At 38.5% G+C, this 57,671-nt stretch carries 52 protein-coding genes, 4 tRNA genes and 1 riboswitch (2 of these 57 only partly in view); of the genes, 11 read left to right on the plus strand and 45 right to left on the minus strand.

What is annotated here, in order from left to right:
• Positions 1-1,269: the 3' portion of a peptide ABC transporter substrate-binding protein gene (locus tag ACY3XC_RS16380; protein ID WP_464869490.1), read on the plus strand. It extends 396 nt beyond the left edge of the window; 1,269 of the gene's 1,665 nt are visible here — the last part of the coding sequence; its start codon lies off the left edge, out of view; the stop codon is at positions 1,267-1,269.
• 242 nt (positions 1,270-1,511) lie between these two features.
• On the opposite strand, the gene phaC is transcribed toward ACY3XC_RS16380, so the two are convergent.
• From phaC to ACY3XC_RS16420, 8 genes are all read right to left on the minus strand, one after another.
• Positions 1,512-2,588: a class III poly(R)-hydroxyalkanoic acid synthase subunit PhaC gene (gene phaC, locus ACY3XC_RS16385; protein WP_464869491.1), complete on the minus strand. Its 1,077-nt coding sequence runs from the start codon at positions 2,586-2,588 to the stop codon at positions 1,512-1,514.
• Between the two features lie 80 nt (positions 2,589-2,668).
• Positions 2,669-3,412, minus strand: coding sequence for a 3-oxoacyl-ACP reductase (locus ACY3XC_RS16390; protein WP_179157941.1), 744 nt, complete (start codon positions 3,410-3,412; stop codon positions 2,669-2,671).
• A gap of 57 nt (positions 3,413-3,469) precedes the next feature.
• A complete protein-coding gene (locus tag ACY3XC_RS16395; protein ID WP_464869492.1) occupies positions 3,470-3,874 on the minus strand; it encodes a polyhydroxyalkanoic acid synthase subunit PhaR in 405 nt (134 codons plus the stop codon).
• A gap of 537 nt (positions 3,875-4,411) precedes the next feature.
• Positions 4,412-6,985 (minus strand): lipocalin-like domain-containing protein, encoded by a 2,574-nt coding sequence (locus tag ACY3XC_RS16400; RefSeq protein WP_464869493.1) that lies wholly within the window; start codon positions 6,983-6,985, stop codon positions 4,412-4,414.
• A gap of 302 nt (positions 6,986-7,287) precedes the next feature.
• Positions 7,288-7,923: a YczE/YyaS/YitT family protein gene (locus tag ACY3XC_RS16405; RefSeq protein WP_464869494.1), complete on the minus strand. Its 636-nt coding sequence runs from the start codon at positions 7,921-7,923 to the stop codon at positions 7,288-7,290.
• Between the two features lie 228 nt (positions 7,924-8,151).
• Positions 8,152-8,874 carry an amino acid ABC transporter ATP-binding protein gene (locus ACY3XC_RS16410; RefSeq protein ID WP_464869495.1) on the minus strand — a complete coding sequence of 241 codons (723 nt, stop codon included), beginning with the start codon at positions 8,872-8,874 and terminating at the stop codon, positions 8,152-8,154.
• Positions 8,871-9,533, minus strand: a complete 663-nt coding sequence (locus tag ACY3XC_RS16415; RefSeq protein ID WP_464869536.1) for an amino acid ABC transporter permease — start codon at positions 9,531-9,533, stop codon at positions 8,871-8,873. Before ACY3XC_RS16415 ends, ACY3XC_RS16410 begins: the two co-directional genes overlap by 4 nt.
• Positions 9,534-9,625: 92 nt before the next feature.
• A complete protein-coding gene (locus ACY3XC_RS16420) occupies positions 9,626-10,420 on the minus strand; it encodes an ABC transporter substrate-binding protein (RefSeq protein WP_464869496.1) in 795 nt (264 codons plus the stop codon).
• Positions 10,421-10,499: 79 nt separating this feature from the next.
• A riboswitch (Lysine riboswitch) is annotated at positions 10,500-10,683 on the minus strand.
• 184 nt (positions 10,684-10,867) lie between these two features.
• Between ACY3XC_RS16420 and ACY3XC_RS16425 the strand changes: the two genes are divergently transcribed.
• Together ACY3XC_RS16425 and ACY3XC_RS16430 are read left to right on the plus strand one after the other, a co-directional pair.
• The gene (locus ACY3XC_RS16425; RefSeq protein WP_464869497.1) at positions 10,868-12,520 is read left to right on the plus strand and encodes a M20/M25/M40 family metallo-hydrolase; all 1,653 of its coding nucleotides are present in this window, start codon (positions 10,868-10,870) and stop codon (positions 12,518-12,520) included.
• Positions 12,521-12,855: 335 nt separating this feature from the next.
• Positions 12,856-16,542, plus strand: coding sequence for a polysaccharide deacetylase family protein (locus ACY3XC_RS16430; RefSeq protein WP_464869498.1), 3,687 nt, complete (start codon positions 12,856-12,858; stop codon positions 16,540-16,542).
• 100 nt (positions 16,543-16,642) lie between these two features.
• Here the strand turns inward: ACY3XC_RS16430 and ACY3XC_RS16435 are convergent, their stop codons facing one another.
• The 15 genes from ACY3XC_RS16435 to ACY3XC_RS16505 all read right to left on the minus strand — a co-directional run bounded on the left by ACY3XC_RS16435 (position 16,643) and on the right by ACY3XC_RS16505 (position 29,018).
• Positions 16,643-17,224: a hypothetical protein gene (locus ACY3XC_RS16435; protein WP_464869499.1), complete on the minus strand. Its 582-nt coding sequence runs from the start codon at positions 17,222-17,224 to the stop codon at positions 16,643-16,645.
• A gap of 249 nt (positions 17,225-17,473) precedes the next feature.
• A complete protein-coding gene (gene rlmH / locus ACY3XC_RS16440) occupies positions 17,474-17,953 on the minus strand; it encodes a 23S rRNA (pseudouridine(1915)-N(3))-methyltransferase RlmH (RefSeq protein WP_464869500.1) in 480 nt (159 codons plus the stop codon).
• Positions 17,954-18,053: 100 nt separating this feature from the next.
• Complete coding sequence (locus ACY3XC_RS16445) at positions 18,054-18,227, minus strand: CxxH/CxxC protein (protein WP_464869537.1); 174 nt, start codon at positions 18,225-18,227, stop codon at positions 18,054-18,056.
• Positions 18,228-18,320: 93 nt separating this feature from the next.
• On the minus strand, positions 18,321-19,553 hold the full coding sequence (locus ACY3XC_RS16450; RefSeq protein ID WP_464869501.1) for a S1C family serine protease: 1,233 nt from the start codon (positions 19,551-19,553) through the stop codon (positions 18,321-18,323).
• A gap of 126 nt (positions 19,554-19,679) precedes the next feature.
• A complete protein-coding gene (locus tag ACY3XC_RS16455) occupies positions 19,680-20,474 on the minus strand; it encodes an MBL fold metallo-hydrolase (RefSeq protein WP_464869502.1) in 795 nt (264 codons plus the stop codon).
• Positions 20,475-20,491: 17 nt separating this feature from the next.
• A complete protein-coding gene (locus ACY3XC_RS16460) occupies positions 20,492-21,277 on the minus strand; it encodes a two-component system regulatory protein YycI (RefSeq protein WP_464869503.1) in 786 nt (261 codons plus the stop codon).
• A complete protein-coding gene (locus ACY3XC_RS16465) occupies positions 21,264-22,586 on the minus strand; it encodes a YycH family regulatory protein (protein ID WP_464869504.1) in 1,323 nt (440 codons plus the stop codon). Before ACY3XC_RS16465 ends, ACY3XC_RS16460 begins: the two co-directional genes overlap by 14 nt.
• The gene (gene walK, locus ACY3XC_RS16470) at positions 22,583-24,406 is read right to left on the minus strand and encodes a cell wall metabolism sensor histidine kinase WalK (protein ID WP_464869505.1); all 1,824 of its coding nucleotides are present in this window, start codon (positions 24,404-24,406) and stop codon (positions 22,583-22,585) included. The genes ACY3XC_RS16465 and walK overlap by 4 nt, the downstream gene beginning before the upstream one ends.
• 8 nt (positions 24,407-24,414) lie before the next feature.
• Positions 24,415-25,125, minus strand: a complete 711-nt coding sequence (yycF, locus tag ACY3XC_RS16475; protein WP_464869506.1) for a response regulator YycF — start codon at positions 25,123-25,125, stop codon at positions 24,415-24,417.
• A gap of 165 nt (positions 25,126-25,290) precedes the next feature.
• On the minus strand, positions 25,291-26,751 hold the full coding sequence (locus ACY3XC_RS16480; RefSeq protein ID WP_464869507.1) for a peptidoglycan DD-metalloendopeptidase family protein: 1,461 nt from the start codon (positions 26,749-26,751) through the stop codon (positions 25,291-25,293).
• Between the two features lie 389 nt (positions 26,752-27,140).
• Positions 27,141-27,213, minus strand: a tRNA-Phe gene (locus ACY3XC_RS16485).
• A gap of 7 nt (positions 27,214-27,220) precedes the next feature.
• A tRNA-Asp gene (locus ACY3XC_RS16490) sits at positions 27,221-27,297 on the minus strand.
• Between the two features lie 64 nt (positions 27,298-27,361).
• Positions 27,362-27,433: transfer RNA gene (locus ACY3XC_RS16495), tRNA-Glu, on the minus strand.
• A 90-nt stretch (positions 27,434-27,523) separates the two neighbouring features.
• Positions 27,524-27,599: transfer RNA gene (locus tag ACY3XC_RS16500), tRNA-Lys, on the minus strand.
• Between the two features lie 126 nt (positions 27,600-27,725).
• Positions 27,726-29,018 (minus strand): adenylosuccinate synthase, encoded by a 1,293-nt coding sequence (locus ACY3XC_RS16505; protein WP_179157927.1) that lies wholly within the window; start codon positions 29,016-29,018, stop codon positions 27,726-27,728.
• 195 nt (positions 29,019-29,213) lie between these two features.
• Here ACY3XC_RS16505 and ACY3XC_RS16510 point away from each other — a divergent pair, with 195 nt between their 5' ends.
• Positions 29,214-30,119: a nuclease-related domain-containing protein gene (locus ACY3XC_RS16510; RefSeq protein WP_464869508.1), complete on the plus strand. Its 906-nt coding sequence runs from the start codon at positions 29,214-29,216 to the stop codon at positions 30,117-30,119.
• A gap of 244 nt (positions 30,120-30,363) precedes the next feature.
• Here ACY3XC_RS16510 and dnaB read toward each other — a convergent pair whose 3' ends face one another.
• The 11 genes from dnaB to ACY3XC_RS16565 all read right to left on the minus strand — a co-directional run bounded on the left by dnaB (position 30,364) and on the right by ACY3XC_RS16565 (position 41,208).
• Positions 30,364-31,713 carry a replicative DNA helicase gene (gene dnaB, locus ACY3XC_RS16515; protein WP_133369863.1) on the minus strand — a complete coding sequence of 450 codons (1,350 nt, stop codon included), beginning with the start codon at positions 31,711-31,713 and terminating at the stop codon, positions 30,364-30,366.
• Between the two features lie 186 nt (positions 31,714-31,899).
• Entirely contained in the window at positions 31,900-32,349 is a 450-nt protein-coding gene (gene rplI / locus ACY3XC_RS16520) for a 50S ribosomal protein L9 (RefSeq protein WP_179157924.1), read from the minus strand.
• A complete protein-coding gene (locus ACY3XC_RS16525; RefSeq protein ID WP_464869509.1) occupies positions 32,346-34,319 on the minus strand; it encodes a DHH family phosphoesterase in 1,974 nt (657 codons plus the stop codon). Before ACY3XC_RS16525 ends, rplI begins: the two co-directional genes overlap by 4 nt.
• 23 nt (positions 34,320-34,342) lie before the next feature.
• The gene (locus tag ACY3XC_RS16530) at positions 34,343-35,290 is read right to left on the minus strand and encodes a YybS family protein (RefSeq protein ID WP_464869510.1); all 948 of its coding nucleotides are present in this window, start codon (positions 35,288-35,290) and stop codon (positions 34,343-34,345) included.
• Positions 35,291-35,444: 154 nt separating this feature from the next.
• Positions 35,445-35,687: a 30S ribosomal protein S18 gene (rpsR, locus tag ACY3XC_RS16535; protein ID WP_063255175.1), complete on the minus strand. Its 243-nt coding sequence runs from the start codon at positions 35,685-35,687 to the stop codon at positions 35,445-35,447.
• A gap of 54 nt (positions 35,688-35,741) precedes the next feature.
• On the minus strand, positions 35,742-36,269 hold the full coding sequence (gene ssb, locus ACY3XC_RS16540; RefSeq protein ID WP_464869511.1) for a single-stranded DNA-binding protein: 528 nt from the start codon (positions 36,267-36,269) through the stop codon (positions 35,742-35,744).
• 68 nt (positions 36,270-36,337) lie between these two features.
• On the minus strand, positions 36,338-36,625 hold the full coding sequence (gene rpsF, locus ACY3XC_RS16545; protein WP_179157920.1) for a 30S ribosomal protein S6: 288 nt from the start codon (positions 36,623-36,625) through the stop codon (positions 36,338-36,340).
• A 177-nt stretch (positions 36,626-36,802) separates the two neighbouring features.
• On the minus strand, positions 36,803-37,903 hold the full coding sequence (gene ychF, locus ACY3XC_RS16550) for a redox-regulated ATPase YchF (protein ID WP_179157919.1): 1,101 nt from the start codon (positions 37,901-37,903) through the stop codon (positions 36,803-36,805).
• Between the two features lie 134 nt (positions 37,904-38,037).
• Complete coding sequence (locus ACY3XC_RS16555; protein WP_464869512.1) at positions 38,038-40,035, minus strand: molybdopterin-dependent oxidoreductase; 1,998 nt, start codon at positions 40,033-40,035, stop codon at positions 38,038-38,040.
• A 75-nt stretch (positions 40,036-40,110) separates the two neighbouring features.
• On the minus strand, positions 40,111-40,308 hold the full coding sequence (locus ACY3XC_RS16560; protein WP_095247385.1) for a DUF951 domain-containing protein: 198 nt from the start codon (positions 40,306-40,308) through the stop codon (positions 40,111-40,113).
• Between the two features lie 15 nt (positions 40,309-40,323).
• Positions 40,324-41,208, minus strand: coding sequence for a mechanosensitive ion channel family protein (locus ACY3XC_RS16565; RefSeq protein WP_464869513.1), 885 nt, complete (start codon positions 41,206-41,208; stop codon positions 40,324-40,326).
• 303 nt (positions 41,209-41,511) lie between these two features.
• On the opposite strand from ACY3XC_RS16565, the gene yyaC reads away from it, so the two are divergent.
• Positions 41,512-42,129: a spore protease YyaC gene (gene yyaC, locus ACY3XC_RS16570; protein ID WP_464869514.1), complete on the plus strand. Its 618-nt coding sequence runs from the start codon at positions 41,512-41,514 to the stop codon at positions 42,127-42,129.
• Between the two features lie 56 nt (positions 42,130-42,185).
• On the opposite strand, the gene ACY3XC_RS16575 is transcribed toward yyaC, so the two are convergent.
• The 11 genes from ACY3XC_RS16575 to rpmH all read right to left on the minus strand — a co-directional run bounded on the left by ACY3XC_RS16575 (position 42,186) and on the right by rpmH (position 52,385).
• On the minus strand, positions 42,186-42,911 hold the full coding sequence (locus tag ACY3XC_RS16575) for a DUF554 domain-containing protein (RefSeq protein WP_464869515.1): 726 nt from the start codon (positions 42,909-42,911) through the stop codon (positions 42,186-42,188).
• Positions 42,912-43,024: 113 nt separating this feature from the next.
• Entirely contained in the window at positions 43,025-43,882 is an 858-nt protein-coding gene (locus tag ACY3XC_RS16580; protein ID WP_179157914.1) for a ParB/RepB/Spo0J family partition protein, read from the minus strand.
• A complete protein-coding gene (locus ACY3XC_RS16585; RefSeq protein ID WP_179157913.1) occupies positions 43,875-44,636 on the minus strand; it encodes a ParA family protein in 762 nt (253 codons plus the stop codon). The genes ACY3XC_RS16580 and ACY3XC_RS16585 overlap by 8 nt, the downstream gene beginning before the upstream one ends.
• A gap of 218 nt (positions 44,637-44,854) precedes the next feature.
• The gene (noc, locus tag ACY3XC_RS16590; RefSeq protein WP_464869516.1) at positions 44,855-45,739 is read right to left on the minus strand and encodes a nucleoid occlusion protein; all 885 of its coding nucleotides are present in this window, start codon (positions 45,737-45,739) and stop codon (positions 44,855-44,857) included.
• Positions 45,740-45,849: 110 nt separating this feature from the next.
• Entirely contained in the window at positions 45,850-46,566 is a 717-nt protein-coding gene (gene rsmG / locus ACY3XC_RS16595; RefSeq protein WP_464869517.1) for a 16S rRNA (guanine(527)-N(7))-methyltransferase RsmG, read from the minus strand.
• A gap of 27 nt (positions 46,567-46,593) precedes the next feature.
• Positions 46,594-48,483 (minus strand): tRNA uridine-5-carboxymethylaminomethyl(34) synthesis enzyme MnmG, encoded by a 1,890-nt coding sequence (gene mnmG / locus ACY3XC_RS16600; protein ID WP_464869518.1) that lies wholly within the window; start codon positions 48,481-48,483, stop codon positions 46,594-46,596.
• 22 nt (positions 48,484-48,505) lie between these two features.
• Positions 48,506-49,891: a tRNA uridine-5-carboxymethylaminomethyl(34) synthesis GTPase MnmE gene (gene mnmE / locus ACY3XC_RS16605; RefSeq protein WP_179157909.1), complete on the minus strand. Its 1,386-nt coding sequence runs from the start codon at positions 49,889-49,891 to the stop codon at positions 48,506-48,508.
• Positions 49,892-50,173: 282 nt separating this feature from the next.
• Positions 50,174-50,794, minus strand: a complete 621-nt coding sequence (gene jag, locus ACY3XC_RS16610; RefSeq protein ID WP_464869519.1) for an RNA-binding cell elongation regulator Jag/EloR — start codon at positions 50,792-50,794, stop codon at positions 50,174-50,176.
• Positions 50,791-51,567, minus strand: a complete 777-nt coding sequence (gene spoIIIJ / locus ACY3XC_RS16615) for a YidC family membrane integrase SpoIIIJ (RefSeq protein ID WP_179157907.1) — start codon at positions 51,565-51,567, stop codon at positions 50,791-50,793. The genes jag and spoIIIJ overlap by 4 nt, the downstream gene beginning before the upstream one ends.
• A gap of 152 nt (positions 51,568-51,719) precedes the next feature.
• Positions 51,720-52,064 (minus strand): ribonuclease P protein component, encoded by a 345-nt coding sequence (gene rnpA / locus ACY3XC_RS16620; protein WP_464869520.1) that lies wholly within the window; start codon positions 52,062-52,064, stop codon positions 51,720-51,722.
• Between the two features lie 186 nt (positions 52,065-52,250).
• Entirely contained in the window at positions 52,251-52,385 is a 135-nt protein-coding gene (gene rpmH, locus ACY3XC_RS16625) for a 50S ribosomal protein L34 (RefSeq protein WP_007084526.1), read from the minus strand.
• Between the two features lie 695 nt (positions 52,386-53,080).
• Here rpmH and dnaA point away from each other — a divergent pair.
• The 6 genes from dnaA to gyrB form a co-directional block, all read left to right on the plus strand.
• On the plus strand, positions 53,081-54,427 hold the full coding sequence (gene dnaA / locus ACY3XC_RS16630) for a chromosomal replication initiator protein DnaA (protein WP_179157905.1): 1,347 nt from the start codon (positions 53,081-53,083) through the stop codon (positions 54,425-54,427).
• A gap of 209 nt (positions 54,428-54,636) precedes the next feature.
• The gene (gene dnaN, locus ACY3XC_RS16635) at positions 54,637-55,773 is read left to right on the plus strand and encodes a DNA polymerase III subunit beta (RefSeq protein WP_464869521.1); all 1,137 of its coding nucleotides are present in this window, start codon (positions 54,637-54,639) and stop codon (positions 55,771-55,773) included.
• Positions 55,774-55,876: 103 nt separating this feature from the next.
• Positions 55,877-56,092: a S4 domain-containing protein YaaA gene (gene yaaA / locus ACY3XC_RS16640; protein ID WP_179157903.1), complete on the plus strand. Its 216-nt coding sequence runs from the start codon at positions 55,877-55,879 to the stop codon at positions 56,090-56,092.
• A 20-nt stretch (positions 56,093-56,112) separates the two neighbouring features.
• A complete protein-coding gene (gene recF / locus ACY3XC_RS16645) occupies positions 56,113-57,231 on the plus strand; it encodes a DNA replication/repair protein RecF (protein WP_464869522.1) in 1,119 nt (372 codons plus the stop codon).
• Between the two features lie 9 nt (positions 57,232-57,240).
• Positions 57,241-57,489 (plus strand): extracellular matrix regulator RemB, encoded by a 249-nt coding sequence (gene remB / locus ACY3XC_RS16650; RefSeq protein ID WP_095247367.1) that lies wholly within the window; start codon positions 57,241-57,243, stop codon positions 57,487-57,489.
• A 69-nt stretch (positions 57,490-57,558) separates the two neighbouring features.
• Positions 57,559-57,671, plus strand: the beginning of a protein-coding gene (gene gyrB / locus ACY3XC_RS16655; RefSeq protein ID WP_464869538.1) for a DNA topoisomerase (ATP-hydrolyzing) subunit B. Its footprint extends 1,810 nt past the window's final position; only the first 113 of its 1,923 coding nucleotides appear in the window; it begins with the start codon at positions 57,559-57,561; its stop codon lies beyond the right edge, outside the window.

Consider the following 57,671-nt stretch of genomic DNA (forward strand, 5'->3'; position numbering starts at 1 on the left):
GACCCAGCAACTGGATCTGAATATGGTCCATACATGATGAATGGGGTCATCAAAAATGCAACAGCTGTAAGCAAAGGTGAAGCCGCTGTTGACCAGCTAGGTGTTAAAGCGGATGGCGATTATAAACTTGTAGTTGAATTAGAAAACCCAACACCATACTTTGAAACATTAACAACTTTCGGGACATTCTTCCCATTAAACAAAAAGTTTGTAGAGGAAAAAGGCGATAAATTCGCAACTAGTTCTGAAAACTTATTAGCGAATGGTCCCTACACTATTAACAATTGGACTAGTACAAGTGATACATGGGAACTTGTGAAGAATAAAGATTATTGGGATGCAAAAACAGTAAAAATGGATAAACTGACATACAAAGTTGTAAAGGATCCACAAACGGCTCTAGATTTATATGAAGAGGGTACAGTTGATCGAATGGATTTAACATCCGATTTAGTCGACCAATATTCTACTAATGATGATTATTTAGTTTCGGCTGATACATTTGTCTACTTCCTGAAGTTTAACCAAACAACATCAGATGCTTTAGCAAATAAGAATATCCGTGCTGCACTCAGCAGAGCATTTGATAAAGAAGGCTTAGTAAACGAAATCCTAAACAACGGATCTATCGTTGCAAATGGACTTGTTCCAACTGATTTTACTCCAATGCCTGGAACAGGCGAGGACTTCCGTAAGGTGAGCGGAGACCTTGTTACGTATGACCTTGAAGCAGCAAAAGAATTGTGGGCAAAAGGATTAGCTGAGTTAGGTACAGATTCAGTGGAACTTGAGTTCTTAGCTGATGATGACAAGACAACAAAATTATTAGTTGAATATGTTGCAAACCAGCTTTCAACCAATCTTGAAGGATTAAAAGTGAACATTAAACAAGTACCAAAAGAACAGCGTCTTGATTTAGATACTGCTATGGATTATGAGCTGCAGCTATCTAGATGGGGCCCTGACTTCCTTGATCCATTTACATTCATGAACCTGTGGGTTACGGATGGCGGAAACAATATGACTGGATATTCTAGTGCAGAATATGACAAATTAGTGAGTGAAACAGCTACAAAATTTGCTACAGATAATGAAGCACGTTATAAGAACTTCTTAGAGGCTGAAAAAGTGCTATTTGAAGATGCAGCAATTGCTCCTGTTTACCAAGCTTCTCGTGCACAATTGATTTCTCCAAAAGTTCAAGGTGTGTTCGTGAACCCATTCGGTGCAACATACGAATATAAATGGGCCGACGTAGGCGAAGAGTAAAATCTTTCTATTTATAAATGACAAAGAGGGAGAAATGCCAATTGGTATTTCTCCCTCTTTTAATTACGATATTTATTTGATGTAATATCGTTTGTTGCAATTCAAGGAACTATCCTAATTGGACATTTAGGATTTTGTGTTTTCTGATAATTTAATATAATCACCTTTACCACTACCTCAATATTGTTTTGCATAAAAAAAGTGCCCCAAATGATTAATCTGGGACACTTTCATTCGTATATTTAGTTGGATCGTTCCTCCAGCCAGTCAGCAATGGTTGGATAGGTTATTTTGGTAGCTTGACTGCCAAATGTAATCGATGTGTGACCCACTGGCAAACATTTATATTCTTTATCTTCACTAGATATAGCGTTCATCAATGCTTCCACTTGGTGCGGCTGGGCAATTAGGTCGTTTTTACCAGATAGATTGAGCACGTTCGCAGTAATATTTTCTAGGTTAACCTTCTTACCACGAATAACCATTTCTCCTTTTATCAGCTTGTTTTGCTGATAAAAGTCTCTAATCCACTGACGGTAAGCTTCACCTGGGAATTGAATACCGTCGTTTAACCATTTTTGCAATAGCTTATAGCTCTTTATGAACTTCTCATTATCCGCACGTTCATATAGACTAATGTATGGTCCATAGTTCGTTCCCATTGGATTGATCATTTTGTTTCCGAAGTCTATCATTTCAGGTGGAATAACACCCAGGGTATCTACAACTTTATCAATATTAAAATATCGTTCATCTAACATCGCACCATATGAGCCTGTCTTTTCAAAATCAAAAGGACTTGTCATAAAGATAAGATTCCGGATTGGTAATTCAGGATGCAATGCTGCAAATGCAGCCGTGATCGTTCCCCCCATGCAATAACCAAGGATCGAAACTTCATCCACATTAGATTTTCTCAACACCTTACGAACGGCACGTGGGATATAGTCCATAATGTAATCATCGAGTTTCATATTTCGATCTTCGTAACCTGGCTCACCCCAGTCAAGGAGATAGACATCAAACCCGCGATTAACCAAGTATTCTACTAAACTGCCGCCCTTTGTTAAATCCAATACATAGGGTTTATTAATAAGGGCATACACCAAAAGAAGAGGAATTTTATGTTTTTTTGGATTTTCAGAAATATAGCGATAAAGCTTCGTTTTATTTCTTGTCCAAATAAGTTCTTTCGGTGTTGGCGCTACTTCCGGTTCAGCATCTGTTGTCAGCACTTGATTTGCTCTTACTGCACGTTGATACATCTCCTTGTATTCCGGAGGTGTAAATTCGAGCAGTTCATTCCAATCGGTTGGCATAAGTACGCTAATGACTGTTCACTCCTTACATGATTTATTTACTCTATCAATTTATTAATAAAGCCTGACCTTCATGACAATTACATGTAAAGTCCACCGTTAATATTTAATTGCTGACCAGTAATATAGTCACCATCTTTACATAGGAAAACAACACCACGAGCGATTTCTTCTGGTTTGCCTAAACGTTTTTGTGGTACTTTTTCAACGATTCCTGCAAGGACCTTTTCAGGAATGGCTTGGACCATTTCAGTTCCAATAAACCCTGGGCAAATCGCATTAACAGTTACGTTACTTTTAGCAAGTTCAAGAGCAAGTGATTTAGTGTATCCAATAAGTCCTGCTTTTGCAGCAGCATAGTTGGTTTGTCCAAACCCGCCAGCTTGTCCAATAATAGACGAAATGTTGATGATGCGGCCTGCATCTGATTCAAGAAGATAAGGTAAGGCAGCAGAAGTATTGTTGTAAACACTGTTTAAATTAACATTGATTACTTCTCTCCAATCTTCTTCTGTCAATTTTTTAAACGTGCTGTCTCTTGTAATTCCTGCATTATTAACCAGGATATCTAATTTGCCATAATGATTGATTGTTTCTTGTACAAGGTATGCTGACTCATTACTTTCTGAAACATCTGCTTGAATGGCATAAGCATCTCCGCCGAATTCATTTATTTCTGCAACGATTCTATCCGCTAATTCTTTGCGAGTATTATAGTTAATGACAACCTTCGCACCGTTTTTAGCCAGTTCCAATGCAATTGCTGCTCCGATTCCTCTGCTGCCGCCAGTTACGATTGCTACTTTATCCCTTAATCCTGTCATCTTTATCCACCCCGTCTATAGTAGTTGTTTAAAAAACTATGTAATACTTTTTTATTTTTATTTCGTTTTTTCCTGTGATTTTAACATGGTAAGGATTTGATTCAATTTAGTGTCCAAGCTCTTCATATCTTTCTTTAAATGAGTCAATTCTGCTTTAAATGATTCCGGAACATCTTGGCTTTCCAATTTCTCTTCTAATTTTTCTTCTAAATCATCGACTTTTGCATCCACATTAACAATCAACGAAGAAATGTTTGCAATGTCATTTCGACTTGGTACGTTCATAAACTCCAAGTACTTTAATGTTGATTCATCAATCATTTTTTTAAATTGAAGATTCATCTCCAAAACCTGTCCCATCCCTTCAGAAGGGAACTCCTTGCTGATTTTTTCATCAAATAATTTACTGGTTTGGGAATAATAATCCTTCCACATATCATAAAAGTTAAAGCTTTGGTCCATGTCTGTTTCCTCCTTATATCTTTCTAGACGTTTCAATCATACTAACTATATGGAAATAATTAAAGATTAAATATTGAAAATTATCGAAATATATTTCTTCTTTTATTGACAAAATCCTCCCTTTTTCGCAAAATACCCTATAATTTCAATTGGAATGATACGTGATGTTCATCAAAATGAATTTTATAAAAATGGCTCTTTCGTAAACTTTGTTGTTTTCTGTACGAATACCAAAGGCAACTTCAGACAAGTTTGATGAATTTAAGAGGCATGATGTCCGAACCTGTGGCAACTTCGGACAAGTTTAATGAATCTAAGAGGCATGGTGTCCGAACCCGTGGCAACTTCGGACAAGCTTGATGCAATTAAGAGGCATGGTGTCCGAACCAGAGGAGACTTAAGCAAAAAACGTAGTAACCAATAATAAAAACAACAATCTTTTGCGAAAACATCTATAAAAATAAAAATCCCCTTTTGCTCTTTTATCAGCAAAAGGGGATGAACCTCAAAATTCTATTACTGTTTTTTCAACAGTTGTTACTCTCCAGCTGGATGTTGATAAAGAGACTGAACTTCGCTTTCAGGAAGGGCTAATCCATCATATACTCGTACTTCATCCATTAATCCTTTGAAAGGAGTATCCCAGTAGTTCACACCTAAACCAAATGCTGCATCAATGGAGGTAAATACATTTGGGAAGTTGTCTCCTGTATATTTTGCTTCACCATTAATATAAAAGACAGCGTGGCCTTCTTTTACCGTTAAAGTAAGATGTGACCACTCACCTACAGGTATGGTCCGATCCGTTACCGCATCATACCACTGGTCACCATTGTGTGACCAAACCATCGTATTACCCCATCCTGTTTTAGGTACAACACTAATCCAATTATTCGCGGTTTTTGCCCCAAAGAATGAGGTTGTAAATTCAGTAATTTGATCTGGTTTTACCCACAATGATACAGAGTATGTATCACCCGTAATTAAGCCGTCAGCTAACCGTAGTCCTGAATTTCCATCGAATTTAGCTGCTTTTCCTGCAACACCTTCGGCAAATGGAATTTGTCCGCCAGTATTATCAAGACGATCTCCCGTCACGGTTGCATCCGCCTTATTTGTCCCAGAAAGGTCTTTAAAACCATCATTAAAATCGTAGAAAGCCGCTAAGCCGCCTTCTGCCCTTTTGGTCACTGTAACGGTTATGGTTAATGTTTCGGTCGCATCACCTAATGTAATCTCCGCCGTTAAGTTTACCACAGCATCTTCAGCGTCATAGCTTGGTCGTGTAACCACGCCTTCATTGGACACTGCCTCTGGATTAGAAGATTCCCAGGTGATTTGCGCTCCTCTTGTTGCTACGGTTGGCAACGTTAAATCACTAATCACAGTAGACGGGAAACTAGTACCTAACTCTTGTTTGATCGCGTGAACTAATTCTTCATCAGAAGAGGCATCCACATGACTTCCCCAAATGACGATTCCTTCATCTGACATTGCACTAAACGTCATTACCCACTGCTCCGATGTAGGGTCATATTGGCGGATAAATACACCATCATACGTACCTTCATTATCGATGGTTAATTCAGCCCGGTACTTGCCATACAATTTCCATGTACCGGTTACTGCACCAGAAATAGTGTGATCACTATTCAACTTCACCCAGGTAGATTCGGTCAATTCACCTGTAATTTCTTTTCCGTGGTTAATGAATTTATAGTCACCCTTCACATCGGCTTCTGAAACTTTCTTGATTGTTTCACCCGCATAACGGTATGGTGTCGGCACTGGCCATTGTTCACGGTTCTTAAAGGTTTGATGTACACGAACTTCATGCATTTCCCCTTGCTGCGGGAAACGAGTATGTGTCACGATAAATTCCTTGCCTAGTTCTTCGTCAATAAGGTAAGAGTTATGTCCAGGAGAAAGGTAGCCTGTACCGATTCCGGTGCCCGCTTCACCAAGATCTCTTTTAAATAAGGAATTCCCCATCATTTTATTACCGATATCTTTATGATCCTTATTACTCGGGAAGTTACCTGCTCCGATATCAAATGACTCTGGGAATACTGCAGGGTTGCCTTCTGCATCTACATATGGACCATCAGGACTCTCTGATCTAAACTGTCTCATCTGATAACCGCCATCAGATGCTAAACCGCCATACGTAATGTATAGATAATAATAGCCGGTTTCCTTATCATATACAGCGTACGTTCCTTCAGCCGATCTTCCGTAGCCAGAAGCAATTTTTGTACCGAAATATCTATCAATCATTCTGCCATCTTCTGTTTTACCATCTTTACCAGGATACTTTGGCAGACCTGTTTTCTTATCTAATTCTAAAATAAAGGTCCCGCCAGACCAGGATCCGTAAGTCATATATAGCTTATTATTTTTAGCCTGAAGAATGTTGGCATCAATTGCGTTGGTGTACAGTTTATTATTGTAAGCTCCATTAGCCGTAAACCATTCAGGATTTACCTCATCGATCACACCCTCTTCAATGAGATCTGCGAGATTCGTATTCTCCCAGTGCTTATTCACAGTACTGTTTCGATCATAAGCTTCATTGTTGGTAAAACCTGAATACATAATGGTATCTAGATATTGAAATGGCCCTTCAATGTTCTTCGACACCGCTATCCCGATTGCAGAACGGATATACGTGGAAGACACACTATAGTACAGCATATAGGCACCCTTTGTACCATCTTCATTTACATAATGTTTATTCCAAAAAACATCCGGAGCCCAAACGGCATAGCCGCCTCTAGAGTCAGAATCATTCTCTCCAGCCCATTCAAAGGAACCAGCAAGATTTGCTGACAAATCCCCATAAACTTTATTATCTGGGGTAGTATATCCATTCGTAAATTTATCCCAATTTACTAAGTCTGTTGATTTAGCACCGTCAATGTGTGAGCCATAGACATAGTAAGTTCCCGTTTTTGGATCTTTAATGATGGAAGGGTCATGAACGGAAGCATTTCTAAATTCAAGTGGTTCCGAATTACTTGTTGCCTCGTTCCCAAACGCACTAATGGGTATTAAGAATAGCAGTATTAGAAAAACAGCTATGAAACTCTTAAAAAGACCTTTCTTATTCATACTATCTCCTCCTTATCATCGTTATTGTACGGACCAATAATGTTGAGTCTTTTTTCTTAAGTTTATAGATACCTCCAATCCCATTAAAGGTTGTACATACAAGTTGTAAGCCGCTTATATATGTAAATTAGCAAGCTATATCTATTTAAACAATACTATAAAATTAAAATATTCTCAATATTCTTTTACAAACTTGTTTGAACAAGTTTGTGTTAATTGGTAAAATGAACGTACAAGTTAATTTTTAAAAAAGGCGCAGATTAAGCTCTGCGCCTTTTGAGATTAGCTATCGTTTTGCTATTTTATGCTGCTAGTTTTTGGTGTTCCTTATTAACAAGTAAATTCTTTAAAAGTGTTTTACATTGCGGTAAGGAAAAGCCTACAATTGGACCCAAGAAAAAGGCAATTATCATGGAGCCAACCCCAACTGGTCCTCCTAATGCCCAACCCAAAATGAGGACAAGAACTTCCATTCCATTACGAACCCATTGTAAACTCCAGCCGGTTTTGTCCACAATCAGGAGCATAATACTATCTCGTGGGCCAGAACCCAAATCAGCGGAAACATAGAGTCCAACTCCATACCCCATTAGAATAACTCCTAAAACAAAGAATATTAAGGCGCCAGTTAAACTATCGACACCTGGCAATAGCCACAAAAAGAAATCTATGAATAAACCAAGTAACAGCATATTTAAAAACGCACCGATTTTAGGTAATTTTTTCGTTGCCATGGAGGAAGCGGTAAGCAATAGAAATCCTATAATGATCGACCATGTGCCAATCGTCAGCCCCAGCTTTAGGAACATCCCATAATGAAACACATCCCAGGGACCTGCTCCTAACAATTTTCCTTCAATCGTTAAGGCTGCACCTAGCGCTAAAACAATCAGTCCAAAAACAAAAAAAGACCAGCGAAGAATCCATTCTTTTCTCATAATTTCTCCTCTAATCTCAAAATTATTTAACTAAACCACTATACCATATCAATAATAATGGAAACTATAAAAATTAAATGGAAATCACCCTAAGTCTTGCTTCCGTTGATTTTATCATTATTTTTTATTTATGGTATGGTTCAGCGTGATGCTTCAATATGAGGTTTATACTTAATAAAAAGATAAAAAACCTACCTTGAATACTCCAAAGGTAGGTTTTATTACTTTCTATAATATTTGGTTCAAAAACCTTTTAGTTCGTTCATGTTTTGGATTGACAAAGATATCATTTGGATGTCCTTCTTCAATAATATTTCCGTCTGCAAGCATAATGACTCGGTCCGCCACTTCTTTCGCAAATCCCATTTCATGTGTCACAATCACCATCGTCATCCCGTCACGTGCCAGATCCTTCATTACCTGTAGCACTTCACCAACAAGCTCAGGATCCAAAGCTGAGGTCGGCTCATCAAAAAGCATCACTTTTGGTTCCATTGCTAATGCTCTCGCGATTGCTACCCGCTGCTTTTGCCCGCCGGATAATTGTTCAGGATAGTAGTTGGCTTTATCCTCTAATCCTACCTTTTTAAGAAGGGCAAGTGCTTTTGAACTTGCTGCTTCCTTTGTTTCTTTTCTGACAAAAATCGGAGCTTCGGTAATATTTTCTATTACTGTTTTATGAGGGAAAAGATTAAAATGCTGGAACACCATTCCTACCTTTTCTCTAACCTTATTTAAGTTTGTTTTTGCTAGGTCTATGTTTTCAGAATCGATGATAATGTCACCGTGCTCTGCCACCTCTAAAAAATTTAAGCAGCGTAGCAGCGTACTTTTACCAGAGCCACTGGCACCGATCAGAACCACTACCTCTTTCTCGTCTACACGTAAGTTTATATTTTTTAATACTTCAAGCCTGCCAAAGGATTTTGAAAGATTGCTAATTTTAATCATGCGATCACGCCCTCCTTAGGTTTGCTGACATCCATTTTCTTTTCAATCCGATTAGCAACCCAAGTGAAAATCAGGACGATAATTAAATAATAGACTCCAACAACAAAATACGTTTCAAACGGCATATAGTTTTCACCTTGGACACTAAGAGCCGTGTTATATAGGTCCGTCACAGCAATATACGCAACAAGGGAAGAATCTTTTAAGCCAATAATAAACTGATTGGCTAAAGACGGAATTGCTCTTTTGAAAGCTTGTGGAAAAATAATTCTCCTCATCGCAAGAGAGTAGGGCATTCCGAGTGACCTCGCCGCTTCCATCTGTCCGCGATCAATGGATTGCACCGCTCCTCTAAAAATTTCCGCAATGTAGGCACCGGTATGAACACCTAATGCCAGAGCCCCTGCCGTGAAGCTGTCTAGGTTCACTATATTGGCAAGTCCATAATAAAGGAACATGATCTGAACAATGAGAGGCGTTCCACGAATAATACCAATGTAGATATCCGCAATCCAATTTAGTATTTTACTAGTGGAAATCTTAAAGCCCGCAAAAATTAAACCAATCACCATCGCAAATAATAGGGAGATTGCCGTTATGGCGATCGTCATCCAAGAAGCTTTCAAAAAGGCAATTCCATGTTCACTAAAAATACTCATAATATTTTCAACAAAAACCACAATGCGTACCTCCTTCTTTGAATAGTGAAGGCACCCACATTAGGTGCTTTCACTAAAGTATTTTTCCAATCTTATTTTTCCATGATGTTGGTATTAAACCATTTCATACTGATTTTTTCATACGTACCATCGTCAATCATCGATTGGATGGCCTCGTTGATTTTATCAGCAAGCTCTTTGTTTCCTTCAGCAACTGCTACACTTACACGGTCTTCATTCAATAAATCGCCAATTTCCTTTATTTTTAAGCTTTTTTCATTTTTGGCACTAACACCAACAATTTTATCCGTGATCACGGCATCTAAACGGCCAAGCGCCAAATCTTGAAGAGCGTTTACGTCTGTTGGATAGCCTTTTACTTGATCAGATAAATCTTCAGCCATATCCTTCCATGTGCTGGCTTGAATGACCCCGATACTCTTACCCTTCAAATCTTCCTTTGATTGAATATCCGTATTGCCTTCCGCTACAAAAATCTGTGCACCAGATAGATAATAGGGATTGGTGAAATCAACTTGCTTATCACGCTCAGGTGTAGCAGTCATACTTCCAATAATGGCATCATATTTCTTTGCCTTCAATCCTTGGATAATCGTTTCCCATGGATTTGTTACAGGGTTTGCTTCAAGCCCAATTCTCTTAGCAATTTCTGTTCCAATTTCAACATCAAATCCAGTCAATTTACCGTCCTTCTTAAAGTTTAACGGTGGATATTGTCCTGTCATGGAGAATGTTAACGCTCCTTTTTCCACTAACTCAAGCTTCCCCTCATTTGCCTTTGCTTCCTTTTCCCCATCTGCCTTCTCAGTGCCGCAAGCAGATAAAATCAACATCATTGCTGCTAATAAAAATACAAACTTTTTCATAAATATTCCCCCTAGTTAATAAAAAAACACCGTCAAGGTAAATTTGACGGTGTTCTGTACACCCTCATCGATTAGCATTGGTGAAGATAGTTCTCCACAATTCCAAGGAACTGTGACAGTTCTGCCCCTATTCGAGTGCAGACCCAGCTTTCTGAAAGAGGTGATTTTCAGAAGCTTCGGCGATTGATCCTTTTTCCTATTTTCATAGATTTCACAGAATCTCCAATAGGATACTAATAACAATCGCGACCTCTACCCCATCTAATGCTTAAAGATGAGGATTTTATATTTAGTTTAACGAAACTTTCTTCAGTATAAATAAATATTCTAACAAGTGCAATAATAATTTTAGTTGAATTTTTATCCAATTTAAAAGACTTGACTGGTTTTATCTTCTGAGATACATTTTTTTTAAATACTATTTTACTAGAAAAGAAGGTCAGGCGTATGTTGCAATGTCGTGAGGATGTGCTGACATTCACGAAACAGCTCGTAAACATTGAAAGTGTCGTTAATACCGATGGCGAAAAGGCCATTGCTCAGTCTTTATATTCTATGATTTCCTCTATGCCCTATTTTTCACAAAACCCTAGCCACTTAGTTTTAGAACAAACACTTAACGATGATCAAGAGCGTTATAATGTTCTTGCTTTTGTTAAAGGCACAAAGGGAAATAGCAGCCGCACGGTGATTTTGATGGGTCATATTGACACGGTTGGAATTGATGATTTTAACCAATTAAAAGACAAAGCTTGCTTCCCTGACGAACTAATGGAATCACTGAAACAGGAACAGCTGCCAGCTGCTGCGAAAGAACATTTAGATTCGGGGGATTGGTTATTTGGCCGCGGCGTCCTTGATATGAAAAGCGGGGTTGCCAGTCACTTATATCTCTTAAACTATTATTCTCAGCATCCTGAAGAATTAGAAGGAAACATTGTTCTCTTATCGGAATGTGACGAGGAGGACAGTTCACACGGTGTTCTTTCCGCTTTGAAAACATTGAAACGCTGGAGAAGTGAACATGGTTTTGACTATGCAGCCGCGATTAATGCGGATTTCGTCTCACCAAGATATGAAGGCGACGAAAATCGCTACATCTACAAGGGGACCGTTGGAAAGCTTCTGCCATCCTTCTTTATTACGGGAGCAGAAACGCATGTAGGCTCAGCCTTTGAGGGACTCGATCCAAACTTTATTGCCGCCGAGCTGACAAGGCAAATTAATTACAATCCGGAGCTTTGTAACGAAGCGTTTGGTGAGACGACCGTGCCCCCTGTTTCGTTAAAACAAACGGATTTGAAGCCGTCTTATACCGTTCAAACCGCCTTAGCTGCCTATGTTTATTACAATTTCTTTATTCATTCCTGGTCTCCAAAGGACGTGCTTGAAAAATTAAGGGAACAAGCGATGATTGCTTTTACCAATGCCCTTACTTCCTTCGAAGAAAGGTATAAACAATACAGCACATTGAGCGGCGAACCATATTTACAGCATCCTTGGAAACCTAGGGTATTGACGTACGAGGAAATGGAACAATTATTGGTCGATGAGAACGGCGAAACATTTACCGCACATATGAGTCAATTTAAAGAAAAGCTTTTAAAAAATACGGAACTAGATACGCGCATGTTTGCGGCAAAAGTGGTAGAGGAAGCTTGGAAATGGATGAAGGATAAAAATCCAGCCATTATTCTGTTTTACTCATCCCTGTACTCTCCACGGATTGAATTGACAGGGAAAACAACGGACGAGCTTGCTTTAATTACTTCATTGGATGAAGCCGTGGAAGAACTACAACCATACTATCAATATCCGATTGTAACACGTAACTTTTTCCCTTATATCTCTGATATGAGTTTTGTTGCTCTTAGTGATGACGAAGCCGGTATTAATGCCGAATCGAACAATAACCCTGGCTGGGGCACCAAGCTCTTCGTAGACTATCAAGACATTCGCGATATCAATGTACCAGTCATCAATATCGGCCCTTATGGCTTAGATGCTCACAAGAAACTTGAAAGACTGGAAATGACTTACTCATTTGAAATCGTACCAAATCTAACACACCTCGTGATTCAAAAACTATTAAATAATTGATAGTTATATAACCAATTAAGGAAAAAGACAGGCTTCTTCAAAAGAAGAATATTATTTTATTTTTACTACCTCATTTACTTATGGTACGGTTCACCGTACATTATATAAATGAGGTTTTTATTTTCCCTCTCATTCACCTCAATTTCCATAAAAATATTTTTAAAATTTTTTACTCCACCCCCAAAACCTTAAAACAATTACCTAAGTTTTTTATGTTAGTCATTTTTTGTCGAAAAATGCACTACACCTAGGATAACTTCCAGTTAACGTTCCTATAGTTTCTAATTAATCTATTAAAATATTCTTCGCATTACACCTAGAAGGAGGCGTTTAAAATGGATCGAATTTTTAGGTGGATTGTTAAATCATTGTTTGCACCTGTTACAGGGACTGCTGGAGCAGTTGCAAGTACACTTGGTTTTTTTCTGGCCTTTTTACCTTTAGAAAATCTAAGAATTCCATTATTGCTAGCTTTTTCACTTTTCTTTCGACTTAATATCATCGCCTTATTCCTTGGCACGTTGATGACGATTTTTATTCCCAACCTTCGTCATTTACCTATCCTGGATTTAAGTATTTTAGAAGATTATTGGTTATTTTCTACCTTAAAAAATAAAATACAATCTTCACAAATCATTGCATCAGGGGCATTTGGAGGCTTAATTGGTCTTGTCTGCTATTTTTTCTTCCACTGGTTCTACAATTTAGGTCTGAAAAAAAGGGAACGAAATCAGGAACATGTTTTTCTTGATCCTGCCAATAGACGCTGGTCCATCATTAAACGAATGAGCGCAGGCTTTACGATTTTAATTGTGTTGGTATCGACCATTTTTATTGAAAGCCTAAATAAAAATCCAGTATTTCCTGAGCTGCAATTGAACGAGAGCACAGCAGAGAGCTCAATCGAGCCGGTTAATACAAGTTTCACTGAAGAAGAACTTGCTTCCCAGATTCAAAAAACGAATCCTTCGCCTGTTATACAGGAAAATGATGATGCTGTAAAAACACAAAAGGCGAACAAACAAGAAGTCTATGCTTTTTACGTCAATTGGGATGAAAACAGCAAAACTTCTTTCAAAAAAAATAGCGATTCTATTACAACATTAGTACCGGAGTGGCTGCAGCTTACTCCTGATCTAACCCTTAAAAACAGCACTAACCATTCTATTGTTGAAGAAGCAAAATCACATAATATTGAGATTCTCCCATTAGTTAATAATTTTATTAATAATAAATGGGACGGCGAAATCCTACACCAGTTATTTACTACTCCCGACGCTGAGGATCTGTTTATTAAAGATATGTTGGAGTACGTGAAAACCAATGACTTTGACGGTATCAACATAGACTTTGAAGAAATCCATCCAAACGATACAGCGAATTTCACAGATTTTATGAATAAGGTGTATGAAGCATTTCATCAACAAGGTCTCATAGTGACAATGGATGTCCCGCCAAATGACAATAGTTATGACTATGCTTCTCTGGCAGCGAATGTTGATCGGATGATCGTCATGCTATATGACCAGCACCATTCTATCAGTCAACCTGGACCCGTTGCAGCTACTGATTGGGTAATGGAGAATTTAAACCAGCTTCAAATTCCTTCCGAAAAATTGATTGTAGGTTTGGGAAGCTACGGTTACGACTGGGAAGAAAACTCCAATAACCCTGCAAATCCAATGACGTTTGGGGATGTCATGGATTTGGGAATTGGGACAAACCTTCAAATCCATTGGAATAAACAAGCAGGGAATCCTTATGTACGTTACAAAAAAAATGGGAAAAACCATACTGTCTGGTTTTTAGATGCTGCTACATTTTACAATCAAATGAAATTAGCAAATAATAGCGGCTCCAGCGGAGTAGCGGTTTGGCGTCTCGGCTCTGAAGATCCTTCGATCTGGAATTTCATTAATAAACCAAAGGAAGTGGACAATCCCTCCAGTGCCCTTAAAACCATAGACAGTCCTAAGACAGTGCACTATACAGGCGCTGGAGAGATTTTAAAAATGATCTCTCAATCAGAAATTGGGAAACGAACGATTCAGATGGATGTACATGGTTTGATTCAAAAAGAAACCTATATCAAATTACCAAAGCCTTTTGTTGTGGCTCGGTATGGTAAATCCGAATCAAAGGAAGTGGTTCTTACCTTTGATGACGGCCCAGACCCAGCCTATACACCACAAATATTGGACATTTTGAACAAGAATCAGATAAAGGGAACCTTTTTTATCGTTGGGGAGAATGCGATGTTGCATCCGGAACTTGTTAAAAGGATGCATAATGAAGGCCATGAAATTGGCAATCATACTTTTACCCATCCAGACATTGGATCCATCACACCATTTCAAACAAGAATGGAGTTAAATGCCAATCAGCGTTTATTTCAGGGTATTACAGGTCATTCGATGACCCTGTTTCGCCCGCCTTATGTGGCCGATGCCGAACCGAACTCAATTGACAAACTGCTGCCTGTGTTACAAGCTCAGAAGTTAGGATATACCATGGTCGGAGAATTAATAGACTCTGAGGATTGGCAAGGTTTTTCTAGTGAGGAAATTGTCAATCGGGTACTCGAACAACTTCCAGAAGGTAATATCATTTTGCTGCACGATTCAGGCGGCGACCGCTCCAACACTGTAAAATCCCTGCCTATTATTATCAACGAACTGAAAAAGCGCGGCTATACATTTACCACCGTTGCAGATCTCATTGAAAATAGTAATAGTCAGATCATGCCCGCCACTGACCCGGACAACCCTTATTTGGTCTATGATAAGGCTGTGTTTATGGTCATACAAGGCTGGCGCGAAGGATTAAGCTTCCTGTTCTACTCCGCTATCCTTATCGGGATCTTGCGGCTAGTTATCCTAGTATTCCTTTCGAGAAAACAGGTAAAAATATATAAAAAGACCGAGATTGACCCCAGCTTTACCCCTTTTGTCAGTGTCGTAATTGCTGCTTATAACGAAGAAAAAGTCATTTTTAAAACAATTGATTCCATTTTATCCAGCGATTACCTAGCTTTTGAGATACTGATTATCGACGATGGATCGAAGGATGATACAGTTCTTGTGGTCCAAGAAACATACGGCAACCAACCTCTTGTCAGATTAATTAAAAAACCTAATGGAGGAAAATCTTCCGCTGTTAATCTTGGATTTAAAGAGGCAAACGGGGAAATCGTGGTGGCTCTTGACGCTGATACACTCATTGCTGAAAATGCTATATCCTTGCTAGTTAACCATTTTAAGGATGAAAATGTTGCGGCGGTTTCCGGTAATGTAAAGGTCGGTAATAAGGGAAACCTCCTTACAAACTGGCAGCATATCGAATATGTAACAGGCTTTAACCTAGAGAGAAGGGCATTTGCCGTACTTAATTGCATTACAGTTGTGCCAGGAGCGATCGGTGCATGGAGAAAGACGGAAGTAGAAGAAGCAGGCTATTTTCAAGAAGATACACTGGCAGAAGATACCGATATCACCCTCACCCTTTTACGTAATGGAAAAAAGATTGAGTTTGAAGAAAAGGCCTATGCCTATACAGAAGCTCCTGAGGATATAAATAGTCTGGCAAAACAGCGTTACCGGTGGGTTTATGGTACGTTACAATGCTTATGGAAGCACCGTGGGGCTTTATTCAATAAAAAACACAAAACATTAGGCTACATTGGCCTCCCAAATATGTGGCTTTTCCAATATTTTTATCAAACCATCTCGCCGCTTGCAGATATATTGTTCATTATCGCCCTTTTTAGCCCACATCCTGAAAAGGCAGTGATTGGATTTATTCTTTTTTACTTATTGGACTTCTTTACTGCTCTATATGCGTTTCGCTTGGAGAAAGAAAGTCCAAAACCACTAAGTTCATTGTTTCTGCAACGTATTTTGTACAAACAGCTAATGACATATGTGGTGATCAAATCCATCCTCTCAGCCATAAAGGGAGTAACCGTGGGTTGGAATAAACTAAAACGAAATGGAAATGTAGCTCAAGAAACCTTAGGTGGCTGACGTTAAAGAATATATGTAATGGAGAGTCTTCCTCATATGGGGAAGACTTTTTTAAAAACAGGAAAAAGGACCACCATCTTTAGGTGATCCTTTTAAAGAATTAATTTTTCTTGCCGTTGTTTCCTTTATTCTCCTGACGGCTCTCAGCCTTTTCCTTTGCGGCTTGAGCAACTTCTTGTCCATAATTTGATGCACTTGTAGCATTATTTCCCGTCGTAGTCGGCGGCGAAGTCGTTGGTGGTGCTGGTGTACTAGTCGCAGGTGTCGTCTGTGAAGTGGTGCTAGTCACAGGCGTCGATGATGCTGCAGGCGTTGACGGCTTGGTCTGATTAGTATTTACCGGTGTTGTAGTCGTAACCTCGGTTACTTCCTTTGTATTCTGCTGAATGTCCGGTATAGCCACAGCACTCTCGGTTTGATTATTTAAAGCCACTTGAATAGGAGCTTCATTAGAAGCGAGATTGAGTTGCTCATCTGTCCCATTCGTTGTCGGCGTTTGGTCTTTCACCACTTTTTCTGCTTGGTTGATGATATCCGCTTTTTTTGGGTCTTCGGATATGGTTGAGGCATTTTCTTCTGCTAATTGTATAGAAGATTGATCGCCTAGCAAGGTGTGGGCGACAGAAAACGTAACAGAACCCGCGAATACCATCGAAAGGGCTCCCTTAGTTAGTGTATTCATATACTTCCCCTCGTGTTTTTTATAATTGTATTAATAAAATACGAAAGGACCAAAACAAATATAGGGGTATAACAGAGAATTTTGTAGTCTTTTTATTGCTCTCTCCTTTGTTTAAACATTAAACTTCTGATAATATTTTCTTTACTTCTAATAACTAAAATATCTTCCATTTACTTCAAATAAAATCTTTTTGAATCTCTTAAACATTCCCAAAATATATTTAGAAATATTCCATCAGAAAAACCTCATTTACTTATGATACGGTTCATTACGATTTATTCTAAACGCTCTATAAATCTGCTCCACTAATATTAATTTCATTAGTTGATGAGGGAAGGTCATTTTTGAAAAAGAAAGCTTTTCGTTCCCACGTTTTAGTACTTCCTCACTTAAACCTAACGACCCGCCGATAATAAAGGCAATCTTACTTTTCCCATAGGTGGCTAGTTTGTCTAACGTATCCGCTAGCTCTTCAGAGGATTGCATTTTCCCATTGATGGCGAGTGCAATGACATATGTATCCTGGCTAATCTTAGCCAATATTCTTTCTCCCTCTTTTTGCTTTACCTGAATCATTTCCAACTCACTTAGTTCTTCTGGTGCCTTTTCGTCTGCCACCTCAATGACTTCCACTTTCGCATACGAATTCAATCGCTTTAAATATTCTTCAATTCCCATTTTTAAATACTTTTCTTTTAATTTGCCAACACTGACAACTGAGATATTCACAATCCACAACCCTCTTTTTTATATTACAAACAGTTTACAAACAACTTATCCACAGAAGTTATCCACATGTCCACAATTTTTATCCACATCTTGTATGGAATCATTTGTTCGCCACAATATATACAGCTCCATTTTGACAATATACACAGCCTGTTGATAAGTTATCCCCAGTTACTATAGATAAAATTGGAAGCGTTTCAAACCCAACCATAACCAAATCTAATGCTAAATCCACATGTTCCTCGCAGCAAATACAACATTTCCTAAAAGCTATGTACCATTATTATTTACTTTCCGACTTGCTTCATTCAGTTTCCTATCATACCATAAAAAAACAGAAAGGTGATGACACCTTTCTGCCTTTCGTTTAGGACCTATCTTCTGCTAATGTAATCGTGGTGGTTTTCAACTTTCCTTCTCGGTAGTACTTTACTTCCATCTGGTCACCGATCTTGGTCTCTTGATATAAATGCTTTCTGAGATCAATGACGTCATGTATGGTTATACCATCCATTTCCACAATAACATCCAGCTCCTGTAATCCAGCCTGTGCGGCAGGAGAATTTGAAACAACTTGACGAAGAGCTACCCCATAGTTGATATCTCTAGGTAATTTCAAGGCCTCTTCTTGATAATACCCAGGAATTTCAGCAACAGACTTCAAATCCACTCCCATATATGGTCGTTTCACCACGCCGAATTGCTCCAAATCCTCAATAATTGGTCTTGCATAATTAATTGGAATCGACAAGCCAATCCCTTCCACGGCATCTTGAGCAATTTTCATCGAGTTAATCCCAATAAGCTGCCCAGCAATATTGACTAAGGCACCACCGCTGTTTCCTGGATTTATGGCTGCATCTGTTTGCAATACCTCTGCGTTCCAATCCATAATGCCATCTTGATTGATATCTACTGGAATGGTTCGATTGATTCCTGAAATAATCCCTTGGGTCACAGAACCAGAAAATGTTGCACCCAACGGATTCCCAATTGCCATGACGGGTTCACCCATCTTCAATGCCTCTGAATTGCCAAATTCAGCAATTTTTTTAATCTTGGCTGCATCAATTTCAAGAACGGCTAAATCAGTCCAGACATCGCCTCCGAGCAATTTAGCAGGTATTTTTGTACCGTCATTTAAAGTAACCTCTAACTGAGTCGCACCTTCTACCACATGCTGGTTGGTTACGACGTATGCTTTATCTCCTGCCTTTTTATAAATAACACCAGACCCTGTTCCAGCAGGACCTTGGTCGTCACCCGACTCATCGTACCAAAAATTTGTATTTTGGATATTATTAATCCCAACTACTGCATCTGCGGCCTTATCAATGGCTTTTGTTGTATCCGTATTTACATCGTAGGACACCTGCTGTTGAATAAAATTGTCTTGATTGTCATTATTTCCGCCAGCAGGCTGGTTATTGTTTGGCTGCACATTGTAAGGAAGGAATCCTTGGCTGGATAATGCCGGAATTGAAATGACAACTAGCATAGCACCCAGTACAGCACCGACAATACTGGCAAAAAAATATCCTCCTCTATTTCCACTCTTTTTTTGGTAACGCTCTTGTGAATGATCATCATAGTAACCCATTTTCACCACGTCTCCCTTTCATAAACAACATCTTTTATTTTTGACTTATACTTATAATTATACTCTGTCCACACTCATTTTATAAAAAAAGAACAAAGATACCCATTAAGATATCTTTGTTCTTACCTATACCGCTGTTAAAATTGTGGGAACTTTAGGATCTGTGTCGTAGAGGTCAAACTGCTCTCCAACAATTAATCCTTGACTTTGCAGTGTTTGTGCTACTGACATTCTTGCTAAGTCCTTCATATTGTTATCAAGGCTTAAATGGGCAAGATATATTCTTTTTGTATTGTCTCCAATTACTTCACTCATCGCAATTCCTGCATCTTCATTTGAAACGTGACCAAGGTCGCTAAGAATCCTTCGTTTCGTATTCCAAGGATATCTCCCCATTCTTAGCATTTGCACATCATGATTAGACTCAAAAATATAGGCATCTGCATTGGATATGATCCCTTTCATCCGATCACTTACATAGCCTGTATCTGTGATTAGAACCAATTTCTTGCCTGAGTGATGAAAAACATAAAACATGGGCTCTGCTGCATCATGTGAGACCCCGAATGATTCAATATCTGTTGCACCAAAGCTTTTTACGCTTTCTGTACCGAAAACCATCTTTTGTTCTGTCGGAATATCTCCAACAATCCGTTCCATTGCCCGCCAGGTATTTTCATTCGCATAAACCGGCAGTTTGTATTTACGGGCCAATACACCAATCCCTTTAATATGGTCGCTGTGTTCATGGGTTACAAAAATGCCTGATAATTTACTTATATCTCGATCTATATGTTGGAAAAATGCTTCCATTTGCTTCCCGCTAAAACCTGCATCTACTAGAAAGGAATGCTCGTCTGATTCAACATAAAGCGAATTCCCCGTACTTCCGCTCGCTAAAATGCTATAACGTAATGACATAGTTTCTCACTCCACATCTAATTTCCATCGCTGTTAAATTCTATAATCTGTCCTTCTAGTGCATTAACATAAAGACTTTCTTTATCATCCACCACAAAACGCCATGTTGGTGCTAAAGCCTGTGAAGCCGCAAGCTGAATCAATGTTGAATAACCAAGTTCAACCTTTGTAATTTTACTTTTTGGCATTAGAGCACCTTTTTGATGCAAAGTTTCCAATGCCTTTAAAGGAGGGAGGATTTCCTCCTTTTCTGTCATTTTTGCAATATCCTCTAGATAGGTTTGTTCATAGGATACAATTTGATTATGATCATCAATTTGAAAGGTAAGCATTCCACTAAGATTTTCATATAAGGTCATATTCTCATAATGTTGGAAGTAAACGATGGTATTTTTCTTATCATCTTTTTTCCAAAATTTATACTGGCTGCCGTACAAAACATTATCCTTAATAAATGGTGTTAACTCAGCTGCTTCAAATTTCTCCTTTAAAGATATCGGCTTATCCAGCTTCACAATCAGTGCTGTCGTGGGTTCCTTTAGAAGCGCTGTTTGTCCCTTCAGTTTTGTGATATCATCCTTCGTAAACATTTTAGGCTTTGCACTTAAATATTGATCCTCAATAGGTGCCTTTGGCAGCTCTTTATATCGAATTTCTTCTGCTTCTAGCTTTTCTTCAAAAGAGGCCTCTGTGATGAATTCGTATTGATCCGCATCTCTAATTTTCATAAATTGAAATAAAAGATACACATCCAATATCAAGAAAGTTAAGATAAAAATCGTCTTAATTTTACTCCAATCCATGTAACAATCCCCCCAGGTCTTCCTTCGTGATTTGTCCCCATGTCTGGTTATAGCGGTAAAACCAAGCAGGCTCTAGGAGAATCAGTTTATTTTCACCTTTATCCCTTGTCATTCTATATCCTAAAACAAGTTGCTCTAGTAATTCTGGTTTATAATTCTTTCTACTTTTGAGATATCCCAATACCTCTGCCCCTGTTGGAAGTGTTACCTTTACCATTTCTGTCGTTAACGGAAGCTCTAAAGCTATATTAGGCCTAACATATCTCGAAATCTCATTTCTGCCCCAAACTTCTTGAATCTCTGACATACCGCTCTCATTAAAGACAGGATAACCGTCATTATTATATAAACGAAATGTAACAGATTTTCTTTTTACATCCTTGGCAACGTATCGATAAGGGTCTGTCCAGCCGCCATGTCCATTAATAAAATCAATACTCCTCTTTAATAAATCATAAGCATTGTCAACATAATCAGACTCTCCAGTAGGATTAACATAAAGAAGCATATTGGTATCATGATTAACGGTCATCTTACTTGAGGCATCACTAAATTCCTCTACCCCGGAAACCGTTCCTCTTTGTACAACACGCGGGTCACTAAACAATGCTTCTTTGAATGCCTCCGAGTTAAGGACAACAGGTAAATAGGTATATTCCATCATTTCTACATTTCCATCCGGGATAAAAACAGTCCGCTCTTCTGTTGCTTCATAAGCGAAATATCGCTGATATTGCTCAGCATTTTTATAAAAATCACGGTAGAATTCATTTAATAACCCAGGGGATATATGGCTTATAAAAACCTGCCGGTAATCGGCAGAAACGAAATATACTGTCCCATTTCCCTTTTCAGAATTCTCAACGTTAATAATCATTCGTTTAAAATTGAAGGAATCAATTCTTTTCTCCTCAAATTTTAGTACACTTCGATATAATTCAATCGGAATGTCAGTTGGAAAAACAATTTCAGCATTGCCATTTCCATGTACTAATTCTTTGATTTCCTCTACATTCTCAGAGTAGTTTTTTACGTCGTAGAAAGACCATTTCCTTATTTCACTCATAATCTGATTTAGCAGAGCGGCATTAGTGGTTCCATTATGCTGCCCGTTTCTATGAAACAGCACTAGATCAGGGGTAATAACCTTATGAAGTTCGCGTTTTTCTTTTAACATTACCTCCGCAACATTATTACCGTTATCCATCATGTCAAAATTAGGCTGGTACGTCCACAGATTCCAGGTTAAAAAAATACTAACCAGAATTAGAATTGTTAATATAACAGATTTACTATTTTCATATCTCATGACCATTCATCCTCTTCAGATTGCTCGTATGGCAGTGAAAAGGAAATTTCCGTTCCTTTTCCCTCTTCACTAACAGCCCAAATCATGCCGCCATGAACATTAACCATTTCTTTTGCAATGGCCAAACCTAATCCCGTACCACCTAATTTTCTCGTTCTCGCTTTATCCACACGATAAAAACGATCAAAAATCTTAGAGATATTCTCCTTCGGAATTCCCATCCCTTCATCGGAAATACTGACGACAATCTTTTCTTCTTCCTCTTTAATCGAAAAAGTAACCTGTCCGCCTTCTGGAGAATACTTAAGTGCATTCGATATAATATTGTAAAGTACCTGTGTCATTTTATCTTCATCTATTTCCACGAAGATTGCATGAGTTGGCAGTAATCTTTGAAAGCTTACATTTTGTTCTTTTGACATTTCAAAACGATCAATAATGCGGTCAAAGAAATCAACAAAATTCACCCATTCTTTTGAGAGTCGATAATCTGTACTATCCATTTTAGATAGCTGCAGAAGGTCGTTGACTAGGCGGATCATTCTTTCCGTTTCGGTCCGAGTCACATCTAAAAAGTTAGGCGCAATCTCTTCATCCTTCCAGGCACCATCTGCCAATGCCTCTAAGTAGCTTCTCATTGTAGTGAGAGGTGTTCTTAACTCATGTGATACATTGGCAACAAACTCTCTTCTTTCGGCGTCAATTTTTTCCTGATCGGTTATATCGTGAAGGACCGCAATTAATCCATTTACAAAACCAGTCTCTTTTTGAATAACTGAAAAGTTTGCACGAAGGATATAATGTTCCTTCTTCGTACTATAATCCAGAATTAACGAATCTTTTTCTTCTAATAAATCTTCAAATGTATTCGTATCACTTAATCCTAATAGAGAAATTATTGGCTGTGAGAGAACTGTTTCACGTGAAACATTAAGCATCTCTGCCGCCGGTTCATTGATTAAGATCACTCTGCCTTTTCGGTCCGTCGCAATGACCCCGTCTGTCATATAGGATAAGACGGAAGAAAGCTTTCTTCTTTCTCCCTCGGTCATGGCCTGAGCTTCTTGGAGCTTTTTCGTTAAATTGTTAAAGGTAAGTGCTAAAGTTCCAATTTCATCCTGTCCATATACCCTTACTTTTCGCGAAAAATTTCCTTTTGCCATCGCCAGTGCTTGCTTTTTCATGTCTGTAATGGGTCTGGTTATGGTCTGTGCCAGCAGTATTCCTAAAATAGCCGTAATCGCTAAAGCAATACCTGTACCCGTTGCAAAAATACCATTGATGGTCTTCATTTGGGTAAATACATTTTCTATTTTGGCTTCCAAATAAATAGCGCCAATAACATTATTGTCTGATTTTATCGGCGTCGAAAGTACCCATATCCGGTGTCCGCCTTTTTTATCGATTCTGATACTGCTCGAGTCTTCCCCAAGATTGATGGACTGCGTAATCCGCAGCTCCGTTGTCCTCTGTCCGACGATCCCTTGGTTTGCATCGGAGGTTCCCAGAATTTTACGAGATTTCCCTTCTATAACCCTAACCTCAAAAATATCAGCAGATTCAAAATCACGAAGAATCTTTTTAATTTCTTCCTCAAGGGTAGGATCTTCAGGAGTCCTTTTTCTTTCCATTTCTTCGACCACATTATAGGCAAGCAAATTGACGCGTTCTTTTATAGAGGTTTGGAAATTTGTCCGTAGCGTTTCTTCGAGCTGCCTGACAAAATAGACGCCAATAATCTGCATCGCAACTAAAATTAGCAGGACGTAGATGATAACGAATTTCACATGTATAGAACGAAAAAAACTAACCTTTTTCATGAAGAACATTACTCCTGATCAGGGTTACGCAAATAGTAGCCCACGCCTCTACGAGTGACAATCCAAGTAGGATGGCTAGGGTTATCTTCAATCTTTTCACGTAAACGGCGAACCGTTACATCCACTGTTCGAACATCTCCGTAATAATCATAGCCCCATACGGTTTGCAGAAGATGTTCCCTTGTCATTACCTGTCCAATATGCTTTGCCAAATAGAAAAGCAGTTCAAATTCACGGTGGGTTAATTCAATCGTCTCCCCTCGTTTTGAAACGACATAGGCATTTGGATGGATGGTAAGTGAACCAATTTCAATTTCATTTGTTTCCACTTCCTCATCTGTCTGAGCAATGACAACCTGATGTCGACGCAGATTCGCTTTTACTCTGGCGATTAATTCCCTCGTACTAAAAGGTTTTGTTACATAATCATCTGCACCAAGCTCAAGGCCTAATACCTTATCTATTTCCGAATCCTTTGCCGTCAGCATAATAATCGGCATGTCATATTTCTTACGAACTTCGCGGCAAACTTCCATTCCATCTTTTAAAGGCAGCATAATATCTAAGAGAATTAAGTCTGGCTGAACTTCTTCTACCATCTGGAGAGCCTCGTTTCCATCATAAGCACTGTAAACATCATAGCCCTCTTTTTTTAAGTTAAATTGCAAAATATCCGCAATCGGTTTTTCATCATCCACTACGAGAATTTTCTTTTCCATACCCATTGCTCCTTTGTTTTTAAAATAATCTATTGATAAAAATAATAAATGGCATTTCTACTCTAATTTACTTTACCATTGTTTCTGTTGTAATTCATCTATTAGTAGTATTTAACACGAAAAGAGCCTCTAGTACGAGTAGAGACTCTTTTGTATAATGTGGAATTATTGATGTACATAATTTAAGGGATTTTGAAGCGCTCCATTTTTGTATACTTCAAAATGTAAATGGACACCAGTAGAGTTTCCAGTTGAGCCCATTACACCAATAGCTGAGCCTTGAGAAACAGTTTGCCCTGCACTTACACTGATCGTTTCAAGATGGGCATACACGGTACGTAAACCATTTTGGTGATCAATCACGATTTTGTTACCATAGCCGCCATTATAGCCTGCAGATACAACTTTACCATTATCAGCAGCTTTAATGGTTCGATTGCTTGGTCTTGCGATATCAATCCCCTTGTGGTTCTTTCCCCATCTGTAGCCTTGCTTACTAGAAATATAACCGCCAACAGTAGGCCATGCAAGGTTTCCGGTGCCACGTGAAGGAATGACCTTTGTTCCTTTTACAACAATATGAGCAACCGGTTCCGTAAGGACTTTCTCACTTGTTACTACACTGCTGGTGGTTGCTCCATTTTCCGTCGAAATTTTATAGGTAACAGACCGCTCTCCATTTTTACCTTCTTGCTTTACTTTTGTTTCGCCTTTTGGCATAGTCTCGTCATTTACGGTTTCATTGGCAAAGGCTATTGCTTCTTTTCGATTTTCTTCTTTTTCCACAATGATTTTAACAAAAGGCTTTAATGCTGTAACATTAACCTCTTGACCAATTTTCACTACAGTATCTTCTGTAAGTCCAGGATTTAAAGCAAGAAATTGGTCTAATGCTAATCCATGGTTATTGGCAATCGTTCCTAGAACATCGCCTTCATTAACTACATACTTCTTTTCTTCTAACGTACCTTTTTGTAAAAAGGTAACTGCTTCTTCAGCTGACAAAATTTCTTCAGGTGAAACTTTTTCTGAATCGAATGAAACATTTTCTGCTACTTTTACGTCTATTATTCGAGTTTCATTATCTTTCAAGGGTTGTAATTCAGTTTCTGGTGCAGCTTTTCTAGCTTCTACTTCGTCTAGCTGCGCTTGAGTTACATAGGCAAGTTTAAGTCTTTTCATAACATCTTCTGCAGTCTCTTGGTTTTCTAAGAAAACAACAGGCTTTCCGTCAATGATAATGGCGGAAGCTTCGGCTTGAATCTGGATGGTACTATCAAGTTTTTGAATAGTTTCTTTATCATTTGCTGTTGAATGAAAAACCTGTTCCTTTATGTACTCAATGTTTGAGCCCAAATTTAAGTCCATATCCTTAATGGATTCTCTTAACTGGTTTTCCTTTTCTTCGACAATGTTTTCAACAACCGCTTTATCAGAAACAGTTCCTATATATTGTTGATCATGGTATACATGGTAAACAGTCGTTAAATTGAACGAACCTGAAGCACTTGCAGACACGCTGCTGAATAGTAGTGCAGAAGCCGCAAACGCTGTCATAACAGCTGTTTTCAAAGATTGTTTTTTCTTTAATTTACTTGATTTACTTCCTTTATTATGAAATAACATTGGAATCCTCCTAAATTACGGAAACAACTCTCTTAATCTAGTGCTTTATAACTACAAAAGAAATTTCCCTCTTTTTCTACTCTATAACTTTAGCATATTTTCAAAATGAATAACGATTAGTCTTGATAATGTAACAAAATTGTATAATAGCTGACATTTTACTACAAACATAGGAGTTTGAAGCAGAAGAATTCTATGCATTTTCTCCTATTTTCATAGGTAAAAGTTATTATATCAACATTTCTAGCAGGTGATATTATATGACCACATTTTACATAATGGGACAGGCTTCGCCAAAATCATGTAAATAATTGGATGTTTTATTACGATAGCTTTACGCTTGTAACAAATAAAAAAGAAGCCTACATCTGCAAGCTTCTTTTTTATTATGGCTCAGGACGGAATCGAACCGCCGACACAAGGATTTTCAGTCCTTTGCTCTACCGACTGAGCTACTGAGCCACTATGATGGCGGTCTGGACGGGACTCGAACCCGCGACCTCCTGCGTGACAGGCAGGCATTCTAACCAACTGAACTACCAGACCATATGATATTGATCGTCAGCAAGCAACCGGACTTGCCGATGTTTTGCCAACAATCAAACGCCAATGACCCCTACGGGATTCGAACCCGTGTTACCTCCGTGAAAGGGAGGTGTCTTAACCACTTGACCAAGGGGCCATAAATTGAAAGTTATTTTGCTACCGTGAAAGGAAAGTTATTTTTCGCTATCGCGAAAATAACTTGGTTGTTTTTCTTCAAAAAACAACATGGTGAGCCATGAAGGATTCGAACCTTCGACCCTCTGATTAAAAGTCAGATGCTCTACCAACTGAGCTAATGGCTCGTCTTAAAACGTCTCATTTGTGACGACGCTTTTTATAATAACACGGCTTGTACGTAAAGTACAATACTTTTTTTATAAAAGTTTTTTAAAAGTGAAAGCCCTCAGAAATTGAGGGCTTTCATGTGATTAAATTTGTCTCCAAGGACTGCGAACAACATTTGTTTGATTGCGGTCTGGACCTACAGAGAAGGTAGTTAATGGAATTCCAGTAAGCTGCGTTACCCGTTCAACGTAATGACGTGCATTTACTGGCAGTTCATCTAATGATTTAACTCCTGTAATATCCTCAGACCATCCTGGAAGCTCTTCATAGACTGGTTCACACTCCGCTAACACCTTAAGGCTGGCAGGATATTCCGTAATCAGTTCACCTTTGTAGCTATAGGCTGTGCAGATTTTTAACGTCTCAAGACCAGACAATACATCAATGGAATTCAGTGATAGGTCCGTTAAACCGCTAACACGACGTGCATGGCGAACAACCACACTGTCAAACCAGCCAATTCGGCGTGGACGTCCAGTTGTTGTACCGTATTCACGGCCAACTTCACGAATTTGACTGCCAATTTCATCATGTAACTCAGTTGGGAATGGTCCGTCTCCTACGCGAGAGGTGTAGGCTTTACAAACACCCACAACGTGGGTAATTTTCGACGGGCCTACGCCAGATCCAATTGTAACTCCTCCTGCAACTGGGTTCGATGAAGTAACAAATGGATACGTACCTTGGTCAATATCCAACATAACTCCCTGAGCGCCTTCAAATAAAACCCGTTTGCCCTCATCCAAGGCATCATTTAATACTACTGATGTATCACAAACATATTGTTTAATTTGCTGTCCATATTCGAAATACTCATCCAAGATCTCTTCTTTTGTAAAACCTGTTGTCTCATAAATGCGTTCAAATAGTCGATTTTTTTCAGCTAGGTTTCGTTCAAGCTTTTCTTCAAAAACATCACGCTCTAGGAGGTCAGCAATTCTGATTCCAACACGTGCTGCTTTATCCATATAAGCAGGGCCGATTCCTTTTTTAGTGGTTCCAATTTTATTGGCACCCTTACTTTCTTCCTCAACAACATCAAGTTTTAAATGGTAAGGAAGGATAACATGCGCGCGGTTACTAATGCGAAGGTTATCAGTTGTAATCCCTTTTTCGTGTAGATAAGCAAGCTCTGCAACAAGTGCCTTAGGATCGACAACCATTCCATTGCCAATCACGCAAACTTTCTCCTTATAAAAAATCCCAGATGGAATAAGGTGTAATTTATATGTTTCACCGTTGAATTTAATGGTATGACCTGCGTTATTCCCACCTTGATATCGAGCAATTGCCTCTGCATTTTCGGAAAGAAAATCGGTAATTTTACCTTTTCCTTCGTCTCCCCATTGTGTACCAACTACCACTACTGACGTCATATAGGCACCTCCAAATTAAATACGTTTTTCTTTTTCCACACACAAGTTTAACAATTAATACAGGTAAAAGTCAATAAAACACGAACGATTTATATAAACTTATTAAAATATGTTCGTAAAATATTAATTTATGAATCTAGCTTGTAAGTAGGCTTGGTTTTTCATAAAATAGGTATTAGAGGAAGGAAGTGTTATATGATTTTTAAACAGAGGCCAGAACCATTGGAAGTAGTACTTAATCGCCTTTTAAATACTAGAATGGATTTTTCTGAGAATGGTAAAAAACATTTTTGGGCAATCAGTAAAGGGTATGAAGGCGAGGTAAAAAGCGATATTTGGCTGCTAAATCTTACTGATAATTGGTTAGTTCTACATGACTTATTACTTGAATATAGCCAATCCATTTTTCAAATTGATACGTTAATCATTGCTTTTGAGAAAATTTATCTATTAGACGTAAAAAATTTTGAAGGCGATTACGTTGTCAAAGATGATAAATGGTATAACCCCGCTGGTGTCCTGCAAAAGAACCCATTACACCAACTTGAACGCTGCGAAACCTTACTTAAAAAATTGCTGCACGACTTAGGAAATCATTTTGCAATTGAATCCTATCTAATCTTCAACAACCCCGAGTTTCATTTATATACACCCTCAACCCAACCCGACATTATTTTTCCAACACAACTTAACCGCTTTTTAAAAAAGTTAAATACAGGATCAGTAAAACTAAACAAAAAGCATTTTCAATTAGCAGAGCAGTTAGAAAGTCTGCATAAAATTGAATCTCCCTATTCGAAATTACCTCAATATAACTTTGAAAAATTGAATAAAGGTATGACTTGCTGCAACTGTAATAGCTTTTTAACTGACATAACACTGATATGTAAGAACTGTGGATGTATAGAGGAGGCTGAGTCAGCTATATTAAGAAGTGTGCACGAATTTAGCTTGCTTTTTCCAGATAAAAAAATTACGACAAATACTATTCATGATTGGTGCGGCATAATAAAGTCTAAAAAAACAATTAGACGAATTTTAACAAAAAACCTTGAACTAATAAGACATAGTAGATCATCTTATTACAGTTTAAAACAGTAATTTTTTCTATTCGTTACCGTCTATCTACCTTTTCAGCCTGAACGGGCATGAATAACCTCTATTCGTTACCGTTAACCTTCTTTTTCAGCCTACGCGGGCACGAATAGCCTCTATTCGTTACCACCGGCCTCCTTTTTCAGCTTGAATAGGCACGAATAGCCTCAACATTACAAGCCTAGCTTTGTAGAGTCAACCAATCTATCAAAAAAAAGCCAGCCAAAGGTTTGGCTAGCTCTCAAAAAAGTTATGCACTTGGATCGTACCTGGTTTCGAGGTTTACGAATTTATTGTATTCTTTCACAAAGGCGAGTGAAACGGTGCCGGTTGGGCCGTTACGCTGCTTAGCGATGATGATTTCGATGATGTTTTTATTCTCGGATTCTTTATCGTAGTAATCATCACGGTATAGGAAGGCAACGATATCGGCATCCTGCTCAATCGAACCGGATTCACGGATATCGGACATCATCGGACGTTTGTCCTGACGCTGTTCCACACCACGGGAAAGCTGCGATAGGGCAATAACAGGAACCTTAAGTTCACGCGCTAATTGTTTTAGGGATCGGGAAATCTCTGAAACCTCCTGCTGACGGTTCTCACCTGAACGACCACTACCTAGGATTAACTGCAAATAATCGATTAGGATCATGCCTAAACCATGCTCTTGCTGCAGGCGACGGCATTTTGAACGGATATCACTGATTCTAACCCCAGGTGTATCGTCTATAAAAATCCCCGAATTTGACAGACTCCCCATGGCCATCGTCAGCTTACCCCAGTCATCATCTGTTAGGGAACCTGTACGCAGCCTTTGAGCATCGATATTTCCTTCCGAACAAAGCATACGCATAACAAGCTGTTCTGCACCCATCTCTAGACTGAATATGGCCACATTTTCACCCGTTTTTGTCGCAACATTGGCAGCAATGTTCAAGGCAAAGGCTGTTTTACCAACGGAAGGACGGGCCCCAACGATAATTAAATCATTACGCTGGAAACCTGCTGTCATCCGATCCAATTCAGCAAATCCAGTTGAAATACCGGTAATTTCTCCAACACGGTTATGCATTTCTTCTATATTGTCATACGTACGTACAAGGACATCTTTAATATTGTGGAAGGATCCAGCATTTTTCCGCTGCGCTACGGCAAGAATATTTTTTTCGGCCTCGCTTAAAAGTGCTTCGACTTCATCTTCACGAGAATAACCATCTGAAGCAATCTCTGTGGCTGTTCGTATTAATCGTCTTAACAAAGACTTCTCTTCTACGATTCTCGCATAATACTCAATATTAGCGGCTGTTGGAACAGAACTAGCCAATTCACTTAAATAACTCACTCCGCCTGTATCTTCAATTAGCTTTGCTGCTGCTAACTCCTCGGTTACCGTTACAAGATCAACGACCTTACCTTCGTCGTTCAGCTTCAACATAGCATTAAATATCTTTTGATGCGAAGCACGGTAAAAATCTTCAGGTATCAAGATTTCTGTAGCCACAGTTAAAGAAGAGGGCTCTAAGAAAATCGCACCTAAGACAGCTTGTTCAGCTTCAATATTTTGCGGTGGCAGACGATCTGCATATAAATCATTCATCTATCAAAAACCTCCTATTTTGAAGAGGATATTATATATATTAATAGTATTAAACCTAAATATGTTCATAATAAAGAAAAGTGACCAGCCTCAACCGATCACATCACTCACTTTAAGAAAAAGAAACTAACTTTTTCCCTTAACTTTTATTATTTTAACATGTTTATCTAAAATTTGAACTGGAAATTAATTTACTTCTTTTACATGAACGGTTAACGTTGCTAAAACTTCATGATGAAGCTTAACTGGAACCTTTGTATGTCCTAGGGTACGAATCGCATCTGATAATTCCATTTTGCGTTTATCGATTTTAATACCGTGTTTCTTTTGAAGTTCTTCCGCAATTTGCTTTGTCGTAATTGAACCAAAAAGGCGGCCGCCTTCACCGGCTTTTGCGGATAGCTCAACTGTAGTTTTTTCCAACTGTTCTCCTAGCTTTTTAGCTTCTGCAAGCTCTTCTGCTGCACGTTTGTCTTCCTTTTTCTTTTGACCCTCAAGCGTACTGATGTTTGCATTACTCGCTTCAATAGCAAGGCCTTGCTTAATTAAGAAATTTTGCGCATATCCATCCGCAACATTTTTCACTTCACCTTTTTTACCTTTACCTTTTACATCTTTTAAAAAAATTACCTTCATTCTTTTTTCCCACCTTCAAAATATTCTTCAATCGCAAGCTTTAATTGTCTTTCTGCTTCTATTACGGAGATCCCGGTCAACTGGGTGGCTGCATTTGTCAGGTGCCCGCCGCCTTGAAGCTTTTCCATAATAATTTGGACATTTACATTTCCAAGCGATCTCGCACTAATTCCAATCAGCCCTTCATTTCGTTTCGCAATCACGAAGGAAGCCGCTACACCATCCATAGTCAGAAGTGTATCCGCCGCCTGGGCGAGAAGGACCTGATCATGAAGATCCCCTTCTTCCCCTTTAGCAATCGCAATTCCATCGCGGTAAAAAAACACCGATTCGATTAACTTAGCGCGCTTAATATACGTATTAACGCTTTCTTTTAAAAACTTCTGAACCAGGATGGTATCTGCCCCTTGGCCGCGTAAATAGGAAGCGGCATCGAAGGTTCTAGCACCTGTTCGTAAAGTAAAGCTTTTCGTATCTACCACAATTCCTGCGAGCAGTGCCGTTGCCTCTATCATTTCTATTTTACCGCGTTTCGGCTGGTATTCAAGAAATTCGGTTACAAGCTCCGCAGTGGAGGAAGCATATGGCTCCATATAAACAAGAACTGGATTTGTAATAAATTCTTCTCCACGGCGATGATGGTCAATCACCACAACATTATCAATTTTATTAAGCAGTCGTTCTTCAATAACGAGTGCTGGCTTATGGGTATCGACGATTACTAACAATGTTTTTTCTGTTGAGATTTCCAATGCCTCTTCTGGACCTATAAATCGAGAAAATAATTGCTCTTGATGGCGAATTTCTTCCATAAGCCTATGAACAGCGCCGTCCATTTCTTGAGGGTTCAAAACTATGTAGGCATCCTTTTGATTCATTTGAGCAACCTTGTAAATGCCAATCGAAGAACCAATAGAATCCATATCGGGATTTTTATGACCCATAATAATCACTTTATCACTTGCGGTAATTAGATCCTTTAATGCATGGGAAATAACGCGTGCACGCACCCTTGTCCGTTTTTCAACTGGATTTGTTTTGCCGCCAAAGAATTTCACTTTGCCATTAGGATGTTTGATGGCTACCTGATCACCGCCTCTACCTAGGGCTAAATCAAGGCTTGATTGCGCTAATACGCCTAACTCAGGCAGGGATGGTGTCCCGGCACCTACACCAATACTGAGTGTGAAGGAGATATTCTGCTTAGAAGTCATCTCTCTAATTTCATCAAGGACAGTAAATTTTCCTTTTTCGAGAAGCAGCAAGATCGCCTCATTAAAAACAGCAATAAACCGTTCAGAGGAAATCCTTTTAAGAAAAATACCGTTGTCCTGGGCCCACTTATTTAGAGTGGAAGTAACCATATTGTTGATGCTTCCACGCATTTGATCATCCATACCTTGTGTGAGTTCATCGTAATTATCTAAGAAGATAATCGCAATAACGGTCCGCTCATCATGATACAGTTTTTCAATTTCCTTTTGTTCGGTCACATCAAAGAAGTAAAGAAGTTTTTCCTCGCTTTTAAGAATGACGCGGAACTTTCTCCCGTGCAAGGTAATGATTTCTGTTTCTACTTCTTGTTTAATTAATGGTATTAACGTGTCAGCTATTTCATAAAGAGATTTTCCAATAAGGGTATCTTCATCAAAATAGGAGGAAAGAAAGGGATTGGTCCACTCTATAGAATACTCATCATTAATGAGCATAATTCCAATCGGCATCTCCATCAGCGCTTCTTCGCCCACCCTTTTCACTCGGTAGGAAAGGGTTGAGATATAATCTTCCATCTCTTTTCTTTGGCTAGTTTCAATGACTATCATATAGTACAGCGGCGGGATGATGAGAAATAACCCAACCAAGCTGAGTATCCAGTTATAGTAGGACAGGACAATGAGCAGCACCACTGTAATGCCTATTAGCCCGTAAAAAGGGTAACGAATCGAGCGTTTTTCAATAAATGCAGGCAATTTTTTCAGCTCCTAAACAGTAGTCATCTCTCTTTTTTCGTAAAGCCCTTTCGTAAATCAAAGCCTAAGTCAATTATACCTAATATCCCTACAATATAAAGGAAAATTGGAATGATGAAAGAGACAATCGCTATTGTTATAGAAATAGCTTTTGAAATACCCTTTTGGTCGAAGTAATAAAATATAAACGTATATCCTTGCAGGACTATTAGGAATTGCAGGATGTAAGTCATATTGATAATTGCCATATACCAGAAGGTACCTTCTTCAGGATTCATAAACATACTGAGAATTAAAGTAAGAAGAAAATAATATAATATGCTTTTTGGTAAGGAAATGTCTTTAAAGCTTTTCCACTTTTCTATCTTAACCCCAAATCTCTTAATAATCGGAAACGATACGAGCTGCATGATGAATACGATGAAAAAGGAAGAGAGCACAAATAAAGTTGGGATTAAGGTTTTAATTAAGTTTAATCCATTATTAAATTGCTCCAATACCTTTTCCGAGTCTTGCGCATTCCCGAAGTTCTTCAGTAAATCTGAGGAAACATTGAGTGATTCACGCATCATTTCAATCATTTCGGTAATCATATCTACTTTAAAAAGAACAATACTTGATACGTAAATAATAATTAAATTGACTAAAAAGACCAGCGTACCTGCGATGAATAGAATACCCATATTCTTTTGTTTTTGAATAAGGTACCCGATTACGACTCCCGTTGTTCCATAGGCAAGTGTTAATGGAAGCGACATAATACTTCCCACAATGAATGATAGAAAAAGGGAGGCGATGATAAAAACAAAAATACTTTTCCCATCATTCTTGGCCGCAAAAAGCATGAATGGCACAGCTAAGAATAAGTTTACGACCATCCCAAGAAACGGAACATAGATGGTAAGTAATAATAGAACGGCAAAGGCTGCTAAAAGGATAGCACCTTCTGTTAATTTACGAACATTTTTCACTGCTTCACCCCAATTAATTCAAAAAACCCTATTTCTTAATTTTAGCTAGATACGCGCTGCTATTCAACAAATCTGCAAGATAAAATAAAAAGACAGCCAGGGAAGTTCCCTGCTGTCTTATACTATCGCCCCTGAACAAGGCGCTTACGCTTTATTATTCACCTGCAACGAATGGTAATAATGCCATTTGACGTGCACGTTTGATTGCAACTGTTAGTTTACGCTGATATTTAGCGCTAGTACCAGTTACACGACGTGGTAAAATCTTTCCACGCTCAGAGATAAACTTTTTAAGTAAATCTACATCTTTATAATCGATGCGAGAGATACCATTTGCTGTAAAATAGCACACTTTACGGCGCTTCGCGCGTCCGCCTTTACGTCCTCCACCTGCCATGAAAATTCCCTCCTTCATTACTGTTATTTTCAAAACGTTCATTCAAAGTTTACTTTAAAATGGTAAGTCATCATCGGAGATGTCTATCTGACCGTTACCTGCGAACGGATCATCATCCACTTTAGTAAAACCTTTGTTATTATTATTATTGTTGTTTTGATACTGACGTTGATTCTGATTGCCGCCGCCATAAGGATTTCCTTGTGGTTCTCTTGGTGGGGCACCGAAATGATCATTGTCGCTTCTTCCGCCGCCAGAGGAGTTTTTAGGTTCTAGAAATTGGACACTTTCTGCCTGAACTTCTGTAACGTAAACACGCTTACCATCTTGTCCTTCATAGTTGCGGGTTTGAATGCGGCCATCCACTCCTGCAAGGCTGCCCTTTTTCAAGAAGTTTGCCACATTTTCAGCTGGTTTACGCCAAACAACACAATTAATAAAGTCTGCTTCACGCTCACCTGCCTGACTAGAAAACGGACGGTTAACTGCTAAAGTAAAGGTAGCAACAGGAACCCCATTTGGTGTATAGCGCAAATCGGGATCTTTTGTTAAACGGCCAACAAGCACGACACGATTCATCATCAGAATCAACTCCTTTTTTTCTCGGCGAATGTTCCATGTGAAACATTCTGACCAAAAATATATTTATATTAAGCTTCTTCTTTAATTACTAAATGGCGAATGATATCTTCGCTGATTTTCGCAAGACGAGAAAATTCTTGTACCGCGTCAGCTGAAGATGTAGTTTTCACGATTTCGTAATAACCATCACGGAAATCGTTGATTTCGTAAGCTAAACGACGCTTACCCCAATCTTTTGTTTCAGCAGTTTCCGCACCGTTTTCAAGAAGAATTCCGTTGAAACGCTCAACAAGAGCTTTTTTCGATTCATCTTCAATATTTGGGCGGATGATGTACATGATTTCGTACTTATTCATCACAGTCACCTCCTTTTGGTCTAAACGGCCCATTTGGGCAAGGAGCAATTATTCATTACTCACAAGGTAAAATTTTAGCACAGTTAATCAGGAAATGCAAGGTTGTTCACAAATTCTAGTTTTTTCCCTAGCTAGTCTCTCCATGTAAAAAGCCTTGCAAACGCAAGGCTGATCATTTTACACATTGAAACGGAAGTGAATGACGTCTCCATCTTTTACTAAATATTCTTTTCCTTCTAACCGGACCTTTCCTGCTTCCTTCGCGGCATTGTGACTTCCTGCTGCTAATAAGTCATCATATGAAACCGTTTCGGCACGAATAAATCCGCGTTCAAAGTCAGAGTGAATGATACCCGCACATTGTGGAGCCTTCATTCCGTTTATAAACGTCCACGCTCGAACTTCTTGCACACCCGCTGTAAAGTAGGTAGCTAATCCAAGTAAGTTATAAGCCGCACGTATTAATTGATCAAGTCCAGATTCTTCAATTCCAAGCTCTTCAAGGAACATTTGCTTTTCTTCGCCCTCGAGTTCAGCAATTTCTTCTTCAATCTTTGCACAAATCACGATTACTTCAGCATTATCTGCCGCTGCAAACTCACGAACCTTTTGAACATATTCGTTTTCTGATGGATTTGCTACATCATCTTCACCAACGTTTGCTACATAAAGAACTGGTTTAATCGTCAAAAGATGAAGCATTTTTGCGATTTTCAGCTGTTCTTCAGTAAACTCAACCGTCCGTGCCGGCTTTTCAGCTTCAAAAGCATCACGAAGCATAGAAAGCACTTCAAACTCAGCCGCCGCCTCTTTATCTTTTTGCTTCGCTAGTTTTTCAACTCGGCTTATACGTTTCTCAACAGATTCCATGTCAGCAAGAATTAACTCTAAGTTAATGACCTCAATATCTGAAATAGGATCAACTTTCCCTGAAACGTGGGTAATATTATCATCTGCAAAGCAGCGGACAACCTGACAAATTGCGTCTACTTGACGAATATGTGATAAGAATTTATTTCCTAGTCCTTCACCTTTACTTGCACCCTTTACAATTCCTGCAATATCCGTAAACTCAAATGCAGTGGGAACTGTCTTTTTCGGCTGAACAAGCTCCGTCAATTTATTAAGACGGTGGTCTGGTACTTCCACAATCCCAACGTTTGGATCAATCGTACAGAACGGATAGTTAGCTGATTCAGCTCCAGCCTGTGTGATTGCATTAAATAATGTAGACTTCCCGACATTCGGTAAACCTACAATTCCTGCTGTTAAAGCCATAACATTCACTCCTCTAGAAATCACATCTATTTTATTAAAAATAAGTACGAAATTAATTAAAAATGCCTCTCACAATTATAGGCATTAGTTATTAAAAAGACAAGAACAACAAAAACTGGCGCCCGAGTCACCAGTTAGTTAATTTTTTCAATATTTACAAGACAATCATATAAGGTACTGCCTAGTCCATTATCGGATTCACCGCTTGAGGTTAAGGTATTTACAGAACCGCCAAACTTCTTCCAAATCCCTTCATCGATATTTATCGTGTTTGGGTGGGCTTTAGGCAAAATAGCGAGATATCCTTTCACCTCGCCACGATCATTCCATACTCTTACAAAGTCCCCATCTTTAAGATCCTTGTCAGCCGCAATATTCCCTGCCACTTCTACCTTCAGTTGAGGTTCCTTTGGAAAAAGATGATAATTTTGAGAGTGATTTGATCTTAATGGATGGATGGTTAATAAGTTATATGGAAACTTCTCAGCTAGGTCGGGATTGTTCCATTTTGATTCTTCAGGAACGGCTAATTTCAACTTACCTTCTTCACCCTTATTCATAGATGTAAATTCATATTTCCCAGAAGCCGTTTTAAACTGAAAATCCTCCCATGGAACTCGCTTTACCGGCAATTCAAGAGCACTTTTCTCTTTAAGTTCATCTAACGTTTTTCCCTTTTCAGCTAACGACTCAAGAGACAATTCCAACAACTGCTCTCTTGAAAACTTAAAATCATCACCAAATCCTAGTCTCTGTGCAAGCTGTGTCCAAATCCATAAATCCGACTTTGCTTCTCCAGGGGCTGAAATGAGTTTCGGACCATAGTTCACATAATGATGATACATAGAAGAATAATAAATATCTTCTTCTTCAAATGATGTTGTAGTTGGCAGCAGATAATCAGCATGCTGCGCTGTATCCGTCATAAATTGCTCAATAACCACTAATGTCGAAACAGACGCAAAGGCTTTTTCTACGATGGATGAATCTGGTACCTGTGTAAGCGGATTGCCACAGGTGACGATAATCATCTTAATTTCTGGATCAATGGCAGCGAGTACTTCCTCCGCTTGCTTCATAATCGAAAACTGTCTATGGCTGGTCTTGCCATCACTCATTGTTAAATTAGCAACATCAAAGCTTTGACCTACTTGGAGATTTGCATAATTTGCGCCTCCGCCTAGAATTCCAATATTGCCGCTTACCGCTACAAGAGCATCAATCAAACGGATCGTATTCCCGCCGTTTTTGTAACGCTGCAGGCCAAGTCCCATAAAAGTCGCTGTTGGTTTATCTGTAAAGACCTTTGCTAAAGAGTGGATCGTTTCAATTGGTACTTCTGTCATTTCACTGATTTTTTCTAAAGAAATAGTATCAATAAGGTTTTCTAAATCCTCAAAGCCATACGTATATTGGTCAATAAACCCACGATCTTCTATTCCTAATCGGAGAATTTCCTTTATGATACCGGCAGCAAGTAGACCATCCATTCCAGGTTTTACTGATATATATTCGTCTGCTATTTTTGCAGTTGCATTATATAGAGGATCTATTACATAAATTTTCAGACCATTTTTCTTTGCTTCTAGTAGCTTTTCATAAAAGTGCATGTTGGTCCGCGCGACGTTTCTTCCCCAAATAATAATGTTTTTACTATTTAGGATATCGTCTGGTTCATGACCATAAGCATCACCAAAATCCCACTTTTGTGCCTCAATTCCCGCACCCCAGCAAAGTGATCCATAAATTTCTGTAACGCCGCCATAACCATTAAAAAATCGTTGATCTAGACTTTTTAGTATCCCGTTGTTTGCATAATCATGACTATGGAGGACAGCAGTGGAACCATATTGTTCTTTAACTTCCTTCAACTTAAGTGAAATTTCATCAAGTGCTTGGTTCCATGAAATTTGCTTAAACTCTCCATTCACCTTTTTTAAGGGATATAGAATCCGTTCAGGAGAATTGGTCCTTGTTTCGAGCATTCTTCCTCTGCCGCAAATTTTCCCCTTGGTAATTGGGTGCGAGGGGTCACCTTCGACCTTTATTACTTTATTATTTTCAATCGTTACAAGAAGACCACAGCTGTCCCAGCAATTTAAAGGACATGCTGATTTCAGAACTTCAGCCAAATTCCCTCACCCCCAAAATAATCTATCTACTTTTTTAATAGGATAATATATTTAAGCCAAAAAAAGAAGCATGAACTACTGTTCATGCTTCACCAATATTTTCTTCATTTTCCGGGAAAACTCACGCCTTGGGATCATTACACTATGATCACAGCCTTCACATTTAATGCGAATATCCATCCCCATGCGAATAATTTTCCAGCGATTGGTCCCACATGGGTGCTGTTTCTTCATTTCAACAACATCATTTAACCCAAATTCTTTTTCCTCCATTGAAATCCTCTCCTTCTAAACACCAGGTTCAGTGATATTTCCAGAATTCTTTGCGTACATGACCATACGTGGATATGGAATTTCAATTCCATGCGCATCTAAACATTCTTTAACATCTCTTTTAATATTCCTTGTAACACCCGCATGCTTCATTGGCAGTGTTTCAGCAACAATTCTTAAAACAACCTCTGATGGTCCTAAGGTTTGGACACCTAAAAGCTCAGGTGCCTTCGTTAATTCTTCGTATTGATCCGGCATTTTTTCAAGCAAATCCCTGATGACCTTTTGCGTTTTTTCGATATCTTCTTCATATGCCACAGAGATATCAATAATGGCAAGGCTATTATTTAATGAGAAATTTGTTACCTGAATAATGCTTCCATTCGGCAGGATGTGGACTTCTCCTGTCCAGCTTTTCAACTTGGTTGTTCGTAAACCAATCGTTTGAACGGTTCCTTCAAATTGGTCTATTCGAACGTGATCACCAACTGAAAACTGATCCTCAAAAATAATAAAGAAACCGCTGATTACATCTTTGACAAGACTTTGCGCTCCAAAACCCACGGCGAGTCCGACAACCCCAGCCCCAGCAATCAGCGCTTTTACATCAATGGTTAAGACAGAAAGAATCATCATAAAAGAAATAAAATAGACAACGTATGTAAGTACATTATCGAGAAGCTTTGATAATGTTTCTTCCCTGCGTTCGGAAGTCTTAAGTGGAGACCGCGTTCTTATTTTGAAAACATTATCAATGGCCATACTGCCTAACTTAATAAGAATTTTAGCAACGATCATAATCGCAATAATCTTAAGTAAACCTTCCCCTATAGCGAGCCACGTATCTTCATTTTGGAATTTATCGATAAATCTTTGAATAATCCTTTGAGTAGAACTCATTTAAACACCCTTTCCCTTTACCTGATGAATCACACTTATTTTACCAAGTTTCCTTTGTACTTTATAGTATTGTGAATTATTCATTTTTTCAACTGGAATTCTTTGCTTGACTACGTATAGATTTTCGAAATATTCCGTATACTGTTAAAAAGAAAAGCGGAAGCGCCTTGACCAGGGGCGACAGGCATAAGACGAGCCGGCGAGAAGGTTGCTCTTTAACCTTCTTGACGGATTGGCTTATGACCCCGAGCCTCTAGGCGCTGCAGCTAGACAAAAAGCAGTCAAAGACCGAGGAGTGGACTTATGAATCTGATACCTAGTTTCTTGGATAGGAGGGCTAATACGCAGCGAATACCTCATGATGATTTTCAAGCTGTTGAAAATCTTTCAATGGAGCTCTTAAGGTTCCTGCCAAGGAATGCGGAGCGGCCAATCGTTTTTGTTTGTATTGGAACTGACCGCTCAACCGGAGATTCACTAGGACCACTTGTAGGATCACTACTAGAGGAAAAGGACATTTCTTCCTTTCATGTGTATGGTACTCTAGATGAGCCCATTCATGCTGTAAATCTAACTGAACGTTTGCAAGAAATAACGATAAAACATCTTGATCCCTATATTATTGGGATTGATGCCTGTTTAGGACGAATGAAAAATGTTGGAGTGATCCAGGTAGGTGATGGTCCGGTTAAACCTGGTGCTGGTGTCAATAAAGAGCTTCCCGCCGTTGGAAATATCCACATAACGGGGATCGTCAACGTAAGCGGCTTTATGGAGTTTTTTGTCTTACAAAATACACGGCTTAACCTGGTTATGAAAATGGCAAAAACAATCGCAAATGGAATTTATCAGGCAAGTATTCTTCATACAAAAGGAAGACTGCAAGAACTTGCACAGCAAGAGCAGAAAAAATCCAATTAAAAGAGCAATCTGGAATAACTCCAATTGCTCTTTTGTTTTTACAAAACTGTAAAATATTACAAGTAAAGATTATATAGATAGAGAATCGTCACGATAAGCCCTGTCACGACAATAGCAGGGAGGAGGTTTGCTACCTTTATTTTCACTAGTCCTGTTAGATTCAGACCGATAGCGAAAATCATAACACCGCCTGTCGCTGTCATTTCAACAATGAACTGGTCCATCAACAATTGTGGAATAAATGTATTAATTTGAGTGGCAAACAAGGCAATAATGCCTTGATAAAGCATAACAGGAATGGCAGAAAAAATAACACCAATCCCTAAAGTAGTCGTTAAAATAATAGACGTAAATCCATCGATGAGCCCTTTTGTATACAAAACATCATGATCACCGCGTATTCCGCTATCCAGTGCTCCTATTATTGCCATAGCGCCAATAACAAAGATCAAGGTTGCTGTAACGAATCCCTCAGCAATACTGCCTTTTCCAGCAGCTTTTCCGTTAGAACCTATTTTCTTTTCCAGCCAAAGCCCAAGTTGATTCAGTTTTTCCTCCAATTGCATAAGCTCCCCAAAAACAGCTCCCATAACCAAACTAATAATCACAATTAGGAAATTTTCACTTTTCAATCCCATTTGTAAGCCTAGGACAATCACTGATAGGCCTATCGCATACATGACTGTTGTTTTCATGCTTTCCGGAATTCTGTTTAAAAGTCTTCCAATTAACACTCCAATTATGATTAGTACTCCATTTACAAGTGTTCCTAATAAAAACATTGTCTATTCACCTATTCTTCGCATCTCGAAATTTATAATAGTATTAAACTATCATTTTTAAGCAGACTTGAAAAGTTATTTATTTTCAAAAAAATAAACCATCCTCTGATGGTTTAATAAGCTTCTTCCTTGCTTAGCATTTCTAGAATCCGTTCTAAATCTTCTTCAGAGAAAAATTCAATTTCAATTTTTCCTTTATTTTTGGATTTCTTAATGTTTACCGTCGTACCAAAGCGTTCGCGAAGAGAGTGTTCACGCTCCTGGATAAACACATCCTTTTTCTTTTCTGGCTTTTTTGTTTCACGTGGAACATTTTCATTTAATTGTTGGATAAGTTTTTCCAGTTGGCGGACATTCAACGATTCCTGAATAATTTTATCAACTACAGCTGGCAGCTTTGCCTTTTGTCTTAGCCCTAGGAGTGCTCGGCCATGTCCCATTGAAATTTTCTCGGTTGAAATTAACTCTTGAATCTTAGCAGGTAGAGAGAGAAGACGGATATGATTGGCTACATGCGGGCGGCTTTTTCCTAGACGCTTTGCTACCTCTTCTTGGGTAAAATTTAACTTTTCCATTAACGTTTGGTATGCTTGTCCTTCTTCAATCGCGTTTAGATCTTCCCGCTGAAGATTTTCCAATACTGCTAATTCCATCATTTGCTGCTCTGTTAACTCTCTAACCACGGCTGGAACAGTATCTAGTTTTGCTTCCTTAGCAGCTCGAAAGCGTCTTTCTCCGACAACAATTTCATACCCTTTTATACTTTTTCTTACCACAAGAGGCTGGAGTATTCCATGCTCTAATATAGAAGCCTTTAACTCATCAATGGCCTCTTGTTGGAAGGTTTTCCTAGGCTGGTAAGGATTTGGACGCAATTCCTTTAAACTAATTTCCTGGACAGTCTCTTCCTTACCGGCTTCGATATTTGTAAAAAACGCATTTATGCCTTTTTTTCCTAAACCTTTAGCCATTTGAGACCACTTCCTTTGCTAGATCTAAATAAACTTCTGCCCCACGAGATTTTGAATCATAATTAATAATTGGTTCACCATGACTCGGAGCCTCACTTAGACGTACATTTCTTGGAATAATGGTTTTATATACTTTGTCTTGAAAATACTTTTTAACTTCTTCGATTACTTGAATGCCTAGATTGGTTCGGGCATCGAGCATCGTTAATAATACGCCTTCTATTTTCAAGTCTTGGTTTAAGTGTTTTTGTACTAATCGCACTGTATTTAGTAACTGACTCAAACCTTCTAAAGCATAATATTCACATTGAACAGGGATTAACACAGAGTCAGAAGCAGTTAAGGAGTTAAGCGTCAATAATCCTAATGAAGGCGGGCAATCAATAATAATATAATCAAATTGATCCTTGACTTCTTCAAGAGCCCGCTTTAATCGGACTTCTCTTGAGATAGTAGGTACCAGCTCAATCTCTGCTCCTGCTAGCTGAATAGTAGCTGGTATAGCATATAAATTCTCTACGGATGTTGGTTTTATAACATCCTTTGCTTCCACATCATCTACCAAAACATCATATATACACTGTTCTACTTCTGCTTTTTCAATACCAATTCCGCTTGTTGCATTCCCTTGTGGATCAATGTCTACTAATAAAACCTTTTTCCCAATGTATGCTAAGCAGGCGCCTAGATTGACAGAGGTCGTTGTCTTTCCAACTCCGCCCTTTTGATTCGCGATTGCAATGGTTTTGCCCACGATGTCACCTACCTTGTTTCAATTAAAATACTAAATTTTAGTCATATAAACTAGTAAAACTAGTAAATTAAAATTTCCATGCTATTTATTTTATCATGAAACTGATTTATTGTTATTTTTTTTGAAAAAATATTAGTGAAGATAATAACAGGATTGCCATTATTTCACAAAAATAAAAACCAAACTATTTAAAAGTCTGGTTCCATTTTGTGATTATTTTATTTTTTCTTTGGAATTTTTATTGTAAATTGATAATAATCTTCAAATTCTTCTTCTTCCGAGTCGAGATTAATCCCGTTATCAGAAACCATAGTTAACGATTGCCTTATGGTATTTACAGCAATTCTCATATCCTTTGAGAATGCTTTCCTTTTTGGCTTTGGTTTTTGGTTCTTTTCTTCTAAGATCCTGGCAACTCTGTCTTCTGTTTGCTTTACATTAAGATTCTTTTCGATTATTTCTTGTAAGAACAAAACCTGTTTCTCAGGATCTTTAAGTGGAATAAGTGCTCGAGCATGCCGTTCTGTTATTTCTTTATTTAACAAGGATTCTTGAATAAGCTGTGGCAGCTTTAAAAGTCTGAGCTTATTTGCAACGGTTGACTGACCTTTTCCGAGACGCTGAGCAAGCGCTTCTTGCGTTAAGTTGTGCAGTTCAAGAAGCTTCCCATAGGCAATTGCCTCTTCAATAGGCGAAAGTTCCTCCCGCTGCAGGTTTTCAATTAAAGCAACAGAAGCGGTTTCTGTGTCTGAATAATTTTTTATGATTGCTGGTGCTTCCTCCCAGCCCAGCTTCTTCATGGCCCGGTAGCGGCGCTCACCGGCAATAATTTCATAATTTCCTTCAAACTGCCGCACTACAATTGGCTGAATGATTCCGTGAGTATGGATTGTTCGTGATAATTCCTCTATTTTTTCATCATCAAATACGGTTCGAGGCTGAAAACGATTTGGAACAATACTATCAATCGGAATCCTTTTTATTTCCTCATTTTTTACAGCATCCAGCTCTTCTTCTAACTCCGTTTCAAGCTCTTTCTCTAACTCAACCTTTTGATCTCCTTTTTCGCCGAGGCCAAAAAAGCGTGAAAACGAATTCTTCATCCCCAACACCACCTTTACGAAACTCCCTATTACTTATTTCGCTATCAAACTGTTTTCTTCCTGCCAAAACCCGTTGATTATTTCAACAAAATAATCCACTCTTAACTCGATTATTCAATGGGCATTTTACCAGGTGTCCCTGGTTTTCGCGGATATTTTTTCGGCGTTTGCTTTTCTTTTTTAATCACAAGGATATTTCTTTCACTTTCTTCCATCGGTAAAGTGAAGGTAAACATCTGCTCTAGTTTTCCCCCAAGTGTACTGATTGCCTTCTGTCCAACACTTAATTCATCATTCGCATGAGCTGCCTTCATCGCGACGAAATGTCCTCCCACTTTCACAAGAGGAAGACAAAGTTCACTAAGAACTGACATTCTAGCAACGGCTCTGGCTGTCACAAGGTCATAGGACTCCCTATGGGACGGATTAACCCCAAAGGTTTCAGCGCGATCATGAATGAAGTGGACCTTTTCCAATTTCAATACATTTGCTAAATGATTTAAAAAGGAAATTCGCTTATTTAATGAATCAACGATTGTCACTTCTAAATGAGGAAAGGCGATTTTTAATGGAATACTTGGAAATCCTGCACCTGCACCGACATCACAGAGATGAAGGGGCTTCGTGAAATCAAAATAAAACGCAGCAGATATGGAATCATAGAAATGTTTTAAATAGACATCACCTTGTTCGGTGATGGCCGTTAGGTTCATTTTCTCATTCCATTCAACCAAGGTATGAAAGTATTTCTCAAATTGATCTAGCTGCTCATCGCTAAGGGTAATCCCCTTCTCAAGAAGCATGGCTTTGAATTGTTCGATGTTCATCAGCAAAACTTCCTCTTTTTAAAAAAATTATGAATTACTTGTTTTTGCTATTCTTCCTTGTTCTAAATAGATAAGGAGGATTGAGATATCGGCTGGATTTACTCCAGAGATCCTTGAAGCTTGGGCAAGTGATAATGGTTTGATTTGTTTTAAATTTTGCTTTGCTTCATTTGCAAGTCCTGATATGGAATCATAATCGATATTTTCAGGGATTTTCTTGTTTTCCATCTTCTTTAAACGTTCAACCTGCTGAAGCGATTTTTCAATGTATCCTTCATATTTAACTTGGATTTCTACCTGCTCTTTAATGTCCTGATTTAATTCCAGCTCACTAGGTGTCAGCTTTTCAATGTGTTCATAGGACATTTCAGGTCGTTTTAATAAATCTGCAGCAAGGATTCCATCCTTAAGCTCACTGCCGCCCATGCTTCGGATTAACTCTTGAACTTCTGTTGATGGTTTTATGCGGACCGATGAAAGTCTTTCTTTTTCCGCCTCAACCGCGTCCCTTTTAGCTAAAAATCTTTGATAACGCTCCTCTGGTATCAGACCAATTGAGTGACCAATTTCCGTTAACCGTAAGTCAGCATTATCATGGCGTAGTAACAAGCGATACTCCGCTCTTGATGTTAACAAACGATACGGTTCACTTGTTCCCTTTGTGATTAAATCATCAATTAACACACCAATATAGGCATCTGAACGACTAAGAATTAACGGTTCTTTTCCAAGTGCATTCAATCCAGCATTAATACCAGCCATAATACCTTGTCCCGCTGCTTCTTCATATCCGGAGGTACCGTTAATTTGACCGGCTGTAAAGAGATTTTTTACAACCTTTGTTTCAAGTGTCGGCCAAAGCTGAGTTGGATCAATCGCATCATATTCAATCGCATATCCAGATCTCATCATTTGAACATTTTCTAATCCTGGAATGGATCTAAGGAGCTGCTGCTGGACATCCTCAGGCAGACTAGTGGATAAGCCTTGAACATAAACCTCATGTGTATTTCTTCCTTCTGGCTCAAGGAAAATTTGATGGCGCGGCTTATCATTAAAACGAACCACTTTATCTTCAATCGATGGACAGTAACGCGGACCTGTTCCTTTGATCATTCCGGAATACATCGGTGAACGATGCAGGTTTTGATCAATTAACGTATGCGTTTGTTCATTCGTATAAGTTAACCAACATGGCAGCTGGTCAGTAATATATTTAGTCGTTTCATACGAGAATGCTCTCGGAACCTCGTCGCCCGGCTGAATCTCTGTTTTGCTGTAATCAATCGTATGACTATTAACCCGTGGCGGAGTTCCTGTCTTAAAACGGACCAACGCAAACCCAAGTTCTTCTAAATGCTCAGATAACTTGATAGATGGCTGTTGGTTATTAGGGCCGCTTGAATACTTCAATTCTCCAAGGATAATTTCACCACGAAGATACGTACCCGTCGTAATAATAACTGTTTTTGCGCGGTAAATGGCACCTGTTTTTGTAATGACCCCTACACAAATCCCGTCCTCAACAATCAGTCTTTCAACCATACCTTGAAGGAGTGTCAGGTTTGGTGTGTCTTCAATCGTTTTTTTCATTTCAGATTGATAGTCAACTTTATCTGCCTGTGCCCGCAATGCACGGACTGCAGGACCCTTTCCAGTATTCAACATTCTCATTTGAATATGTGTTTTATCTATATTTTTCCCCATTTCCCCGCCTAGTGCATCTATTTCCCGGACAACAATTCCTTTTGCAGGTCCGCCAATCGATGGATTACAAGGCATAAAGGCAACCATATCAAGGTTAATGGTAATCATTAATGTTTTTGCACCCAATCGTGCCGCCGCGAGGCCCGCCTCACAGCCAGCATGTCCGGCACCAATGACCACAACGTCAAAATTACCTGCTTCGTATGACATCTCTTTCCTCCCTCTACTAAAGCTATTTTCCCAAACAGAACTGTGAAAATAGCTGATCAATTAAACTTTCGTGGACACTATCGCCGATTACTTCACCAAGCAATTCCCAGGTCCTTGTAATATCTATTTGAACGATATCAATTGGAGTTCCCATTTCTACTCCAGCAATCGCTTCTTCTATTGTATGCAAACTTTGGCCAATCAAAGCAATATGGCGGCTGTTCGATAGATAGGTCATATCACCAGCGTCAATTGTCCCTGCAAAGAACAAGGAGGATATTGCTTCCTCAAGCTCATCCACGCCACGGTCCTCTAATAATGAGGTAGTGACAATTTTATGCTCTCTTGCCAATTCCCTTACACGATCCATATCAATTCGCTGCGTGAGGTCTGTCTTATTGACAATGACAATCACATCCATGCCTTTAACAGCCTCAAAAAGATTTTCATCCTCTTTTGTAAATTTATCAGCATGATTTAACACTAACAAGATTAGATCGGCTTCTTTTAAAACTTGTCGGGATTTTTCAACTCCGATTCTTTCAACAATATCTTCTGTTTCCCTTATTCCTGCCGTGTCTAACAGTCTAAGCGGCACTCCGCGTACATTGACATATTCCTCAATAACATCACGGGTTGTTCCAGGTATATCTGTGACAATAGCTTTATTTTCCTGTACAAGACTATTTAATAACGAAGATTTTCCAACGTTTGGGCGGCCAACAATGACCGTCGAAAGTCCTTCACGCAATATTTTTCCTTGCTGAGAAGTTTGCAGCAATTTTTTTAGTTCATCACGAACATACATGGCTTTTTCTAATAGCATTTTATGAGTCATTTCTTCGACATCATCATATTCAGGATAATCGATGTTCACTTCAACATGTGCGAGTACCTCTAAAATTTCCTGGCGCAATCCCCTAATTAATTTTGATAATCGCCCTTCCATTTGGCCCAATGCTACATTCATAGCCCGATCTGTTTTGGCTCTAATCAAATCCATTACAGCTTCTGCCTGAGATAAATCTATCCGTCCGTTTAAAAATGCTCGTTTCGTGAATTCACCTGGTTCTGCCAGCCGAGCCCCATAGGCTAATACATGCTGCAGTACTCGATTAACGGAAACAATCCCGCCGTGACAATTAATTTCCACTACATCCTCTTTTGTAAAAGTTTTTGGGCCCTTCATAACTGATATCATTACTTCTTCAATCACTTGCTCATTCTTAGGATTGATTAAATGTCCATAATGGATCGTATGTGTCGGAACTTCTATCAACCTTTTACCACCGATGCTTCGAAAAACTTGATCCGCAATTTTAATGGAATCATCGCCACTCAATCGTACAATTGCAATTGCTCCCTCACCCATTGGTGTCGATATAGCAGCTATCGTATCAAATTCCATTACTTTCACCACTCTTTTTAAAATTAATCTATATATATATAAACGTTATTTTGCACCAAATTATTAGAATACCACAGAATCGTCATCTGAAAAACCAGAAATCCTTTAGCTAATTATCCACAGCCTGTTTAATGACTACGTATTATTTTAACTTATCCACATGTGAATAACAATAAAACAAGAGATTTCATATAATTGTTATAAACAGCTGCTTTTTGAATCTAACTTTCGACAAACGACAAAAAAAGACATCCTTCGACAAAGGATGTCTTTCGAATTATATTATTTGGCTGGTGAAATAACGATATGTCTGTGTGGATCTGATCCATCTGAAAAAGTTTTTACTCGTTTGTTATTGGATAAAGCTGTGTGAATGACTTTACGCTCGTATGAAGGCATCGGTTCCAATGCTACATCCTTGCCAGTCTTTAAAGCCTTTAGTGCAAGACGATGAGCTAATTGTATCAACGTATCATTTCTTCGATTCCGGTAATCCTCCGCATCCAAGATAAGTGTTAAGTATTGATTTGAAAAGCGATTAATGATTAGCTGCGCTAAATATTGGAGTGAATTTAAAGTTTGTCCTCTTTTTCCAATCAAAAGAGCAATCTTTTCTCCCGTCATAACGAACAAAACTTGTTTTCCATCGCGTTTCATTTCAATACTGATGGGAGCTCCCATTTGTTCACTAACCTGAAGCAGAAACTTCCTTGCTTCCTCAATTGGGTCAATAATCACGGTAACCTTAACGACAGCTGGACGCGAACCGAAAATTCCAAATATACCTTTTTTACCTTCATCGATAATAGCTACATCTGCGCGGTCTCTTGTTGTGTTTAATTGAGCTAAAGCTGATTCCACTGCTTCTACGACTGTTTGTCCGGTAGCAGTTACTTGTTTCACTTTTTTGCTCCTCCCGCTTTACCGGATTCCTGCACCTTTTTCAGATCCGGTCCTTTAATGAAATAGGTTTGAACGATCATGAAAAGATTTCCTACTACCCAATACAAGGAAAGAGCTGCAGGGAAATTAAAAGCAAAAATAACAATCATAATCGGCATCATCCAAAGCATCATCGCCATTTGCGGATTATGCTCTTGCCCGGCCATCATTAATTTTTGCTGAATAAATGTGGTGATACCTGCAATAATCGGTAAGATATAAAAAGGATCCTTATCCCCTAGATCAAACCACAGGAAACTGTGATCAGCAATTTCTCTTGTTCTTGAAATTGCATGGTAGAAACCAATTAGGATAGGCATTTGGACGATTAATGGAAAACATCCAGCCATCGGATTTACTCCATGCTTTTGAAAAAGTGCCATGGTTTCTTGCTGTAATTTCTGTTGTGTCTTCTGATCCTTGGAGCTGTATTTTTCCCTAAGAGCCTTCATTTCTGGCTGCAAAGCCTGCATAGCCTTTGAGCTTCTAGTCTGCTTTATCATCAGTGGTAAGATCGCTAACCGAATTAAGAGTGTAACGACAATCAATGAAAAACCAAAGCTTCCACCAAGGATTTCTGCACCTTTCACAATGATCCAGGAAAGCGGATAGACAATGTACTCGTTCCAAAAGCCTGTACTTTCAGCATCAATCGGCTTATTAATTTCTGTACATCCTGTTAAGAACAAAAACACAGAAACGATACCAATCAATAGTAATATTCGTTTTTTCAACCGAATTTTCCTCCTTGAACAATATATATACTATTTAAGTATGAATACCCTTTTTTGTGAATATCAAATTGGAATATTTCATAGGTATTTTACCATCTATTAGAATAATTTGTCTCATAAATTTAAAGCGAATACAATATTATTTTGCCAGACTACCTTTTCTTTAAAACCTTTCCAACCTTAAAGACATGGGTTAAGCTCTTTTTTACCTCAAAAAAGTCCATTTCAGCTGCAGGTTTTCTAGCAATAATGACATAATCATTACCTGGTAATAGTAAATCTGACAATTCGAAAACAGCTTGTCTTATGTATCTTTTAATTTGATTTCTAATCACAGCATTTCCAATTTTTTTGCTGACAGACAGCCCAATTCGAAAATAGTCTTGATCCTCTTTCTTCAGACTATAGACAACAAATTGTCGATTTGCGAATGATTGTCCCTTTTGAAATGCCTCTTGGAATTCCTTATTCTTCTTTACCCGTAATTCTTTCTTCATAGAAAACACCTTCTTTAGTGGGCTATTTCTCTATTGTCCAGCTCCAGCGCTTAGGGGCTCGGGGTCATAAGCCAATCCGTCAAGAAGGTAAAGAACAACCTTCTCGCCAGCTCGTCTTATGCCTGTCGCCCCTGGGCAAAGCGCTTCCGCTTTTCTTATAAAAAAGACCACTGATGTTTCAGTGGCCTAAGCTGATAATACTTTTCTTCCTTTTAGACGACGGCGCGCTAGAACTTTACGTCCGTTAGCTGAGCTCATACGACTGCGGAAACCGTGAACTTTACTATGTTTACGTTTATTTGGTTGATATGTTCTTTTCATTATAAGACACCTCCCTGAGGAATAGCTGTTAAAGACAGTCTAACTTATTATAAAGAGTGACCTCAATATTGTCAACCTGCCCAATCATATTGTCCCCCAGTATCTAATTTTTTTGCAGTGAGATCTTTTTCAGTCACGAAATCATTATTTTCCAAATGCCTATTAAAATTACCCTGTGGATATTTTTTTCGACTTTTTTTACGCAGTTTCACAAGATATTGACAGTTTTTGCACAGGACACACTACTTGTGGACAAGTTTTAATCACATATTGTTACAGTTGTGGATAAACCATGAAAAGGCATTGCACGTCTGCCTTTTATTTGATATTATATTTGTGTTTTCACTCTGAATAACTTCGTCATAAAAATATGTTATCCACAAATTGTGGATAAGGTGTGGACAAGTTATTCTAGCATACTGCAGAAACTTGTCCACAAGCGGTGGATATTGTCGAAACTCCACTTTATTTCCTATAATATGTTTTTCCACAACCATTGTTTCGTATATTTATAAATTAGTAGGTTGTACAGCTTGTATAACGTTGTTTTTTCAAAGAACTTTTGTTCATTACGAATGAGGATACTTCCTAACACTTTGTGAAAAAATATCACTATATATGGAGTTTAGACGAGAAACATACTGCAAATTGCATTTCAATAATAGATAGATAAAAGAAAAAAGGAGGGACAACCGTTGGAGAATATTGCGGATCTTTGGAATGCTGCTCTAGCCAATATTGAGAAGAAGATTAGCAAACCTAGTTATGACACCTGGCTGAAGTCCACAAAGGCCCATTCCCTTCAAGGCAATCTACTTGTGATCACTGCTCCAAATGAATTTGCACGTGATTGGCTCGAGGAGCGTTATTCCCAGTTAATTGCTGGTATTCTGTATGAAATTACTGGTGAAGAGCTATCTGTCAAGTTCATTATTCCGCAAAATCAAAAAGAGGAAGACCCAGATTTATTATTGCCCGCTAAAAAGGCAAAAAAGGAAGAAGATCAACATGATTTTCCGCAAAATATATTAAATCCTAAATACCTGTTTGATACGTTTGTCATTGGTTCTGGTAACAGGTTTGCTCACGCTGCATCCCTTGCTGTAGCTGAAGCACCTGCAAAAGCGTACAATCCCTTATTCATTTATGGGGGTGTTGGATTAGGAAAAACACACTTAATGCATGCGATTGGCCATTATGTTTTAGAGCATAAGCCGAACGCTAAAGTGGTTTATTTATCTTCAGAAAAATTCACGAATGAATTTATTAATTCCATTCGTGATAATAAAGCGGTAGAATTCCGCAATAAATATCGAAATGTGGATGTGCTTTTAATTGATGATATTCAATTCTTAGCTGGAAAAGAATCAACTCAAGAGGAATTTTTCCATACTTTTAATACTCTTCATGAGGAAAGCAAGCAAATAGTTATCTCAAGTGATCGTCCGCCAAGGGAAATCCCGACACTTGAGGACCGCCTTCGTTCACGCTTTGAATGGGGATTAATTACGGATATTACGCCGCCAGATTTAGAAACAAGAATTGCCATCCTTAGGAAAAAAGCGAAGGCAGAAGGTTTAGACATTCCAAACGAAGTTATGCTCTATATTGCTAATCAAATCGATACAAATATCAGAGAGCTAGAAGGAGCATTAATCCGTGTAGTTGCTTATTCTTCCTTAATCAATAAGGATATTAATGCAGATTTAGCATCCGAAGCATTAAAGGATATCATTCCAAGTTCAAAGCCAAGGGTGATCACGATTCATGAAATCCAAAGAACTGTCGGTGAACACTACAGCGTTAAGCTTGAAGATTTTAAAGCTAAAAAGCGGACAAAATCTGTAGCTTTTCCTAGACAAATTGCTATGTATTTATCACGTGAATTAACCGATTATTCTCTGCCAAAGATAGGAGAAGAGTTTGGAGGACGTGATCACACTACGGTCATCCATGCTCATGAAAAGATATCCAAGCTGCTGCAATCTGATCTACAGCTGCAAAAGCAGATGAAAGAATTAAATGAGCTGTTGAAAGTTTAGTGTAATTGTGAATAACTTGCCCTAGTTTACACACAGTCTGTCCACATGTTGATAGACTGTGTTTCCATTGTAAAAAGTGAGTTATCCACATATTAACAGGCCCTACTAGTACTTCTACTATTTTTTCTTTTAAAAAACTTATTATTATATGTTTAAGAAATGCCCTTTATTCGTACTTAGAAATAAAAAATTGCTGGGAGGATTTTGATATGAGATTTATCATCCAAAGGGACCGTCTTGTTCAAAGTGTCCAAGATGTAATGAAGGCTGTTACATCAAGAACAACCATTCCAATACTGACAGGAATTAAAATTACAGCTACTAGCGAAGGAGTTACCCTAACTGGAAGTGATTCAGATATTTCAATTGAATCATTTATTCCAAATGAGGAATCCGGGGACGAAATCGTTGAGATTAAACAAAGTGGTTCCATTGTCCTTCAAGCAAAGTTCTTTAGTGAGATTGTTAAAAAATTACCGACAGATAGTGTTGAAATTGAGGTACTTGGGTCATTACAGACTGTTATTCGTTCTGGTAAATCAGAATTTAACTTGAACGGATTGGATGCAGAAGAATACCCGCACCTGCCACAAATAGAAGAAAATAATAAATTTCATATAGCTACTGATTTGTTAAAAATGATGATTCGTCAGACCTTTTTCGCAGTGTCCACTTCAGAAACACGCCCCATCTTGACAGGTGTAAACTGGAAGATTGAAAATGGCGAATTAAACTGTATTGCAACAGATAGTCACCGGCTGGCTTTAAGAAAAGCAAAAATTGAAACGGAAAATAACGAAAGTTACAATGTAGTCATTCCGGGTAAGAGTTTGAATGAATTGAGCAAGATCATTGATGACTCGAACGAATTAATTGATATCGTTATAACTGAAAATCAAATTTTGTTTAAAGCGAAGCATCTGTTATTCTTCTCAAGGCTGCTTGAAGGGAACTATCCTGATACTTCTAGACTGATTCCGAATGAAAGTAAAACAGAAATCATTGTTAATACGAAGGAATTCCTTCATGCTATCGATCGTGCTTCCCTATTAGCGCGTGAAGGCAGGAACAATGTAGTCAAACTTTCAACGATTGATAGCGGTGTAATTGAAATTTCTTCTAACACACCTGAAGTAGGGAAAGTTGTCGAGGAAATACAAAGTCAATCGATTGATGGAGAAGAATTAAAGATATCCTTTAGTGCTAAATATATGATGGATGCCTTAAAGGCACTTGAGGGTACAGATATAAGAGTGAGTTTTACTGGTGCGATGCGGCCATTTGTTATTAAACCGTTACATGATGAGACAACATTACAGTTGATTTTGCCAGTTAGAACTTACTAAGATAAATTTTACAAATAGTCACCATGATTTTGGTGACTTTCTTTATTTATCTTTTTTTAGTAAAATAAAGTATTGAGACCATTTTAGAAATGAGTGATAAACATTGCCCGAAGAAATAAAGCTAAATACAGAGTTTATTACGTTAGGACAATTTCTTAAATTAGCTGACGTCATCCAATCTGGTGGTATGGCCAAATGGTTTTTAAGTGAAAACGATATTTTTATTAATGGTGAACAAGATCAAAGAAGAGGCAGAAAGCTTCGAGTAGGAGATAAAGTGAGAATTCCTGGCCACGGAGAATTTTTGATAACCGAGTAACTAAAGGTTGTGTCGTTTTCATGTATATTGAACAATTAGCGCTAAGAAATTATCGAAATTATGAGAGCTTATCAGTTGAATTTGAAAATAAAGTAAATGTGATCCTTGGGGAAAATGCCCAGGGTAAAACAAATGTGATGGAGTCTATCTATGTTTTAGCAATGGCTAAATCCCACCGAACATCAAATGATAAAGATCTTATTCGCTGGGATCAGGAGTATGCTAAAATAGAGGGCAGGGTTCAAAAACAATACAGCTCTTTGCCTTTGCAATTAATTATTTCTAAAAAAGGCAAAAAGGCCAGATGCAATCATATGGAACAGCGAAAATTAAGTCAATATGTTGGTAACATGAATGTAGTCATGTTTGCACCGGAAGATTTAAATTTAGTTAAAGGCAGCCCTCAAATAAGAAGGCGGTTTATTGATATGGAAATTGGGCAGGTTTCGCCCATTTATTTACATGATATGAGTCAGTATCAAAAAATACTTCAACAGCGAAATCATTTTTTGAAGATGCTGCAAATTAAAAAACAGACAGACCAAACCATGCTTGAAATTCTTACAGAGCAGTTTATTGATATGGCTGTGAGAATTGTATTAAAAAGATTTGAATTTCTTCACTTGCTTGAAAATTGGGCAAAACCTATTCATAAAGGCATTTCTCGAGGACTGGAATCATTGGAAATTGTCTATAAACCATCAGTGGATGTATTAGAAGACCAAGATTTGTCGAAAATGAAAGCATGCTTCGAGGAAAAATTTAGCAAAGTTAGAACAAGGGAAATAGAACGAGGAACAACCCTATTTGGACCTCATCGTGATGATTTGTTGTTTTTTGTCAATGAGAGAGATGTCTCAACGTTTGGGTCACAGGGACAGCAAAGAACAACCGCGCTTTCTGTTAAACTTGCCGAAATTGAGTTAATTCATTCAGAAATTCGCGAATATCCAATCTTACTCCTTGACGATGTCTTATCTGAATTAGATGACTATCGTCAGTCACACTTGCTTAATACCATTAAGGGGAAAGTCCAAACATTCGTTACAACAACTAGCGTTGACGGCATCCATCATCAAACATTAAAAGAGGCTTCAACTTTTGAAGTAGAGTCTGGTTTTATCAATAAAGTTAATTGAGGTGGAAGTGTGTATATACATGTTGGGGAAGATTTAAATATCAGGGCGAAGGATATCATCGCCATTCTTGATAAAGGGTGCGTGAATTCATCAAACTTACTTGAGGAATTCTTAAAACAGCATAAGGAAAAGCTCGTTAACCTTTCAAAAAACCCCTTTAAATCGGTCGTAATTACATATGACAAGGTTTATTTATCCCCTATTTCTTCCGGAACATTAAAAAAACGTTCAAATCAAAAGGAAATGCAGGAATATTGAAATTATTATTTTTCATTTTAGGTGAATAGAGTATTTTTTGAATGAAAGTGCGGGGTGAACGGTATGACAATGGAACAAAAATTAGTCGAGGAACAAGAATATGGCGCGGATCAAATACAAGTTCTAGAAGGCCTAGAAGCTGTTAGAAAAAGACCAGGTATGTACATTGGTTCAACGAGTGG

The sequence above is a fragment of the Bacillus sp. CZDM1 genome, assembly GCF_055502545.1.

What these genes read in the sequence shown, in the direction of transcription:
- ACY3XC_RS16480 (WP_464869507.1), bottom strand. Translation starts at nt 26,751, where the DNA reads ATGTTATTTCATAATAAAGGAAGTAAATCAAGTAAATTAAAGAAAAAA.
- ACY3XC_RS16510 (WP_464869508.1), top strand. Translation starts at nt 29,214, where the DNA reads ATGATTTTTAAACAGAGGCCAGAACCATTGGAAGTAGTACTTAATCGC.
- recF (WP_464869522.1), top strand. Translation starts at nt 56,113, where the DNA reads ATGTATATTGAACAATTAGCGCTAAGAAATTATCGAAATTATGAGAGC.
- ACY3XC_RS16575 (WP_464869515.1), bottom strand. Translation starts at nt 42,911, where the DNA reads ATGTTTTTATTAGGAACACTTGTAAATGGAGTACTAATCATAATTGGA.
- rpsF (WP_179157920.1), bottom strand. Translation starts at nt 36,625, where the DNA reads ATGAATAAGTACGAAATCATGTACATCATCCGCCCAAATATTGAAGAT.
- ACY3XC_RS16395 (WP_464869492.1), bottom strand. Translation starts at nt 3,874, where the DNA reads ATGGACCAAAGCTTTAACTTTTATGATATGTGGAAGGATTATTATTCC.
- ACY3XC_RS16455 (WP_464869502.1), bottom strand. Translation starts at nt 20,474, where the DNA reads ATGTCATTACGTTATAGCATTTTAGCGAGCGGAAGTACGGGGAATTCG.
- rsmG (WP_464869517.1), bottom strand. Translation starts at nt 46,566, where the DNA reads ATGAACATCGAACAATTCAAAGCCATGCTTCTTGAGAAGGGGATTACC.
- ACY3XC_RS16425 (WP_464869497.1), top strand. Translation starts at nt 10,868, where the DNA reads ATGTTGCAATGTCGTGAGGATGTGCTGACATTCACGAAACAGCTCGTA.
- ychF (WP_179157919.1), bottom strand. Translation starts at nt 37,903, where the DNA reads ATGGCTTTAACAGCAGGAATTGTAGGTTTACCGAATGTCGGGAAGTCT.
- ACY3XC_RS16580 (WP_179157914.1), bottom strand. Translation starts at nt 43,882, where the DNA reads ATGGCTAAAGGTTTAGGAAAAAAAGGCATAAATGCGTTTTTTACAAAT.
- rnpA (WP_464869520.1), bottom strand. Translation starts at nt 52,064, where the DNA reads ATGAAGAAAGAATTACGGGTAAAGAAGAATAAGGAATTCCAAGAGGCA.
- yyaC (WP_464869514.1), top strand. Translation starts at nt 41,512, where the DNA reads ATGAATCTGATACCTAGTTTCTTGGATAGGAGGGCTAATACGCAGCGA.
- ACY3XC_RS16405 (WP_464869494.1), bottom strand. Translation starts at nt 7,923, where the DNA reads ATGAGAAAAGAATGGATTCTTCGCTGGTCTTTTTTTGTTTTTGGACTG.
- ssb (WP_464869511.1), bottom strand. Translation starts at nt 36,269, where the DNA reads ATGATGAATCGTGTCGTGCTTGTTGGCCGTTTAACAAAAGATCCCGAT.
- yycF (WP_464869506.1), bottom strand. Translation starts at nt 25,125, where the DNA reads ATGGAAAAGAAAATTCTCGTAGTGGATGATGAAAAACCGATTGCGGAT.
- rpsR (WP_063255175.1), bottom strand. Translation starts at nt 35,687, where the DNA reads ATGGCAGGTGGAGGACGTAAAGGCGGACGCGCGAAGCGCCGTAAAGTG.
- ACY3XC_RS16390 (WP_179157941.1), bottom strand. Translation starts at nt 3,412, where the DNA reads ATGACAGGATTAAGGGATAAAGTAGCAATCGTAACTGGCGGCAGCAGA.
- noc (WP_464869516.1), bottom strand. Translation starts at nt 45,739, where the DNA reads ATGAAGAATTCGTTTTCACGCTTTTTTGGCCTCGGCGAAAAAGGAGAT.
- rpmH (WP_007084526.1), bottom strand. Translation starts at nt 52,385, where the DNA reads ATGAAAAGAACATATCAACCAAATAAACGTAAACATAGTAAAGTTCAC.
- mnmG (WP_464869518.1), bottom strand. Translation starts at nt 48,483, where the DNA reads ATGTCATACGAAGCAGGTAATTTTGACGTTGTGGTCATTGGTGCCGGA.
- ACY3XC_RS16400 (WP_464869493.1), bottom strand. Translation starts at nt 6,985, where the DNA reads ATGAATAAGAAAGGTCTTTTTAAGAGTTTCATAGCTGTTTTTCTAATA.
- ACY3XC_RS16560 (WP_095247385.1), bottom strand. Translation starts at nt 40,308, where the DNA reads ATGGAGGAAAAAGAATTTGGGTTAAATGATGTTGTTGAAATGAAGAAA.
- ACY3XC_RS16460 (WP_464869503.1), bottom strand. Translation starts at nt 21,277, where the DNA reads ATGGATTGGAGTAAAATTAAGACGATTTTTATCTTAACTTTCTTGATA.
- ACY3XC_RS16505 (WP_179157927.1), bottom strand. Translation starts at nt 29,018, where the DNA reads ATGACGTCAGTAGTGGTAGTTGGTACACAATGGGGAGACGAAGGAAAA.
- phaC (WP_464869491.1), bottom strand. Translation starts at nt 2,588, where the DNA reads ATGCCAACCGATTGGAATGAACTGCTCGAATTTACACCTCCGGAATAC.
- ACY3XC_RS16410 (WP_464869495.1), bottom strand. Translation starts at nt 8,874, where the DNA reads ATGATTAAAATTAGCAATCTTTCAAAATCCTTTGGCAGGCTTGAAGTA.
- ACY3XC_RS16565 (WP_464869513.1), bottom strand. Translation starts at nt 41,208, where the DNA reads ATGAGTTCTACTCAAAGGATTATTCAAAGATTTATCGATAAATTCCAA.
- ACY3XC_RS16465 (WP_464869504.1), bottom strand. Translation starts at nt 22,586, where the DNA reads ATGAGATATGAAAATAGTAAATCTGTTATATTAACAATTCTAATTCTG.
- walK (WP_464869505.1), bottom strand. Translation starts at nt 24,406, where the DNA reads ATGAAAAAGGTTAGTTTTTTTCGTTCTATACATGTGAAATTCGTTATC.
- ACY3XC_RS16450 (WP_464869501.1), bottom strand. Translation starts at nt 19,553, where the DNA reads ATGGGTTACTATGATGATCATTCACAAGAGCGTTACCAAAAAAAGAGT.
- ACY3XC_RS16435 (WP_464869499.1), bottom strand. Translation starts at nt 17,224, where the DNA reads ATGAATACACTAACTAAGGGAGCCCTTTCGATGGTATTCGCGGGTTCT.
- rplI (WP_179157924.1), bottom strand. Translation starts at nt 32,349, where the DNA reads ATGAAGGTAATTTTTTTAAAAGATGTAAAAGGTAAAGGTAAAAAAGGT.
- dnaB (WP_133369863.1), bottom strand. Translation starts at nt 31,713, where the DNA reads ATGAATGATTTATATGCAGATCGTCTGCCACCGCAAAATATTGAAGCT.
- ACY3XC_RS16430 (WP_464869498.1), top strand. Translation starts at nt 12,856, where the DNA reads ATGGATCGAATTTTTAGGTGGATTGTTAAATCATTGTTTGCACCTGTT.
- ACY3XC_RS16415 (WP_464869536.1), bottom strand. Translation starts at nt 9,533, where the DNA reads ATGAGTATTTTTAGTGAACATGGAATTGCCTTTTTGAAAGCTTCTTGG.
- mnmE (WP_179157909.1), bottom strand. Translation starts at nt 49,891, where the DNA reads ATGGAATTTGATACGATAGCTGCTATATCGACACCAATGGGTGAGGGA.
- dnaN (WP_464869521.1), top strand. Translation starts at nt 54,637, where the DNA reads ATGAGATTTATCATCCAAAGGGACCGTCTTGTTCAAAGTGTCCAAGAT.
- ACY3XC_RS16420 (WP_464869496.1), bottom strand. Translation starts at nt 10,420, where the DNA reads ATGAAAAAGTTTGTATTTTTATTAGCAGCAATGATGTTGATTTTATCT.